Source organism: Brevundimonas sp., assembly GCF_003248455.1.
Taxonomy (GTDB): domain Bacteria; phylum Pseudomonadota; class Alphaproteobacteria; order Caulobacterales; family Caulobacteraceae; genus Brevundimonas.
The window spans coordinates 1-56,348 of sequence record NZ_QFNM01000022.1; the positions used below are offsets into that span (position 1 = coordinate 1).

The following is a 56,348-nucleotide window of genomic DNA, read 5'->3' on the forward strand; positions in this document are numbered from 1 at the left end:
GATGATCTGCGCCTCGTTGAACCTGCTCTTCTTCACATCCGTCTCCTTTAGTGAAACGGACTCTCACTCAAAACGGAGGATCAGGAAGGGGGAACGTCATCTTCAGTGAACTTTGATCGCTTCATTCTGTCCGTCCTTCGTGGGGCGGACTCTAGCTATTCTTGGAGGAGTTTCAGGGGGTTACGTCAGATGTGGCGCCAAAGGCTCAACGGATTAGTTTGCGGGCCTCCAGCAACAGGGAGTGCCCTCGTCATTAGGCTGCGACAATCAAGCTGAGCCTTCGTTTGGTGAAAATTTTAAGCGCATCCGCGCCAATGCCCGCCGAAATCGAGCGGCAATCGATGTGTCGATTTTGTAAGCTGAGGCAAGCTGATGGTATTTGGGTTCATCGGGGTGGAGCGCCAACGCCCGATTCACGGCCCTTGACGCCTCCTGAAACTGGCCAGCCTGCCAAGCAATCATGCCGTGCCAGGCGTGCAAATGCGCCAACACGGCGGCGTCCGGCCTAACGATGACGTCGCGTACTATCGTTAGCGCTTCTTGGCTTCGTCCCATTCGGGCCAGGCCATCTGCAAAAGGAATCAAACCGGCGATACTGCCTTGGGCGGCGTCGACTGCGCGCTTGTAATAGGTCATCGCTTCCTCATGTCTGCCAGCAATGACGAGGTTGTCAGCTAGGTAGCGCAAAGAATCGACGTGGAGAGGCTGTAGGCTCACTGCGCGTTCTGCGAGGGCGAGAGCTATATGGCTTTTCCGCGCGGGAAGCGCTCGCGCCAAGTGAATAAGGTAGGTGGAACTGTGTTTTCGAGCAGTCCGCACAGCTTTGGAGTAATAAGATAGGTCTTCCACGCCATTGAGAACGTCCAATAAAAGCGGTGCCAGAAGATGTGTGTCCGCAACGACTGGTCCCGATGGGTGGCCAGAGTATCGTACTGGGATGGTGGTGGTGGGAACCTCCGATGCGATCAGATCAACATGTTGGGCGTCGATTGTGGTGGGATCATAGACGACTACGACGTGCGCGGTCTTTGGCAGAGGGGGCTCTAGTTCGGGCCTCCATACGATACGATTTGCGTCCTGAAGCCAACGCGTCTCGAATGGAACTTTCTTCGGGTTGATCGAGTACTGCGGAGAAAGCGCGAGAACGGCATCCACCCTCAGCAGGTCGGCAAAGCGCAGCGCTGCGTATCCCCCCATGCTGGAGCCATATGTAATTATGCGTTCTGGATGCGGCAGATGCTTTCTGATCGCGTCGATGGCGTCCTTCATATCAGGGTACTGGTACCAGTCTTCCCGGCGTCCCATGATGTGGATGGCTGAAAGGCCCTTTTCTTTTAAGAAGCCTTCGGAAAATCCCTCTCGCTCGAAGCCGTGGCCGATACTGTAGTTATCGAAAGTAATCACCCAACGCGAAACATCGTCGCACGCTATGGCTCGTGCGACGATGTTTTCACTGCGATAGACGTCAGTTACCTCGTTGGCGGGCATTCAAGCACGCATACGGATGAAAACGGCGAAATCATGCCAAACTCCTCAGGTCCGGCGGGGTCGCCTCGTCGGTCAGGATGCGGATGGCGTCCTCGACCGTGACCAGGGTCTGGGCCTGGGAGCCCAGGCGGCGGATGGCGACCATGCCTTCCTCGGCCTCCTTGCGGCCGACGACGGCGATGACCGGGACCTTGCCGACCGAGTGTTCGCGGACCTTGTAGCCGACCTTCTCGTTCCTCAGGTCGATCTCGGTGCGCAGGCCGGCGGCCTTGAATCGGGCCATGACGTCGCGGGCGTAATCGTCGGCGTCGGAGGTGATGGTGGCCACCACGGCCTGGGTCGGGGCCAGCCATAGGGGGAAGGCGCCGGCGTAGTTCTCGATCATGATGCCGATGAACCGCTCGAAACTGCCTAGGATGGCCCGGTGCAGCATGACCGGACGGTGTTTCTGGCCGTCCTCGGCGATATAGGTCGCGTCCAGACGTTCGGGCAGGACATAGTCCAGCTGGATCGTGCCGCAGGTCCATTCGCGGCCGATGGCGTCCTTGACGATGAAGTCCAGCTTGGGCGCGTAGAAGGCGCCGTCGCCCTCGGTCACGACCGGCTCGGTGCCCGCGGCGCGGGCGGCCTCGGCCATCAGAGCCTCGGCCTTGTCCCAGAATTCGTCCGTGCCGGCGCGGTTCTCGGGCCGGGTGCCCAGGCTGATGTAGGCCGTCTCCATCCCCAAGTCGGCGTGGACGCTGCGGGCCAGTTTGATGAAGGCGGCCGTCTCCTCGACGATCTGGTCCTCGCGGCAGAAGATGTGGGCGTCGTCCTGGGTGAAGCCGCGCACCCGCATCAGGCCGTGCAGCGAACCGGACGGCTCATAGCGGTGGCAGGCGCCGAATTCGGCCATGCGCAGCGGCAGTTCGCGATAGGATCGCTGGCCCTGGTCGAAGATCTGGACGTGGCCGGGGCAGTTCATCGGCTTGAGCGACAGGGTCTCGCCCTCGACCGTCTCGCAGACGAACATATTGGGGCGGTATTTGTCCCAGTGGCCGCTCTGCTCCCAGAATTTGCGGTCCAGCACCTGGGGCGTCTTGACCTCGACATAGCCGGCGGCGTCCAGGCGGCGGCGCATATAGGCCTCCAGCACCCGCCACAGGACCCAGCCCTTGGGGTGCCAGAAGACCATGCCGCGGCCCTCTTCCTGCATGTGGAAGAGCTCCATGGCCTTGCCGACCTTGCGGTGGTCGCGCTTCTCGGCCTCTTCCAGCCGCTGCAGATAGGCGTCCAGGTCCTCCTTGGTCGCCCAGGCGGTGCCGTAGATGCGCTGAAGCTGCTCGCGCTTGGAATCGCCCCGCCAATAGGCGCCGGCCAGCTTGGTCAGTTTGAACGCCTTGCCGACATGGCGGGTCGAGGGGAAATGCGGCCCCCGGCACAGGTCGATCCAGTCGCCCTGTTTGTACAGGGTGATGGTCTCGGTCTCCGGCAGGTCGCGGATCAGCTCGGCCTTGAAGGTCTCGCCGCGCGCCTCGAAGAATCTGATCGCCTCGTCGCGGTCCCAGACCTCGCGTTCGAACTTGGCGTCGCGGTCGACGATCCGGGCCATCTCCTTCTCGATGGCGGCGAAGTCGTCGGTCGAGAAGGGCTCCTCGCGATAGAAATCGTAGTAGAAACCATCCTCGATGGCCGGGCCGATCGTGACTTGCGTGCCGGGGAACAGGGTCTGGACCGCCTCGGCCAGGACGTGGGCCGCGTCGTGGCGGATCGTATAGAGGGCGGCGGGATCGTCGCGCATGATCAGACGGAAGTCGCCGCCCGTCTCCAGCACCCGGCCCATGTCGCGCTGCTCGCCGTTCAGTTCGGCCAACACGGCCTTCTTGGCCAGCGACGGCGAGATCGAGGTGGCGACGTCGCGCGACGTGGAGCCTTCGGGATACTGGCGCACCGCGCCGTCGGGGAATTTCAGGTCGATCATTGGTCAGTCTTTGCAGGTGGGACCGGGTCGTATCCCGACCGCCCGAAGGGATGGCATTTACAGAGCCGGCGCACGGTGAGCCACCCCCCCTTTACCGGTCCGTGCTGGATCAGGGCGTCACGCCCGTAATCCGAACAGGTCGGCAGAAATCGGCATTGCTGGCCGATCAGGGGGGACAGCGTCAGCTTGTAGCCCCGATGGGCCGCGCGCACGCCGCGTTCGTAGAGAGACATCGCGTCCCTTCGCCGGGGTTGATGGGGCCGGGGGCTGGATGGGTTCGCCGCGCTTATCCCCTGTCGGAGCAGGGGGATCAACCGGGCAGAGCCGTCAGGCCGCGCCGGCGAGACGAGTTCGGGCGGTCAGGGCCGCATTGACCGCCTCCAGCGTCGCCTCCAGCGAGACCAGGGTCGAGGCGTGGCGGGCGGGGTAGTCGGCGACCTGTTTCAGCAGGCGCAGGCCTTCGAACCGGCCGCTGGGGCCCTCGCCGCCCGATTTCAGCATGGCGATCATGGCGTCGCGGGCGTCGGCGATCTCGAAAAGGGAGGCGCCGACGACGTGCTGGCCCAGCACCCCGGCGGCGGCCTGGCCCAGGGCGCAGGCCTCCACGTCCTGGGCGAAGGCGGCGATCCGACCCTGGTCGTCCAGGACCACGTCGACGGTGGCGCGCGAGCCGCACAGTTTGGCGACCCGTTCGCCGGTGCCCTCCGGCGCCGGCAGACGCCCCGCATGCGGCAGGTTCGCCGCCAGCGTCAGGATGCGCGCGCTGTAGAGATCGTCGATCATGGCGGGGAAGATAGGGCGTTCGACGCGGTCGCGAAACCTCTCCCTCCCCGCTCGGGGAGGGTGGCCGAGTGAAGCGAGGTCGGGTGGGGAGGGCCGGGCGATGCGCCACGGGCCTGTTCTGCATCCGGCAAGTGCGGCCCTGCCGGGCCGCCCCCACCCCGTCGCTGCGCGACGACCCTCCCCGGAGCGGGGAGGGAGAGGGGTGTGCTAGACCTCGACCGTCAGCGATCCGTCCGGCGCGATCTCCAGCCGCAGGTCGGCGTAGTCCGCCAGCTTCGGGTGATCCGTTTCCAGCGGATGAGTCCAGGCCGCCGTCACCACCACCACGTCCGCCCCGGCGGCCTCGCCGGCCCTGATCCCCGCCTCGGCGTCCTCGAACACCAGGCAGTCGGCGATGTCGAAGCCCAGCGCCCGGGCGGCCTTCAGATAGCCGGCCGGGTCGGGCTTGCCGCGTTCGACGGCCTCGGCGGTGATCATGACGGCGGGCGATTCGACCCCGGCGGCCTTCAGGCGCGCGCGGGCCAGGGGGATGGAGGCGGAGGTGACGACGGCCCAGCGGCCGGGCGGCAGGCGTCTGACGAAATCGACGGCGCCGGGAATGGGGGCGACGCCCGCCACATCCTCGATCTCGCCCCGCTCGACCCAGGCGACCTCGGCGTCCAGGTCGATGTCGGGCAGGGCCTGGCGGCGGATGGTATCGACGGCCCGCACTCCGTGGACGGTCGGGACGAAGGCGGCGACGTCCAGACCGTGCCGCTCGGCCCAGCGGGTCCAGACCCGTTCGGCGGCGGCGGTCGAGGTGATCAATGTGCCGTCCATGTCGAACAGGAAGGCGGCGTAGGCGCGGGACGGGGGTAGGGAAGCCATGGCTTCATCCACCACGCGCGGGCGTGCGTCGCAATGGTCGGATCAGCCGCCCTGAAGGGAACGCCAGGTCCGGGCCGTGTCGCTCGCCGATGCGGGGGCGGCGAGCTGTCCCGGCGCGGCGGCCGCCGTCGCGCCCGGCGCCGAGCGTGAGCGCAGCCAGCGCAGGGTCTGCTCGGCCTGTTCGGGGGGCAGTTCGCGGCGCAGAATCTGTTCGGCCTCGCCCATCTTGCCCTGCAGGCCCAGGGCCAGGGCCAGATTCTGGCGCACCTTGGCCGAGGCGGTCGGCTGGGCGGCGGCGCGGCGCAGCAGGGTCTCGGCGCCCGGCGCATCGCCCTGGGTCAGGGCGGCGGTGGCGGCGTTGGCCAGGACGTCGGGGTTGTCGGGCGACAGGACCAGGGCCTGGTTCCAGGCGGCGCGGGCGTCGTCGAAGCGCCGCACCTGCTCATAGGCCACGCCCAGCAGCGAATAGGGCCGCCAGTCGCGCGGCGCCAGGTCGCGCGCCTTCTCCAGCGGGGCGACGCCGTAGAAGGCCTGGCCCCGCGCGATATGGGCGCGGCCCAGCTCCAGCAGGGCGTCCAGGTCGGTCGGCTTCTGGTTCAGCGTGGCCTGGGCGGCTTCCGCGGCCTGGTCGTAGCGCCCCAGTTCGCGCAGCGCCTGGGCCAGTTTGACGCCGGCGACCGCATCGGTCGGGTCGGCCTGCTGCTCCGACGCCCAGAAGACCGAGCGCGACAGGGCGTCCATCCGGTCGTAGGTCGCGCGCACCTGGGCCGAGGACGGGCCGCGCGGCTGCCGGGTCGTCGCCACGGGCGCGGGATCGGCGGCCGGAGCCGGCGCGGCGGCTGCGGTGGTCGTCAGGCCTGCCAGGCCTGTCGTCAGGGCGACGGTTGCGATCAGGGCGGGCATGGGCGACATGGAAAGGGTCCGGACGGTCCTCGGCTCTTTGCGTCCCGAGGATCGCCGCTGTGCGTCAACCAATGGTTAACCGTGTTTCGAGGCCGCCCATGTCCGTCCCGCATTCCCTTCTGGTCGCCGCCGAGGACGGGGCGGGCGCCGTGCCGATCCGCATCGCCGGGACGGCGGACACGCTGGAGGGCGTCGCCGGGCGCTGGGCCGAACTGAACGGGTTCGAAGGCAGGCCGGGGCAGCTGCTGGTCGTTCCGGGCGCCGAAGGCGCGGCGGCCGAGGTGCTGCTGGGGGCCGGGTCGGCCTTCGATCCGATGACGGCGCGGGGCCTGTCGGCGCGGCTGCCGGGCGGCCTCTATCGGCTGGCGGTCGAGGGCGAGCCGGCGCGGCAGGCGGCCCTGGCCTTCCTGCTGGGGGCCTATGTCTTCGACCGCTACAAGACCCGGCCGGATCGCGCGCCGGCCAGGCTGGTCGCGCCCGAGGGGCTGGACGTCGCCGAGACGTCGCGCATCGTCGCCGCCTGCGCCCTGGCGCGTGAAATGGTCGACACCCCCGCCGCCGACTTGGGGCCGCTGCAGATCGAGACCATCGCCCGCGAGATCGCCGAAGACGCCGGGGCCGCCGTCACGGTCGTCGAGGGCGACGCCCTGCTGGAGGAGAACTATCCGGCCGTCCACGCCGTGGGCCGCGCCGCCGCCCCGCACCGGGCGCCGCGCCTGATCGAGATCGGCTGGCGGCTGGACCGGACCGACCTGCCGCTGGTGGCCCTGGTCGGCAAGGGGGTGGTGTTCGACACCGGCGGCCTGGACCTGAAGCCCGCCGCCGGCATGCGCAACATGAAGAAGGACATGGGCGGATCGGCCCACGCCCTGGCCCTGGGGCGGCTGGTCATGCAGGCCGATCTGCCCGTGCGCCTGGTGGTGATCGTGGCGGCGGTGGAGAATGCGGTGTCTGGCGACGCCTTCCGTCCCGGCGACATCCTGAACAGCCGAAAAGGTCTGACCATCGAGGTCGGCAATACGGATGCGGAAGGCCGGCTGGTCCTGGCCGACGCCCTGACCCGGGCGGGCGAGCACGAACCGAACCTGACGCTGGACTTCGCCACCCTGACCGGCGCGGCGCGGATCGCCCTGGGGCCGGAGCTGCCGCCGCTCTACACCGACGACGAGACGCTGGCGGGACAGCTGCTGGCGGCGGCGGGCGAGGTGCGCGACCCGCTGTGGCGGATGCCGCTTTGGCCCGGCTATCGCGCGGCGCTGGACGCCGAGATCGCGGATCTCAGGAACGACCCCGCCGGCTGGGCCCAGGCCGGATCGGTGACGGCGGCCCTGTTCCTGCAAAGGTTCGCGCCCGCGACCGGCGCCTGGGCCCATATGGACATCTTCGCCTGGAACCCCCGCGCCCGTCCCGGCTGGCCCGAAGGCGGCGAAGCCCAGGCCCTGCGCGCCTGCTACGCCATGCTGAAAGCGCGCTATCCAGGATAAGGCGTCGTCCGTAGGGGGCGACCGATCTGGAATGAACGTTCGCCTCGATGCGGCGTTGATCGCCCATGGACAAACGCCAGAATTCCAAACCGCCCATCGATTTCGAAGAGGGCCCCGACAAGCCCAGCAAGTCAGCCTTCAAAATTTCGGGCCTGGCCATCGCAATCGCTGCGTTGATCTGCATTGGATTGATCGCCGTGGTCGTCATGCAGAAGGGCGGCCTGTAGAGCGACGCATCGTCGGACACCTGTAGGTCGCCAAAGAACGCGGTTCTGTTGATTTCTTTCGAAAAAGCGGCGGGCGTTAACGGCCCCTAAGCCATCGGGGGATAAGGCTGCGGGTTCAATCACGCGAGCTCACGTTGACCGACGTCCTCGATCTTGTTCCGCCGGGCGACCGCCTGGCCCGCCCCGACCTCGCCGAACTGGCGTTGGAAGGCCTGGTGCGCGCCGAGGCCTATCGCGCGACCCAGGCCATGCACTGCCGCGCAGCCGTGGCGGACGTGCTGTCGGACGCCGAGGTGCGGATCGACCAACTGCTGCATGGCGAAGTCTTCGACGTGCTGGAGCGGTCGAACGGCCGCGCCTGGGGCAGGGCGCGGCGCGACGGCGTGGTCGGCTGGGTGGTGCTGGACAGCCTGTCCGCGGGCGCGCCCCTGGCCACGCACCGGGTCGCCGCCGTGGACGCCGCCCTGCCGTTGAACGCCCTGGTGGTCGAAGGCGGAACCGGGCTGGAGGCGTCCGACCTGAGCCCTGTAGGCGCCTTCGAAAGCGATCTGGTCGCGGTGGCCGAACGGCTGCTGGGCCGGCCGCACGAACCGGGCGCACGCTCATCGCGCGCAACAGACTGTTCGGGCCTGGTGCAGCAGGCGCTGCTGGCCTGCGGCCTGCCGGGACCGCGCCGCTCGGACGGACAGGCCGTGCTGGGCCGCGCCGCGGCCGCAAGCGAGCGGCGAAGGGGCGACATCGTCGTCTGGCTGGCCGCCAGGGGCGATCACGACTGGACCGGCCATTCGGCCCTGATGCTGGACGGCGAGCGGATCATCCACGCCACGGGCGGCCGGGGGGTGGTGATCGAGGCCTTCGCCGAGGTCGAGGCGCGCCTGGTCGCCGACGGCTTCGAACCCGCGCGCTTTCGCCGGCTCTAATCCCGCATCGTCCGCATCGCTCCCAGCCGGGCGAAGGCTAGGGTCAGGGCCTTGCGCCGCGCGGGCGCCAGGGGCGAGAGGTCCGGCGCGCGCACCACGGCTCCGCCGAAGCCGTCGGCGACGATCAGGCCCGGCTCGTCCGGCAGGACTCCTTGCGGAAACTCGGGCGCCACGGCGAAGTAGAAGGCGTCGCAGAAGGGGCCGTACTCGCGCCATTTGCGGTCGACGCGATAGTCGTCAATCCCCGACTTGACCTCGCAGATGACGATGTCGCCCTTGCGCCCCACGGCCATGACGTCGGCGCGCCGGCCATTGGGAAGGCAGACCTCCAGGAGCGGCGCATAGCCCATGTCCATCATCAGCCGCGCCGCGCCGCGCGTCACCGAAAGGGTGGTCTCGGGGCGGCTGAAAACGAGTTCCAGATGGACGGCGGCGGACATGCCGACAGCTTATGTTCCGTCTACGTTCCCGTCGCAAGCGTCGCGGCCGGGGGGCGGCCGGGCGGACGACCGTGTTCAGGGTCTGAGCGCTCGAGGATTTCGCCCACGCGGCGTGGCCGCGTCGCTCACAGCAGATACTCCCGCTCCAGTTCGTAATGGCTGCCGCCGTCCGTCAGGACGCTGGAATAGAGGCCGAACCGGTCGATGCGGATCGGCGGCGAATGCAGCAGATTGTGTCCGGCCATCCAGGCGCCGATGCGGTCCGGGTTCGTCTGGGGCTTCAGATAGGCCAGTGTGACGTGGGGGCGATAGTCGCGCGTCTCCATGGCTGCGCCCGCGCGCTGCCCCGCCGCCCGGCACCGCCCGGCCAGGACCGATAGCGGCCCGTTTGGCGTCTCCACCCCCGCCCACAGGGTATGGCTGCGATGGCCGTCGCCGAAGGCCCCGACGCCTTTCAGGGCGATCTCGAACGGCTGGCCGCCGACGCGCGACAGTTCCGAAGCCAGGTCGTCGGCGCGCCGTTCGTCCATCTCGCCATAGAAGGCCAGGGTGACGTGCAGCGCCTCCAGCGGCCGCCAGCGCGCGCCGGGCAGGCCCGATTGTCGCCTTTGCAGCGTCTCGGCGGCGTCGGGCGGCAGGGTCAGGGCGGCGAACAGACGAACCATGCGACGGAAGGTAGCGGCGGGAACGCAAGCCTCCAAGGCCGGTTTTCCTTGCAGTGGGGGCCTCGGCTCACGATATTCGAGGCCTGTGACCGGAGATGTCTCTCCGGCCAATCGGAGAAAGTTCGTCGCCATGAGCGATTTCAACAACGGCTACGCCCGCCCTCTGCCGCAGACGGCCGACATGTCGGTCGACGCCGGCCTGCGCAGCTTCATGCTGGGCGTCTACAACAAGCTGGCCCTGGGCCTGGTCCTGGCCGGCGCCCTGGCCTACGTCACCGGCAATGTCCCCGCGGTGCAGCAGCTGCTGTTCGCCCAGACGGCCGACGGCCGGATCGGCCTGACGGTTCTGGGCATGATCGTGCAGTTCTCGCCGCTGGTGATGCTGTTCGGCTCGATGTTCTTCATGAAGAACCCGACCGCCAAGGGCGTGAACATGCTCTACTGGGCCGTGGTCTCGACCATCGGCGCGGGCCTGGGCGTGCTGTTCCTGCGCTATACGGGCGGTTCCCTCGCCTCCACCTTCCTGGTGACGGCGGCGGCCTTCGGCGGCCTCAGCCTGGTGGGCTACACCACCAAGAAGGACCTGACCGGCATGGGCAGCTTCCTGATCATGGGCGTGATCGGCCTGATCGTCGCCTCGATCGTCAACATGTTCATGCAGTCCGGGACCTTCTATCTGATCATCTCGGGTCTGGGCGTGCTGATCTTCGCGGGTCTGATCGCCTATGACACCCAGCGTCTGAAGATGACCTACTACGCCCTGGGCGGCGACCAGAACGCCATGGGGGTGGCCACCGGCTTCGGCGCGCTGAGCCTGTTCATCAACTTCGTGAACCTGTTCCAGTTCCTGCTGGCCTTCATGGGCGGCAACCGGAACTAAGGCCTGTCGCAAGACGGATACGGAAAGGGCCCCTCGCGGGGGCCCTTTTCATTTGGCACCCGGATCGATCGATCCCCTCGCCTATCTTGGGTACGTATTTCTGCACCTTCGGCTGATTTTGTCGCTATCAAGTGAGCTTGACCTAGACTTCTGGGGATTTCGTATGATTCAGAACGGCCTTGGACGCCTGTTGCGGCCATTCGTTCGGCTGAGCCGGTTGCCGTCGCGCTTTGCCGCCATGGAAAGATCCGTGCGTCGCATGGAGACCAGTCACCGCGAACACCGCCGCGAGATCCAGCAGGCGTTGGCGCAACTGATGTTGCCTGCGGAGTCGGTCTGGCGGCGGCAGCCGCCCCTGTTGGACGCTTCAGTCCCGGGCGAGAGAGTATTCGAACAGAGCGCGATGTGCCGCCAGGACAGTTTTCAGCAACCGTATTTCTCCTACTGGACAAGACGGCTTGGCGAAAGGCTAAGGTATCATCGCAAGCTCTGGGAGTTTGTGTTTGTTTCTCAGGCGTTATGGGAACGCGGCGTCTGCGCTCGCGGGCGTCGCGGCCTGGGATTTGGCGTTGGACGCGAGCCGTTGGCGGCTCTGTTCGCTTCGGAAGGCGTGGCCGTGACGGCGACCGATCTGGCTCCCGACGGCGTCGTCGAGGCGGGTTGGCAGGCCACGAACCAACATGCCGGAGGCAAGGAAGCGCTTAGGAACAGCGTCGTCTGCCCGGACGACCTGTTCGACCGAAACGTCGAGTTTCGTTTCTGTGACATGAACCACGTCGCCGCCGATCTGGTCGGCTACGATTTCTGCTGGTCGGCGTGCGCGCTTGAGCATCTGGGGTCCATCGAAAAGGGGCTGGCGTTCATCGAGCGCTCGATTAATTGCCTCGTCCCGGGCGGCTGGGCGGTTCATACGACGGAATATAACGTCTCGTCCGACAAGGAGACCGTCGATAATCTTGGAACGGTGCTGTTCCGCAGGCGTGACCTTGAAGCCCTTGCGCAACGTCTTCGGGCCAAGGGGCACGAAGTGGCGACTATGGACTGGAGCCCGGGCGAGGGGCCGGTCGACCGATACCTGGATATGCCGCCCTATCGCCCTGACCCGCATTTGAAGATGATGCTGAGCGGGTTCACAACGACTTCGATCGGCATAATCGTGCGCCGAGGACTGGGGACTTAACCCTAATCCACCACCTGGAACCTGCGCCCGTCGAAGACGCGCAGGACCTGGGCCAGGTCGCGGCCCCGGCGCAGGATCTGGCCGCCTTCGCCGATGACGGCCCACTGGCCCTGGCGGGTCTGCAGCGCCGGGCGTTTCTCGATGCGATAGGCGGGGGCGTCGCCCGAGCGGCGGAAGACCGCGAACTCGGCGAAATCCTTGTGGCCGACCATGGCGTAGTCGCGCCATTCGCCCTGGGCGACCATCCGGCCATAGACGCGCAGTATGGGGTCCAGTTCGCGGCGGTCGAAGAAGACGGGTCCGGGCGCGGCGGCGAGGTCGTTGGGGCTCAGGCTCATCTCCTCAACTTAGGCCGCGCCGGGGGCGACGCCAGAGGTCGAGACGGCGGCCGAACCCGACATCGACGAAAATCGATCCAGACACGAAATAGCCCCGTTTCGGTCCTTCGCCCGCCTGCATGGGCGACGACATATCGACCATCGGCTCGTCGGAGTTCGGAAGCGTCCCGGATCCTGAACAGCCCCCCCAGCCCCCTGGATGTTTCCAGTTTACGGGCTCCGGCGGCCGATGCTTCCTCCAAGCGAGCGCCCGCCCTGCCTTTCCCCTCCCCCTCCCGGCAAGGCGGGCGTTTCGCTGTCTGGGGCCTGCCCGGCAGCGCCAAGGCCGGTTCTCGCCCGCGCCTAGAGCGACAGGGTCAGGTTCAGGCTCTCTCCATTCCGCGCCACGGTCGCCTCGACCGATCCCGACGCGCTTTGCAGTGCGGTCGCGGCGGCGCGGGCGTCTGCGACCGGCGCGCCCGCGACGGCGGTGATCACGTCGCCGGCCGTCAGTTCCGCCTGGGCGGCGGGAGAACCGGCGGCGACCGCCATGACCTGGGCGCCGCCTTCCTGGTTTCGCAAGGTCGCGCCATAGGCCAGCACCGATTGGGCGTCGACGATCACCGGCTGATCCACGGGCGTCTCGACCGTCAGGCTGGCCGTCGCCTCGCGCCCGTCGCGCAGATAGGCGACGCTGAGCTCCGTCCCCGGGGCTGCGATGCCCACCGTGGCGTTGACCGAGCCGGCGTTGGCGACCGGGCGGCCCTGCAGCCGGGTGACGACGTCGTTGTGGCGCAGGCCCGCGCGCTCGGCCGGGGAGCCGGGCGCCACATCGGCCACCACCGCCCCGCGCACGATGCCCAGATGCAGTTCGCGCGCCCGTTCGGCGTTCAGCGAACCGAAGATGGCCCCGGTCTGGCCGCGCTTGACCTCGCCGTTCTTCTTCAACTGGTCGGCGACATAGAGCATGATCCGCGTCGGCACGGCGAAGGCGATGCCGTCGTTGCCGCCGCCCAGGCCGCCCGACAGAATGGAGGTGTTGATGCCGATCAGCCGCCCCCGGCTGTCCAGCAGCGGTCCGCCCGAATTGCCCGAGTTCACGGCCGCATCGGTCTGGATGTAGTCCTCGACGGCGTCGCCCAGGCCCGAGCGGTTCAGGCCCGAGATGACGCCCATCGTCAGCGTCTGGTCCAGGCCCAGCGGATAGCCGACCGCAAAGGCCAGGTCGCCGGTGCGCAGGGTGTCGGAATCCACCGTCTGGACCTGTTTCAGATTCAGGGGCCGGCCGTCGGGCGTGATGCGCAGCACGGCGATGTCGGTGGCCTTGTCCGCCCCGACCAGGACCGCGTCGAACAGCCGGCCGTCGGTCAGGTCGACGGTGAACTTGCGCCCGCCCTCGACCACGTGGTTGTTGGTGATCAGCAGGCCCTCGGCCGCATCGACGATGACGCCGGAGCCGGAGGCGTAGGGTTTGGGATCGGTCGCATCCGAACTGGGGCCGCGCGACTGGCCCAGGGTCGTCACCTGCACCACCGCCGGCAGCGATCCTTCCAGCCCGGAGGAGAAGCTGAACACTCCGCGCCGTGCGTCATAGGGCAGGCCGGCGGCGCCGGACTGCGCCAGCACGGGGCCGGCCGAGGCCAGCAGGGCCACGGCGACGGCCAGGGAGGAGACGGCCTTGGCGCGAATCGGGGAGCGGATCGGCATGAGCATTTCCTTGATCGGGCGACGACCCTAGCCCGAGATTCCGCTTCTGACGATGGCTGGAAGGGCGGGGATGAACAGATCGCGACGGGGGTTGCGTCCGGCGGCGTCCGGCGTAACCATGCCCCCGATGCCGCACCAGCGGCCCGCCGGGAGCCCGCCATGAGCCAGACGACGATGGACCGCCGCCGCCGCCCCGCCGCGCTCGGCTTCGCCCGGCTGTTCCGCGACCATCCGCGCGAGGTCGGCGAGACCTATCTTCAGCACATGGCCGCCTCGGCCGGTTTCGGCTTCAGGCTGCTGGGGCTGGCGGGGGCGGCCTTCGTCCATGCCGCCGTGCCGGGGGTCTGCAAGACCACCGTCTCGACCGCCGTTCGGGGCATGGCGCGCGACATGGGCGGCCGGGCCGAGGAAGCGAGACAGACCCGGATGCGCGAGGCCGGCGTCTGGGACGTGGGGCTTTAGCCCGCGCCCGATTCCCGCCGGCCATGCAATCGCCGGGATCCGTGCTATATAGGCCGGCTCAACCTCACGCAGGATCGCCGCCTTGAGCATTACGCTCGACCTCTCCCGTGTCTCCAACGCGCCCGTCAAGGCCCCCGTCAACCTCAGCGGTTTGACGCGCGAAGCCCTGCGCCAGGCGCTGATCGACGCCGGGGTCTGCCCGCCCGAGAAGGCCAGGATGCGCGCCAGCCAGGTCTGGAGCTGGATCCACCACCATGGCGTCACCGACTTCGCGGCCATGAGCAATGTCGCCAAGGAGATGCAGGCCAAACTGGCCGAGCATTTCACCCTGGCCCGCCCCGAGATCGTCGAGCGCCAGGTCTCCAAGGACGGCACGCGCAAGTGGCTGATCCGCACCGCGCCGGGCATCGAGATCGAGACGGTCTACATCCCCGACGTGGGCCGGGCGGGCGCCCTGTGCGTGTCCAGCCAGGTCGGCTGCACCCTGAACTGCACCTTCTGCCACACCGGCACCCAGAAGCTGGTGCGCAACCTGACCGCCGCCGAGATCGTGGCCCAGGTCCAGGTCGCCCGCGACGACCTGGAGGAATGGCCGTCGCCGAAGGAAGACCGCCGCCTGTCGAACATCGTCTTCATGGGCATGGGCGAGCCGCTCTACAATCTGGACAACGTCGCCGACGCCATCGACATCATCTCGGACAACGAGGGCATCGCCCTGTCGCGGCGGCGGATCACGGTCTCGACCTCGGGCGTCGTGCCGCAGCTGCAGGCGCTGGGCGAGCGGACGGCGGCCATGCTGGCCATCAGCCTGCACGCCACGAACGACCCCTTGCGCGACGTGCTGGTGCCGCTGAACAGGAAATATCCGCTGGAGCAGCTGATGGCGGCGATCCGGGCCTATCCGGGCCTGTCGAATGCGCGGCGGGTGACGTTCGAATATGTGATGCTGAAGGGCGTCAACGACAGCCCGGAAGAGGCGCGCGCCCTGCTGAAGCTGATCGAGGGCATCCCGGCCAAGATCAATCTGATCCCGTTCAATCCCTGGCCCGGCGTCGAATACGAATGCTCGGACTGGAAGACGATCGAGCGTTTCGCCGCCATCCTGAACAAGGCCGGCTACGCTAGCCCCATCCGCACCCCGCGCGGCCGCGACATCCTGGCCGCCTGCGGCCAGCTCAAGTCCGAAAGCGAGAAGGTCCGCGCCAGCGCGCTCAGGAAGGCGGAGCAGGCGGCGGCCTGATCTGCGTCGCCTCCCCATTGCCGGGGGAGAGACACAACCCTCGACACATAATGTCACGCACTGTGTCCCGGCCGCGCTTGCGGATTGGGGCGACAATGGGGCAAGGCGTCTGGTCATGGACCCGTCTTTGTCGAACGTGCTGTCGAGCGCCGAGGTGCAGGCCTTCGCCTCGGGCTTTCCGGTCATGGTCATGCACCTGATCGTCACCCTGCTGCTGCTGGTCGCGGGGGCGACGGTCTATGCGATGCTGACGCCGTGGAAGGAGGTCGCGCTGATCCGCCAGGGCAATACGGCGGCGGCCGTCGCCTTCGCGGGCGTGCTGGTGGGGCTGGCCGTGCCGTTGGCCGTGTCGCTGTCGGTCTCGACCTCGGTGCGCGACATCGCCATCTGGGGCGTGGCGACGGTGGTGCTGCAACTGCTGGCCTTCCGCGTCGTGGACCTGTTGCTGACCGGCCTGCCCGAGCGGATCCGGCATGGCGAGATTTCGGCGGCCGTGGTGCTGCTGGGGGCCAAGCTGGCGACGGCGGTGATCCTGTCCGCCGCCCTGACCGGCTGATCGGGGGGGCCGATGCAGTTCCCGCGCCTGCCGGACTGGGCCATCTACGGCGCCGTGGCGGCCGTCTTGCTGGCGGTGTCGCTGGGCCGGCGCGAGAACGCCGACGCCCCGCCCGCGCCGCCCGCCCCCAATGTGGAGGACGGGCCGCTTCTGGGGCCGATCACCCCCTTCGATACGGCCGTGACCGTCGATGCGGGCCAGGCGCCGTTCAAGCCGGCGTCGGGCACCGCCTTCTCCATCGCCGGGCGCGGACGCTGGGTGACGGCGCGCCATGTGGTCGAGGGCTGCCGCAGGCCGGCCCTGGTGGTGGGGGCGGGCCGGGCCGTGGCCGCCGACGTGCGCCTGGCGCCGCGCGCGGACGTGGCGCTGCTGATCACCGACGGCGGGCCGGCGGCCCTGCCCGTGGCGGTCGGCGACCCCTTGCGGAAGGGACAGAGGGCGTTTCATCCCGGCTTCCCGCAAGGCCGGCCGGGCGAGGTGACGTCGCGCCTCCTGGGCCGCGAGACGCTGAAGGTGTCCGGCCGCGGGGCGCGCGAGGAGCCGGTGCTGGCCTGGGCCGAGGTGGGGCGCACCGACGGGCTCGAAGGGACGCTGTCGGGCCTGTCGGGGGCGCCGGCGCTGGACTCGCAAGGGCGGGTCGTCGGCGTGACCATCGCCGAGGCGCCGCGCCGGGGCCGCATCTATACGACCGCGCCCGAGACCTTCGGCCCGGCGATCCGCGGCGAACAGACCCTGGCCGAGGCGGCGCGCGGACCGGCGGTGACGACCGAGGACTATGGCCAGGTGGCGAACGCGCTGCGGCGCGACCTGCGCGTGGCCCAGGTGGTGTGCCTGGGGGCGTGAGGCTGAGCTGCACCTGCGGAAAGGCGCAACTTCACGCCATCTGCCCTATATGGCTGTAAACGCAACGGAATATCGATCCGGAATTGCCCTGGCGCCATACGCCGGGGTTCAGACTTGGACTCTTGGACTCGGAAAAACAGTCCAACGAGTCCAAGCCGACGGCATCGCGATGTCAAAGACCACGGGCGATCATAACCCCGTTTCCGACGGCGTAGGGACGAAAGCCGCTGCTGATCGCCAAGTGGTTGAAAAGCCGAGGCGTTGCGAGCCCGATTGCGCGGGTTGGCGATGAACGGCGCCGCGCCCTCCCCGCAGGGGAGGGCGATCCGTCTGCTTTCGGCGCGCCTACTTCAGCGAGCCCGAGTTCAGATTCAGGGCGCCGGCCTCGATGACCTCCAGGTTCGGGTGTCTGGCCCGCAGGGCGTCCAGGAATTTGGAGCCGTCGCCGACGATCACCAGGCTGGCGCGATCGGCCGGCAGGTGTTCGGCGAAGGCGGCCTGGACCTGTTCCGGGGTGACGGCGCGGACGCGGCCGGCGTAGTCGGCCAGTTCGCTCATCGGCAGGTCGTAGAGGGCCAGGTTGGCGACCAGCGTCCCCAGGCCGTCCACCGTCTCCAGCGAGCGGCCGAAGCCGCCGATCAAGGTGGCGCGGCGCGGCGCCAGGTCGGCGGCCGTGGGGGTCTCGGTTCCCAGCTTGGCGATCTCGGCCAGGATCAGGTCGGCGACCTCGTCGGCCGTCTCGTTCTTGGTCTGGGTCGAGGCGGTGAAGACGCCCGCATCGGCGCGCGCGCCCAGCGACGAGGAGGCGCCGTAGGACAGGCCGCGCTTGATGCGGATCTCCTGGTTCAGACGCGACGAGAAGCCGCCGCCCAGCAGAGAGTTGCCCAGCGTCAGCGGGAAGAAGTCGGCGTCGGTGCGCGACACGCCGCGCACGGCGGCGACCACGGCGGCCTGGCCGGCGCCGGGCTGGTCCACCACGACGATGCGCGGGGCCAGGGGCTGTCCGGCCGGATCGGCGGCCGGGGCGGGCGCGGCGCCGGCGGGGCGCCAGTCGCCGAACGCCTGTTGGGCCAGGGCGCGGGCGGCGTCGGGCGTGATGTCGCCCGAGAAGACCAGGGTCGCGTCCGACGGGCGATAACGGGCGGCGTGGAAGGCGGCGACGTCGGCCGGGGTGATCGTCGGCACGGTCTGGGGCGTGCCCGATCCCGGCGCGCCATAGGGAGCGTCGCCATAGACGACGCGGCCCACGGTCATGCCGGCGATGGCGCCCGGCTGGCTGAGGGCGACGCGTAGGCCGTCCAGCGTCTGGGCCTGCTGGCGTTCCAGCTCCTCGCCGGCGAAGGCGGGGTTCTTCACCAGATCGGCCATCAGGGCGACGGTCGCGGGGAAGGCGTTGGCCGGGGCGTTGGCGTAGACATTGGAGAAGTCCACCCCGGCCGCGGCGCCGACGGCGGCGCCCAGCTGTTCGATCTGGGTGGCGATCTCGGGCGCCGTCCGGGTCTTGGTTCCCTGGGTCAGCAGCGAGGCGGTCAGGGCGGCGACCCCGGCCTTGCCCGCCGGATCGTCGGACGAACCGGCCTTGAAGCCGAGCCGGGCCGAGACCAGCGGCAGGCCGTCGGTGGGGGCGACCAGGACGCGCAGGCCGTTCGACAGGCGGAAATCGGCCACGGCGGGGGTGGCGGGCGCGACCTCGGGCCCCGGCTGGGGCAGACGGGCACGTTCGGCCTCGGGCAGCAGGACGGCGGGTTCGCCGGCGGGCGCCAGATCGGCGACCTTGACCGGCGCATCCACGTTCATCTTCTGCACCGAGGCCGGGTTCTGGGCGTCGGCGGCCAGGAAGGTGATCGTCGACTGGCGCTGCGGCGTCAGATATTTGCGGGCCACGCGCTGGACGTCGGCGGCGGTGACGGCCTGGATCTGGGCCACCTCCCGATCGGCGGCGGCGGCCGACCCGGTGTTGATCAGCGAGAAGCCCAGGGCGGTGGCGCGGTCGTCCACCGTCTCGCGGCTGCGCAGGGTGTTGGCCACGATCTCGTTCTTGGCCTCGGCCAGCTCCTGGGCCGTGATCGGCGCATCGCGCAGCTTGGCGATCTCTTCGTTCAGGGCGGCGATCCCCTCTTCGGCCGTATGGCCCTGGGCCATGATGGCCAGGGCCGACAGATTGCCCGCCTGCTGGGCGAAGTCGGGGGTCGAGCCGATCTGGGCCGCGATCTGCTTGTCATAGACCAGCGAGCGATACAGGCGGCTGGATTCGCCGGTGGACAGCACCCCGTCCAGGACCGTCAGGGCGGCGCGGTCGGGATCGGCGTATTTGACGGTCGGCCAGGCGACGACGGCGGCCGGCAGCGGCACGTTCGGCGCATAATAGGTGACGTTTTTCGGAGCGGTCGGCTCGGGTTCGACCACATGGTTGGCCGGGATGGGCGTGGTCGGGTTCTTCAGCGGGGCGAAATACTGGTCGATCCAGCGGTCCAGCTGGGCTTGGTCGAAATTGCCCGCCACGATCAGATAGGCGTTGTCGGGCCGATAGTAGGTGGCGTGGAAGCGGCGCACGTCGTCCAGCGAAGAGGCCTCCAGCTCCTCGATCGAGCCGATGCCGGGGCGGCGATAGGGGCTGTCCTGATAGATGGTCTCGGGCACGAACAGGCCGAACAGCCGGCCGTAGGGGTTGGCGAGGATGCGCTGGCGGTACTCCTCCTTCACCACGTCGCGCTCGGCCACGAAGGTCGGCTCGTCCACGACCAGCGAGCCCATGCGGTCGGCCTCGGCGAACAGCATCCGCTCCAGATGGTTGGCGGGCACGGTCTCGAAATAGGCGGTGGTGTCGTCGGCGGTGAAGGCGTTGTTGGAGCCGCCCACGTCCTCGGTCAGCCGGTCGAAGGTCTCGGGCGGCAGGTTCCGGGTCGACTTGAACATCAGGTGTTCGAACAGGTGGGCGAAGCCCGAGCGCCCGGCCGGATCGTCCTTGGACCCGACCTTGTACCAGACCTGGACCGTGACGTTGGAGGTGTCGGCGTCGCGCGCCGTATAGACCTCGAGCCCGTTCGGCAGGATGCGCCTGGCGAAGCCCAGCGGCGGCACGGTCACGCCCTGGGGCGCCTGGACCGCCGAGGGGGCGGCGGCGGCGCTGTCTGCGAAGGCGGGGGCGGCCAGGCCGAGAAGAAGGGCCGAGGCGGCGGCCCCGGCTTTGAGCGTGGCGATCAGGCGGAATTTCATAGGGGGCTCCGGGCCCGGAACGCCGGGCGGGCCGAACGTAACAGCGATTGCGCGTCTTGCACCTTACCGAGATGTAATGAAGCGATGCAGCGGGCGCGATCAGTCGGGAAAGACCCGCACGCCGATCTCGCCTTTAGGGGTCAGCCAGGCGTGTTTCATGCCCTGGCTGTTGAAGGGCGCGGCGATGTTTCCGGCGGCGTCCAGGGCGATCAGGCCGCCGTCGCCGCCCTTCCCGTCGCCGTCCAGGGCGCCGATCTGGTCGATCACGGCCTGGGCCGCCTGGGCCAGGGTCTGGCCGGCGGCGACGCGCCAGGCGGCCTGGGCGGCGGCGGCGACGCGGATGAAATATTCGCCCTGTCCGGTGCAGGAGACGGCGGCGTGGTCGTCGGCCCAGGTTCCCGCGGCGGGGATGGGGGTGTCGCCGACGCGGCCCGGCATCTTGCCGAAGACGCCGGCGGTCGAGGTGGCGGCGGCGAGACGCCCCTGGCCGTCCAGGACGCAGCAGCCGACCGTGCCGTGGCCCAGGGCGCCGGGCGGATGGTTGTCCTCGCCCCGGCCCGCGCCGGTGAACCAGGCGGCCTCGTCGGCGATCGGCTCAAGCCCCTGGTCGTGGGCGAACCGGGCCGCGCCCTGGCCCGCCAGCATGACGTGGGGCGTGCGCTCCATCACCGCGCGGGCGGCCAGGACCGGATTGCGGAAGCCCTGAAGCGCTGCGACCGATCCGGCCCGGCGCGTCGAGCCGTCCATCAGGCTGGCGTCCAGCTCATAGGCGCCGGCCTGATTGGGCGAGGCGCCCCGGCCCGCGACATACAGCCCCGAATCCTCCAGCATGACCACCGCTGCGGTCGCGACGTCCAGGGCGCTGTCGCCCGCGTCCAGCCGCGCCTTCATGGCCTCGACCACCTGGCGCATGTGCGCGACCTCGGCCTCGTAGTTGCGTTCACGCCGGGCGCCGGCGCCGCCGTGGAGGATGAGGGCGGTCATGGAGTCTTCCTGAGCTTGGCTTTTCGCCTCTTTCAATCGGGCGTGGCGCTGTTTAGCGTCGCGACGAGGGCTGCGCCATGTCGGCCACGAAGAAACGGCCTCAAGCAGCGCGAAGCGCGATAGGCCAGGGATAAAGTGAAACGGCCTCAAGCAGCGCGAAGCGCGACAGGCCCCAAGGAGGAAAGATGCGCGCTGTCCTGTCCAAAACGCCCGGCGGTCCCGAAACCCTGGTGGTCGAGGAGGTGCTGGACCCCACGCCCAAGGCCGGAGAGGTGGTCATCGAGGTCAAGGCGGTGGGGATCAACTATCCCGACACATTGATCATCGAGGACAGATACCAGTTCCGGCCCGAACGGCCCTTCTCGCCCGGCGCCGAGGTGGCGGGCGTGGTCGAGGCGGTGGGCGAGGACGTCAAGGGCGTGTTCAAGGGCGAACGCGTCATCGCCGCGCCCGGCTGGGGCGGGCTGGTCGAACGGCTGGCGGTGCGGGCCGAGACCGTCATCCCGATCCCCGAGGCGATGAGCTTCGAAGAGGCGGCGGCCCTCATCATGACCTATGGCACCAGCTATTACGCCCTGAAGGACCGGGCGCAGCTGAAGCCGGGCGAGACCCTCCTGGTGCTGGGCGCGGCCGGGGGCGTGGGCGCCGCCGCCGTCGAACTGGGCAAGGCCATGGGGGCGCGCGTGGTCGCCGCCGCCTCGACCAACGAAAAGGTGCAGTTCGCGCTGGATATGGGGGCCGACAACGGCCTGATCTATCCGTCCGGTCCGATGGACAAGGCCGCCCAGAAGGCGCTGTCGGGCGAGTTCAAGCTGGCCACCGGCCGCGACGGGGCCGACGTGGTCTATGACGTGGTGGGCGGCGACTACGCCGATCCGGCGATCCGGGCGATGGACTGGAACGGGCGCTATCTGGTGGTGGGCTTCCCGGCGGGCATTCCGTCGCTGCCGCTGAACCTGACCCTGCTGAAGTCGGTTTCGGTGATCGGCGTCTTCTGGGGCGCGGCCGTCGCGCGCGATCCCAAGGGTCACGCCGCCAACATGGCCGAACTGATGCAGATGTACGCCGACGGCAGGATCAAGCCGCGCGTGTCGCGGACCTTCCCGCTGGAAAAGGCCGGCGAGGCCATCAAGGCCCTGGGCGACCGTCAGGCCCTGGGCAAGATCGTGGTGACGGTCGAGAGCTGATCCTACACCGCGCAGCGAGGGAGGATCGTCATTTCGCCTTCAGCCGCTGGACCGCGTCTTCGGCCAGGTCGCGGTGGCGGCGTTTGATGTTGGCGCCGACCATGGCCAGGACGGCGGTGATGACCGCCGCGTCGTCGGTATAGCCGATGCCGGCGAAGAGGTCGGGAATGGCGTCCACCGGCAGGACGAAATAGGCCAGGCCGGCGAGGATCATCCCCTTGGCCGCCATCGGGGTCTGGGGGTCGCGCGCGGCGTACCAGGCGGCCAGGGCCTGGTCCGCGAAGGGGATGCGGGCGGCGGTGCGCTGGATCTTGGGCCAGAAGCCCCTGGCCACGCGGGCCTCGTTGATCCTGACGACGGCGGGAACCAGCGCCTTCTTGGGGTCCAGGGCGTCGGCGGGATCGGCGGGTTTGGCTTTGGCGGTCATGGCCGCTAAATCCTCAATCGAAACTCGGGTTCAACATTACATAGGAACGAACAGGATGAAACTGGACAGCAGCATCGCCGCCGTCGTCACGGGCGGGGCCTCGGGCCTGGGCGAGGGCACGGCCCGCGCCATCGCCGCCACCGGCGCCAAGGTGGCCCTGTTCGACCTGAACGCAGAGAAGGGCGAGGCGATCGCGGCCGAGATCGGCGGCGTCTTCTGCCAGGTGGACGTCACAGACGACGCCTCGGTCGCCTCAGCCTTCGAAAAGGCCCGCGCCGCCCATGGCCAGGAACGGCTGACCGTCAACTGCGCCGGGATCGCCACCGGCATGAAGACCGTCTCGCGCAAGAAGGACACCGGCGAGATCAAGGCCCACGACATGGCCCAGTTCGAACGCACCGTGCGAGTCAATCTGTTCGGCACCTTCCGCGTCCTGTCGCAATCGGCGGCGGGCATGGCAGCGCTGGAGCGGATGGCGGACGGCGAGCGCGGCCTGATCGTCAACACGGCCTCGGTGGCGGCGCAGGACGGCCAGATCGGCCAGGCGGCCTATTCGGCGTCCAAGGGCGGTGTCTACGCCATGACCCTGCCGATCGCGCGCGACCTGGCCCAGGAAGGGGTGCGCTGCAACACCATCCTGCCCGGCATCATGTGGACGCCGATGATGGCCGGCATGGACCAGAAGATCCAGGACGCCCTGGCCGCCGCCATCCCCTTCCCCAGCCGCCTGGGCACGCCGGCCGACTATGCGTCCCTGGTGCTGGAGCTGGCGCGCAACGTCTATATCAACGGCGAATGCATCCGCCTGGACGGCGCCATCCGCCTGGCGCCGCGCTGAGGCGCGCAAGGGCGCTATGCTCGCGTTCCCACCTGCGCGGGGACGAGGTGCGGCCGCTCGCTGCTCGAGCGCGAAAGACGCTCCGGCCGCGAGCGGCCGGGGGGCCAGGGGCGGCGGTTCGGGGGCCGGTCCGGCTCAGGCAGGGCGAAGCGCGATAGGCGCAAAAAAGAGCTTGCAGGATCGTTCGACCCTCCGCTATACGCCCCCTCCTCGACGGGGCGCACACGCGGCGCCTTACGGATCGCGGGCGTAGCTCAGGGGTAGAGCACAACCTTGCCAAGGTTGGGGTCGAGAGTTCGAATCTCTTCGCCCGCTCCAGTCGAGATTGCCAAGGCAATCAATAGGTTATGGCAGGGCGATCCCAACGGGATCGCCCACCCTATTTTTTACGCCGCTACCACACCGCTACCAAAAATCTTTTGCTGGCGAGCGCTCGCCTGTCCATTGGCATGGCGCATTGCGGTGAAGGCCCCTGAAATCTGCTGAAAAGACCGAACTAATTTTTGCGGAGATCGACCCGCGAGCAGGTCACGGGAAAATAGTGCCTTGGAATGTTGTTGCCCGCAGCTTCTTGCCTCGTATCCGTCAACCGCCGCCTTTGACTCTCTGAAGGATCCCGCGGGGTTTGGCGACGGTCAGGGTGTCGCGGTCTCGGCGCGGTCCCGAGCGATTGCTGTTCACCGTCCTGTAGTGACCTTAATAGGACCGGCCCGGTCTATCGCTCGTCCGCACGTCGGACTTCGCGGACGTCTGGCCGGCGTCGGCCGCCTGTCTGACCAAGGACCTGTGATGACCTTCACCCGCCTGCGCTCGCTGCCGGACCCGGATCATCTGCCGGCTCTGGACGCGGCCTATCTGTCCGCCGATCCCGCCCGTGGACTGGGCCCGACCGAGCCGGCGCCGCGTATCCTTCTCCTGTACGGATCGCTGCGCGAGCGGTCGTATTCGCGGTTCTGCGTCGAGGAAGCGGCCCGCCTGCTGCAGCAAATGGGATGCGAGACCCGCATCTTCGACCCCACCGACCTGCCCCTGCCGGGCGCGCCCGGCGACGACGACCACCCGGCGGTGCGCGAGTTGCGCGAACACGCCTTGTGGTCGGAGGGCATGGTCTGGTGCAGCCCGGAGCGGCACGGCCAGGTCTCCGGACTGATGAAGCTGCAGATCGATCACCTGCCGTTGAGCCTGGGCGGCATGCGCCCGACCCAGGGCCGGACGCTCGCCGTCATGCAGGTGTCGGGCGGGTCCCAGAGCTTCAACGCCGTCAACACTCTGCGCCTTCTGGGCCGCTGGATGCGGATGGTCACCATCCCCAACCAGTCGAGCGTGGCCAAGGCCTTCCAGGAATTCGACGAGGCCGGCCGGATGAAACCCTCGGCCTACTATGAGCGGATTGTCGATGTGATGGAGGAACTGGTGCGCTTCACCATCCTGGTCCGGCCCCACGCCGTTCAGCTCGTGGACCGCTATTCGGAGCGCAAGGCGGCCGGAGTTTTGGTGGATGCCGCGTCCGACCTCTCGGCCATTGCTATCGCACGCCAGGCCTGAGGCTGCGTTTTTGGCGGTAACGCGCCAGAACTGGCGAATTGCGATCCTCCCTGTCGAGGCAGGGTCTTCAGTGGAGCCGCACGGCGCAGAGCCTCGCCGGCGCCATGGGGAGGCGCTTATCCTCGATCGACCAGAGAATAGCTTGTGCTGCGTCCCCCGCCGTCATCCTTCACGAGGATGCCCCGGTCCACCAGATCTTTGATGTCGCGCAAGGCCGTGTCGGGCGAGGACTTCGTCAGCGCCGCCCATTTGGTCGAGGTGAGCTTGCCTTCGAAGCCGTCGAGCAGCCGGTTGATGACCGTGCTCTGGCGCTCGCTCAACGTCTGACCTGCGAGCGCCTCCCAGAAGCGCGCCTTGCGCATCACATGGGTCAGGGTGGTTTCCGCGCCGTCGAATGCGCGATCGAGGCAGCCGAGGAACCAGTCCAGCCAGAGGGTCACGTCCAGCGCGCCTTTCTGGGTCGTCTCCAGGGTCGCGTAGTAGTCCTTGCGCTCCAGCCGGATCTGGGCGGACATGCTGTAGAACCGCTGGGCGCTTTTCTCGGAACGGGCGAGCGCCATGTCGGCGATCGCCCGGGCGATCCGGCCGTTCCCGTCGTCGAACGGGTGGATGGTCACGAACCACAGGTGGGCGATCGCGGCCTTGAGGACCGGATCCGTCCGCGGCTCGTCAGTGAACCAGTCGAGGAACGCGCGCATCTCGTCCTGCAGACGGGCGGCGGGCGGCGCTTCATAGTGCACGCGCTCTCGTCCGAAGGGGCCCGAGACGACCTGCATCGGGCCGGAGCTCTCGTTGCGCCAGGCGCCGACGACGATCTTCGTCATGCCGCTGCGTCCGGTCGGAAACAGGGCGGCGTGCCAGCCGAACAGCCGTTCCTCGGTGAGCGGAGACGCAAAGTTCTGGGTCGCGTCGAGCATCATTTCGACGACGCCTTCGACGTTGCGATCCGCGGGGGCGAGGGCCCCGATATCCATGCCGAGGCGGCGGGCGATGGAGGATCGCACCTGATCCTTGTCGAGCAGCTCGCCTTCGATTTCGCTGGATTTCAGGACATCTTCGGTAAGGGTCTCGAGGACGGCTTCAGCGCGGAGGTCGAAGCCGAGCGTGTGCATCCGGCCAAGCAGAAGGCCTTGGCGATGACGGACGGCTGGGAGGCGATCGGCAAGCGCGTCAGCGCGCCATTCCAGACGCGGCCAGCCTTCGATCTCATGGATGTATTGCGCCATTCCCCGCACTCCTTGCGGGGAATATGGGCGTTATGCGCCGCAGGAGCAAGGCTGTTCTCCGCGTGAAGTGCGGAGAATAGGACGCCTAATCTCCGCACCAAGGGAGGCCTCGCACACTATAGGCGGCCCCCGCACCCTGGGTATCCGCGGACTGCGCGGCTATCGGCGCCCAAGGAGCTCCGAAACCCGCGGGCCGCAGTTGGGCCTCAGGCGGAGACGCCCGCTCAAGAGGCTGGGCGCGCGCCCTTCGGCGCCGCATGCCGGGAGAAGCCGACCACGAGGATAGCAATCGTCAGAAGCTGAACGGCGACGCCCTCGACCGTCGGATAAAGACCGAGGATCTCGATGCGGGGGATCCACTCCAGCGGATGGACATCGAGCCAGCCCGCCTCCTGCAGCGCAGCCACGCCCTTGCCGACGAGGACGACCGACAGGATGGCCATGAGGATCGAGCTCAGCGAGAAGAACCGGCCGATCGGGAGGCGCATGCTGTAGGCCAGCAAGGCCCAGGCCACCACGGCCAGGATGGCCACCGCCGTCAGGGCGCCGGCCAGCATGCCGAGATGGCCGCCCTGGCTCCAGATCGCCGCATAGAAGAGGATGGTCTCGAACACCTCGCGATAGACGACGATGAAGGCCAGCAGGAACAGGAACCAGGCCGACCGCTTCGACAGCGCGTGGGAGAGCTTGTCGCGGATATAGGTCTGCCAGGCGTCGGCGTGCGACTTCCCATGCATCCAGATGCCGACCGAGACGAGCACCACGGCCGCCAGGAGCGAGCCGAATCCTTCGGTGAGCTCCCGGCTGGCGCCGCTGATGGAGATGAAGAAGGTCGCGGCCGCCCAGGTGGCGCCGCCGGCGACCAGCGCGGCCACCCAGCCGCCGTGGACGTAGCGCTCATCGCCACCACGATGAGGATGGCTTCCAGCCCTTCGCGCAGCAGGATGGTGAAAGCGCCGAGGAAGCTGGCGAGATTGTCCGCCTCCTGGGGCGCGAGGGCGCGTTCGGCCGTGTCCAGCAGGGCGTTCGCGCGGGCGACCCGGTCCGCGACCTCCTGGGTCGGCGCGCGCCTGCTGATCGAGATGCGCAGGTCGGTCATGGCCGTCTCGACCCGCCGCAGCAAGACGCCGTCACGAGCGCCGAGCGCCGGCTCCACCGGTTCGACGCCGTCGAGATAGGCCGAGAGGGCGAGGTCGGTCGCGGCCTTGCGGTCGCCCCGGCGATAGGCGGCCTCGCTTTCGGCCAGTCGCGTCCGGGCCAGGGTCAGGGTCGATCCCTCGGCGCGAACCGTCGCCTCGGGATGGCGACGCAGGTGAGCGATGACCGCCCGCGCCTTCGTCTCGCCGATCCTTGTCGCCAGCTCCGCCGGGGTGGCCTGGGTGAGGGCGGCCAGGTCAGGGAACGCGGCGCGGATCGCCGCGTCGCTCTCCCAGAGGCGTCGACCTTCGGCGGCTTCGGCGTCGGTGAAGGCGAACCGGCCCACGTAGAAGGCCAAGGCCCAGCGATCCTCGGCCGGCAGATGGGCGAAGCTGGCCATGGCCGTGCCCTCGAGCCCCTGATCGATCACCTGGTAGAGGCCGAACACGCTGCGCTGACGGGCGCGCTCCACATCCGCGAAGGCGATCGCAGGCGGGTCGAGCCCCTCGGCGCCCGGTCCGTCGGCGCGTCCGGTCACGCCATGGCAGACCGAGCATTGCTCGGCATAGAGGGTCGCGCCGCGGGCCAGATCAGGCGGGAACGAAGGCGCGAGCGGGCTCGGATAGGCCGCCAGCACCGCGCCGGCCAGCGCCTTGGCCCGGGCCCCGACGACCCCCGGGTCGGCCTTGTCGAGGATGGCCGCCTGCAGGGCCTCCGCGTCACGGATCAGGCCGGCCTTGGCCGGGTTCGGCGGCAGGGCGTCCAGGCGGGTCCGGATCTGGCCGCCGAACTCGATCATCTCGCCGTATTCGGCCGGATTGGTCACCTGACCATTGGCAACCGCGCCGGCATAGTCGACCGCCACATAGTCGAGCAGTCGCCAGGCGACCTGGGCCTCGGAGGCGGACGGCGCCTGGGCCAGGGCGGGTGCGGACAGCCCCATCGCAAGCATCAGGGCGAAAAGGCGGAGCAGAGGGCGCATGGGAGACCTAGTTGTGAGCGGCTCGCAATAGCATTCAGGCGACGGCACTGTCGCGCTTTATTCGCGACGCGGCCGGGCTCGCAGGCGGCGACGGCTCCCCGTCCGCCGAGACGCCACGGCGCTGCGTGGCCAGCCCGGGCAGCTACGCGGCGCGGCGCTCGTTACAGGTGGATCGTGCGGTCGGCCACAGCCAGGCATGCCTCGCGCAAGGCTTCCGGAAGCGTCGGATGCGCATGGCTCGTCCGCGCCACGTCCTCGGCCGCCGCGCCGAATTGCATGACGGCGACCGCTTCATGGATCAGACTGCCGGCGTCCGGCCCCAGGATGTGCACGCCGAGAATCTTGTCCGTCCTGGCGTCCGCCAACACCTTGACCAACCCGTTCTTCTCCAACCGCGCCTTGGCCATGGCGTTTGCCGAGAACGGAAAGCGCCCGACGCGATAGGCCACGCCGGCCGCCTTGAGGTCGTCCTCGGTGCGCCCGACTGAGGCCAGTTCCGGCCAGGTATAGACGACCGCCGGAATCGTTCCGTAGTCCACATGGCCCGCGCCCCCCGCCAGGCGTTCGGCCAGGGCGATCCCTTCCTCCTCCGCCTTGTGGGCCAGCATGGCGCCGCCGATGACGTCGCCGATGGCGTAGACCCCGTCGGCGCTGGTCCGGAACCCTTCGTCCACCGGAATAAAGCCCCTGCGGTCGGGCGCAATGCCGACCGTTTCCAGATCGAGCCTGGCGGTTGCGGGCCGTCGGCCGATGGAGACCAGCACGACATCGGCCTTGATGGTTCCTCGCGCGCCATCGCCCACGGGCTCGACGTCGAGGACGACGTCGTCGCCCTCCATCCGCGATCCGACCACCTTGTGCCCAAGGCAGAACTGGAAGCCCTGGGCCTCGAGCACCTTGTGCAGCGCCGCCGACATCTCCGAGTCGACGCCGGAGGCGATCCGGTCGAGCACTTCGATGACCGTGACCTCGCTGCCGAGCCGACGCCAGACCGACCCCAGCTCCAGTCCGACGTAGCCGCCGCCGATCACCGCCAGATGGCGCGGCGCCGCCGTCAGGCTCAGGGCGCCGGCGGAGGTGACGATTCGCCGCTCGTCGATGGGCAGGTCGGGCAAGGTCGCCGCTTCCGATCCGCTGGCGATGACCACCGCCTTGCTGGCCTGCACCTCGAAAGCGCCGTCCGCGGCGCGCACCTCCACCCGGTCGCGCGCCAGCAGCCGCCCGCGGCCCTGGAAGCGGGCGACCTTGTGCTTGCGCAGGAGGTAGGCGACCCCTTCGCCAAGCTCGGTCACCACCTTGCCCTTGTGCCGCATGACACCGTCAAGATCGGCCCGCACATTGTCTACCATGACGCCGAACGCTTCGAGATTGCGCGCCATCTCCAGCCGCTCGGTGGCCTGGAGCAGCGCCTTGGACGGAATGCACCCGATGTTCAGGCAGGTCCCCCCGAGCAGTTCGCGGTCGTCGATGACCGCCACCGACAGGCCGAGCTGGCTCGCCCGGATCGCACACGGGTATCCGCCCGGCCCGCCGCCGATGATCACCAGGTCGTAGGAGGTCGTCGAACGGCTCATGGCGTCAGCCTTTGCTGCGAGTGGATGGGAGAGAAGGGCCCCGGCCAGCCCGAGGAAGCGGCATCAGGCGCCCCCCTCATTGAGGGCCGCGTCGCGCGTCTCCATTCGGAACCCGCTTCCGGGGAGGGCCGGCAGGCGGCGGAAGTCGATCTCCAGATCCTGATCCGGCAGCCGGTAGTTCAGGTCGGCGAGCAGGCCGACGGCGCGCTCCATCAGCTCCACGACGATCCCTTCGCCAGGGCAACGGTGACCGGTCGCCGCATCCCCACCGCCCTGGGGGATGAGACCGAACGGATCTCCGGAGCCGTCGCTGAACCGCTCCGGCCGGAACGCCTCGGGATCAGTCCAGTGTGCGGGATCGTGATTGGAGCCATAGAGGTCGAGGACCACCTGACGGCCCTCCGGGAAGACCAGGTCGCGCCAGCGAAACGGCGCGCGCACACGCCCGATCACTGCCGGGAAGAACGGATAGAAGCGTCGGACTTCCTGGACGAAGGCGCGGCGACGTCCGGCGTCGGCGTCGGCCAGACGGGCCGCATCCGGGTGAGCCTGCATCGCGTGCGCCACAAACACGATGTAGACCGAGGTCGCGACAGTCGGCCGCAATACATTGGCCAGTTCGACCGCCGCCGTGTGGATCGGCAACGGTTCGCCGTCCGCGGCGCGGGTCCAGGCCCAGGCGTGGGCGGCCGTGTCCGGATCCGGCGACAGACGGCCGGCGCGAATGTCTTCAATGATCGAGCCCAGCCAGGCGTCGACGCGGCGACGCGCGTGCCTCGACCACAGATGCCGGGGGCCCCGCGATCCCGCCGCGTCGAACAGCGCCCTCAGGTGACGGACCCGTTTCGCCTCTTCGTGCGGCTCGAGCGGCACGCCGGCCCAGGCGCAGACGGCCCGCGTTAGCACCGGCTGCAAGGCGTCATACAGCACGATGTCGTCCTCGCCGGCCCATTCGACGGCCGCGCGCCGCCACTCCGCTTCGAACAGTTCGCCCAGTCGCGCGACACGGGCTGGCGACATCAGGGACATGAACACGCCCTTGCGGGCGCGGTGGGCCTCGCCGTCCAGCCCCTGGACGCCGCCCTCGCCGAGCAGCGTGCGGCGGACCGGCGCCGGCATGGCGCCCGCCCGCACGATGCGGGTCTCGTCATAGAAGATCCGCGCCGCCTCGCGGCCTCTCAGACAGGTCGTCTCCTTCAGCGCCAGGCGGGTCTCGACGACGTCGGCGCCGGCCTGCTCGAACAGGTGGGAAAGGCGCCGATAAGGGTCTGTCAGCAGGGCCAGGGTCTGGTCGCCGTGTCGCGAGGTCGGCCGATGCGTCATCGAAATCCTCCAGAAGGACGGGCGGTCCGCGACGGGAGCCGCCAATCGCCTCCAAACGTCGCGGTGGGCTAATGGCTCCGGGGTCTTTGCGCCTTCCGGATCTTCCACAGGGTCAAAGCGGCGCGGATGGATCGTGCAACGCCTCGATCACCTTGCAGGCGGAGACCCGGCCCCCGGCGCATTCCGTCGTCATCCGCGACAGTTCGCGCTGGAGGGCGCGGAGCCGGGCGATCTTCTGTTTCACATCGGCGAGATGACGTTCGGCCAGGGTGCTGGCCTCGGCGCAGGGCCGATCGGGGTGATCCGACAGATCAAGCAAGGAGCGGATCGAATCCAGATCGAAGCCCAGCTGGCGGGCATGCCGGATGAATGACAGGCGGCGCTCCGCCGCGTCGTCATACATGCGCCGGTCGCTGGCGGTGCGCGGCGGCGGCGGAAGCAAGCCGATTTCTTCATAGAAGCGGATGGTCGGAACCTTGACGCCCGTGGCGGCGGCCAGTTTGCCGATGGGGCGCAACCCGGACGAGGCGGGAGAGGGGAGGGGCATCGCGTCAGCTCGTAACGGCGGGTGAAAGGCATCTGGGGCGGGGAGGGATCATCGGCCCAGCCCCATCAGGACGACGGCGATGCCGAAGGCGGCAATCGTGGAGGCGCCGGTGAGCGCCATGCCGAAGGCCGGGGCCGCCGCGCCCTGCGCGTAACCCAGGGCGAAGAAACCCCGACCAACCAGATAAAGAGGGACCAACACCGGCAGCAGGATCATCTCCTCGCCGCGCAGCACGGTGGCGAGCACCAGGTGGGCGCTCACCGCCAGAACGGTCTGTTCAAGCGAGTTCTGTAGCACGGCGGCGGGTAGGGCGAGCCTGGCGCCGGGCGCCGCATCGGCGGACCCGGCCGGTCGGCGTCGGACCGGAACCGGATGCTGGCCACCACCCTCAAACACCCCGCGAGCCACAGGAAGACCGGGAGATTCGCCTGCAGGGCATAGGCCAGCCTATCGGCCGTCGCCATGTCGCGCGCCGCGCCGAGAAGGGGCGGGGAAAGCCGCAGCCAGGCGGAGGCCGCCGCTGAGGCGGTGATGAGAATCGCCGGCGCCGAGCGGACGGCGATCGCCCTCTGTTCGGCGGGAAGCCTCATCGCGCCGCCCGTCCCAGGGTCGAGGACGCCGCGCGGCTGTCCGAGCCCCGGACGGTGAGGAGGAGCAGCGCGACGCCGCAGACAATGGCCGCATCGGCGAGGTTGAAGGTCGGCCAGTGCGCCGCCCCCCAATGAAGATCGATAAAATCGGTGACCGCGCCAAAGCGTAGCCGGTCGACGAGGTTCCCGATCGCTCCACCGGCGATGAGGCCTGCGGCGGCCGCCGTCACGGCGCTGCGCGTGCGCCAGATCCACGCCAGCAGGGCGCCGATGATCAGGGAGGCCACGGCGCTCAGCGCCCAGCGGCCGACGGCGCCTGAGCCGGCGAACAGGCCGAAGGTGACGCCGGGGTTGAACCCGAGACGCAGCGCGAGAAACGGCGTGAGGTTGATCGGAGCGTCCAGCTGAGCGCGCGCCGCGGCCTTGGCGGCCTGATCCACGACGGCGATCAGCGCCGCGAGCGCGAAGGCGATCGTCTGCAGGCGGCCGGGAACGCGTCGCGTCGGGTGCATGGTGATCATGAAGCCTCCAATGGATTTCAACTGATTTTGGGCCCTCTAGTTACTAGAGGATCAAGCTGGTTTTATCTGACAGGCGTTTCTTTCATGGAAGCCATGCATTCTCGGCATGATCGTCTAGCCATTGGGAGATGCATGCTTCTCGCGAAAGGGTAATCCGATGACTGAACCCCCTCTCGTCCTGTGCACTTCCTCGCCCGGCTGCAGTTGCGGCGTGGCCTCCAGGTTCGACAGCGCCACCCCGCCTACCGGCGCATCATGATCGCGGTGATCGCCGTCAACTGCGCCGCCTTTATGGCCATAGCCAGCGGCGTGTCCCTGCAAGGCTCGGCGCCCCCTGGGCGCCAATGTGCTCAACTTCCTGGCCGACGCGCCACCTACGGCATCAGCCTGGCCGTGATCGGACGTTCGGTCGCCGTGCAGTCCGGGGCGGCCAATGGCCAAGGCGCCAGCCTCGTTGCGTTGGTGCTGTTATTCCTCAGCTACGCGATCTCGCGAGCCACCTCCGGGGCGCCGTCCCGTGGCATCACCGGACTGGGCCCTCTGGGCTTCTTCGCCAACGCCCTGGCCGGCTTACTGCTGGTAAGCCACTGCGCAGGCGACGCCAACGTCCGCTCGCTCTGGCTATGCGCGCGCAACGACCTTACCCAGAGCCTGGCGTCGCGGCGACCGGCGGAGCGGTCTGGCTGACCGGTTCACGATGGCCCGACCTGATAGCGGGAGCGCTACTCAGGTGAAGATTGCGCATTCTGCAATCTCGATCCACCTGCAGACGCAGCGAAAGAATCGGACGCGATCAGCGTGCGCTCGCTTAAAGATCGCTCGACGTTGCTGAATAGGTCGAGATGGCCGACGACGCGCCACTCTCGGCCTTGCATGTCGACTTTCCCTCTCCCTCACCGCGGATTGGTGGTCACTCGAAACAGTCGCAGCCCCCGAACACTGTAACAGATTGCTTGATCGCCCGAATGAAAGTATCCACCACGCGATGGCGTGGCCAATTGCGACATGGGCAAGACTGATACTGGCGGTGACCCTGGTCTCCGCCGTGTTTTTCGTCGCCCCGATCGCTGACGCCGCGACCTGCGCCCCAGAGACGACCTCGGCTCACGCCATGGTCGCTCAGGATGCAGGCGATAGCGACCAGGGCGACCTTGGCGGTGGGCACGGAGTCTGCACCCACGGCCACTGCCACCACAACGGAACCGCCCGTGCGGATGTCGCCGACGACATCGCGATGCAAATCCACGCAAGGCCGGTTCACGCCTTCCCCTCGAGTGATTTTCCGTCGTCGATCTCGCCCGACGGCCTGAAGCGTCCGCCCAGAGTCTGACACGACGTCTGCGCCGCCGTGCGCGCGATCTCGTGTCAAATTTCTGGAAGATGAATCATGCCTCCCTCACATCGCAGGCCGCCGCGTTTCGCGGTCGGCTGCGCGCTGGCCGCATTTGCGGCCGTGCTGGCCAGTCCCGCTTGGGCTGACCCCGCTCCGTCGTTCGCCGAGCTGCTCGCCCAGCTCGATCAAACCCCGGCCACCCTTGAAGCCGGCGCCCTGTCCGACGCCGCTGAAGCGCGTGTCCGCCAGGCCCGTGTCAGGCCTAATCCGACGATCGCTCTCGACGCCGAAAACGCGTTCGGCACGGGGCCCTTCTCAGGCTACGCCAACGCAGAAACCACCTTGTCGATCAGTCAGGACCTTGAGCTCTGGGGACGCCGAACCGCGCGGGTGAATGTCGCCCGCGCGGAAGCCGGAACCGCGGCGCTGCAACGGGACCTCGCCATCATCGACGCCGCCGGACGACTCGCACAGGTCTATGCCGATGCGGAAGCCGCTCAACGGCGGGCCGTGCTCGCCGAGGAAAGCCTTACCTTGACCATCGCCGATGCGAGGGCCGCCCTCGTTCTTGTCGAAGAAGGCCGTGAGCCACTGCTGCGCGGCATCCAGGGTGAAAGCGAAGCGGCTGCGGCGCGTGCCTCGCGCGATGAGGCCGTCGCGGAGCGCGACGCGGCCTTCGCGCGACTGACCGCAGTCGCCATGCTGGCGGCTCCGGTGACGACCATCGACGCCAGCCTGCTGGACCTCGCGCCTGCCGCCACCTTCGCGGCCCCGGCGGATGCGCCGACCGTTCGCGTCGCCGAGGCTCACCGCGCGGCCGCCGAACGCCGGATCGACGTGGAGCGAATCCGCTCGCGCCCGGACATCAACGCCAGCGTCGGTGTCCGTCGATACGAGATGGAGGACGCGACGGCGTTGACTTTCGGCGTCAGCATGCCGCTGCCCCTGTTCGACCGCAACCGCGGGAACATAGACGCGGCGCAGGCCGACTTCCGGGCTGCGGACGCGCGGCTTCTTGGAGCCCGTCAGGAAGCCCAGGCCGATCGCGCCGCGGCGCGGGCGCGGCTTGCCGCCTCCGTCAGCCGGGTCTCCGCCGCCGATGCAGGGGTGGCGTCCGCTGAGGAAGCCTACCGTCTGTCGCGGATTGGAACCGAAGCCGGGAGGATCTCCCAGCTCGAACTGCGGGTCACACGCACCGCCCTGATCTCAGCTCGGACTTCGGCCGTCGATGCACGCCTTGCACGTGTCCAGGCCGAGATTGAACTCGCGCGCCAGGACGGCCGCGCCCCCTTCCAAGGAGCCCAATGATGCGCAAGCGCACATCCAACAAGACGTTGCTGATCGGCGGCGCCGCCGCCGTCGTTCTGCTTGGCGGAGGCGGGCTGTTCCTGCTCACGCGCGGGCCGGACGCCGCTCCAGCCGCCGCCGAGGGTGAGGCGGGTCACGCTGAAGAAGAGGGCGCTCATGCCGAGGGCGAAGCCGGCCACGAAGGCGAGGCCGAAGCGCCGGAAGGCTTCGTCGCTCTGAGCGCGGCCCAGGCCCAGGCCGCCAACCTGATCGTGGTCGGCGTCGGTCGGGGAGGGGGCGCCGAAACCCGGCTCTCCGGGCGGGTCGAGCCCATGGTCGACGCGCGCGCCGCTGTGGCGGCGTCCGTCGGCGGGCGGGTCGAGCGGGTTCTCGTAGCTCCGGGCCAGTCGGTCCGGATCGGTCAGCCCCTGGCGAGCGTCGTCAGCGGTGAAGCGGCGACGTTCCGCGCGGACGCAGACGCGGCGGCCGCCGAAACTGAAGTGGCGCGCCAGGCTTATCAACGCAACCGCAATCTGGCGGACCAGGGCGTTGTCGCCCGACAGGAGGTCGAGGCGTCCCGCGCGCAACTGCTCAGCGCCGAAGCCGGCGCCCGCGCGGCTCGCGCGCGGTCCAGCGCGGCGGGCTCGCCCAACGCTTCGGGCCGCCTCAGCGTCACCAGCCCCATCACCGGAGTCGTGACCAGCGTCCAGGTCGGACCGGGCGGCTTCGTCGCCCCTGGCGGCGTTGTCGCCGAGGTCACCAACCCGGCCAGGGTTGAGCTCGTCTTCAACGCGCCGCCTGCTTTGGCCGCCAATGTAAGGGCCGGGGCGCCTCTGCGGGTCAGCAACCCCAGCGGCGACTTCGACGCCATCGTCACCGGCGTTGCCGCAGGCGCGGGCGGCGAAAGCGGCGCCACGGTCATTCGGGCCCGGCCGACGGGCTCTGTCCTCCCGCCGGCCGGTTCCGCCGTCACGGGGGCGATCGTGACGGGCGAGACGACCGGCGGTCTCACCGTGCCGACCGAGTCCGTCCAGACCGTCGACGGCAACACCGTCGTCTTCGTTCAGGTCCCGAACGGCTTCCAGGCCCGTCCGGTGCTCGCCGGTCGTCAGGCCGGGGGGCGGACTGAAATCCTGCGTGGCCTCACCGGGGCTGAACGGGTCGCCGGCACGAACGCCTTCCTCCTCAAAGCCGAGCTCGCCAAGGGCGAGGCCGAGCACGGTCACTAGGGGCGCACCGCATGTTCAAATTCATCATCGAACTCTCGGTCAAATTCCGATGGTTCGTGGTTCTCGCCACGGCGCTTGTCGCGGCCTACGGACTCCTCGAGCTGACACGGCTTCCCATCGACGCCGTGCCGGATATCACCAATCGCCAGGTCCAGGTGACCACGGTCGCTCCGGCGCTCGCGCCTGAACAGATCGAACGACAGGTCACCTACCCGATTGAAACCGCCATGGCCGGCATTCCCGGCCTGACCACGACCCGATCCCTCAGCCGAAACGGCTTCAGCCAGGTCACGGTCATCTTTACCGACCAGACCGACATCTATTTTGCGCGCCAGCAGGTCGCCGAACGGCTCGCGGGCGCCCGGGAGGCCATGCCTGACGGGGTGGAGCCGACCATGGCCCCGATCACCACGGGCCTCGGTGAAGTGCTGATGTGGACGATCGACTACAAGCCATTCAACAGTCAGAACCTCGCCAAGCCTGGCGAGCCGGGCTGGCAGGCGGGCGGAGCCTATCTGACGCCCGAAGGCGATCTGCTTTCGACCCCGCAGCAGCGCGCCACCTATCTGCGCACCGTGCAGGACTGGATCGTCGCGCCGCAAATGCGGACCGCCCCCGGTCTCGCCGGCGTCGACACCGTCGGCGGCTATGTGAAGGAGTATGCGGTCCGTCCGGACGCGGCGCGCCTTTCCGCCTACGGCCTGGGCATGGGCGACCTTATCCAGGCCCTCGATCGCGCCAACACTCAGGCCGGCGCAGGCTATATCCAGCGCGCTGGCGAAGCTCTGACGGTCCGCACCGACGCCTTGGCCTCCACCGTGGAAGATCTGGCTCAGGCGCCGGTCGTCAACCGGAACGGCCTGATCGTGCGGGTCGCCGATGTCGCCACGGTCGAGATCGGCCAGGCTCCGCGCCTGGGCGGCGCCAGCCGTGACGGCCACGAGGCCGTGCTCGGAACGGCGCTGATGATCGCGGGCGGCAACAGCCGCACCGTGGCCCAGGCGGCCGGGGAGCGACTCGATGAGGTTCGCAAGACTCTGCCCGCAGGGATCGAGGCGGTGACGGTCCTTGACCGTAGCGCCCTGGTCAACTCGACCATCTCGACCGTGGCCCGCAACCTCACCGAGGGCGCCCTTCTGGTCATCGTCGTGCTGTTCCTGCTGCTCGGAAACATTCGTGCGGCCAGCATCACGGCCTTGATGATCCCGATCAGCTTCCTGTTCGCCGTCATCGGCATGAATAGGTTTGGCATCAGTGGAAACCTGATGAGCTTGGGCGCGCTGGACTTCGGCCTTCTGGTCGATGGGGCGGTCATCGTCGTTGAAAGCACCTTGTTGATGCTGTCGCAGCGGCGGATCGATCTGGGACGGGCTCTGACCCGTCGGGAACGCCTTGATGTCGCCGTGGCCGCAGCTCGCAAGATGGTCAAGCCAGCCGCCTTCGGTCAGCTGATTATCCTGCTCGTCTTCACCCCCTTGCTGATGCTCGAGGGCGTCGAGGGCAAGACGTTCGTCCCCATGGGCGCAACGGTCATGCTGGCGCTCGTCGGCGCCTTCATCTTCTCCTTCACCTTCGTTCCGGCCATGACGGCCCTGCTGGTGCGGGACCCCAAGAAGGTCGAGACCGACGAACACGGCCAAGCCCACGAACATGAGACCTTCCTGCTCCGCCACGCGCGGCGTTGGATCCAGCCGGCCATCCGCGCCGCCGTCGATCGTCCTAAGATCGTGCTGATCTCGGCACTCGGCGCGGTTGTTGTCGGTGGTCTGGCCTTCTCGTCCCTGGGACGGGAGTTCATCCCCACTCTGGACGAGGGCGACATCGCCATGCAGGCGCTGCGTGTTCCCTCGGCGTCGCTGGAACAGTCCCTCGCCATGCAGATGGCGTTGGAACGGGTCATCACCGCCCAGCCGGAAGTCGAGACCATGTTCTCCAGGACCGGCACCGCCGAGGCTGCCGTCGACCCGATGCCGCCCAACATTTCGGACAGCGTCATCGTTCTGAAGGACCGCAAGGACTGGCCGGATTCAGGTCTCGAGAAGGAAGCCTTGCTCGAGCGGTTCGAAGAGCTCGCCAACCAACAGATCGGGAATAATTTCGAGTTCAGCCAACCCATCGAGCTCCGCTTCAACGAACTCATTTCCGGGGTCCGGACCGACCTCGCGGTCATGGTCTACGGCGATGACTTCGACACCATGCAGCGGGTCGCTGATGAGGTGGCCGGCGTACTGCGGCAGACCACCGGCTCCGCCGACGTTCGCGTCGAACAAGCGTCGGGCTTGCCGACGCTCACGGTCAGCGTCGATCGGTTCGCGGCGGCCAGCTACGGCCTGTCCGCAGCCGACGTTTCTGAAGCGGTCTCGGCCGCCATCGGCGGCGCGGAGGCCGGCCGGATTTTCGAGGGCGACCGTCGCTTCGACGTCGTCGTCCGTCTTCCGGACGATGCGCGCAACGATCCGGCGGCGCTCGCGGCCCTGCCGATCGTCTCTTCGACAGGCGTAACCGTGCCGCTGTCTTCGGTAGCCCGTATCCAAAGCGCCGAGGGGCCGAACCAGATCAGCCGCAACGACGGTAGCCGACGGATGGTGGTCCAGGCCAACGTTCGCGGCCGGGATCTGGGCGGCTTCGTCACCGACGCACAAACCAAGGTGGACCAAATCCAGCTCCCGCCGGGCGTCCGCCTGACCTGGGGCGGTCAGTTCGAGAACCTCAAACGGGCCGAACAACGGCTGGGCCTGGTTATTCCGATCGTCTTCGTCCTGATCGGTGTGCTGCTGTTTATGGCTCTGGGGTCGTTCTCCGAGGCTGGGCTGGTCTTCGCCTGCGTGCCCTTGGCCTTGATCGGCGGCGCCTTGGCGCTTCTCATGCGAGGGATGCCGTTCTCGGTGTCTGCGGCCGTTGGCTTCATCGCCGTCTCGGGTGTGGCGACCCTGAACGGACTTGTTTTGATGCAGGCCATTCGCGAGCGATTGCAGGCGGGGCTCGCGCCCCGGGACGCGGCGATCGAAGGGGCGTCCAGCCGATTGCGTGCGGTGTTGACGACAGCCTTGGTCGCCATTGTCGGCTTCATCCCGATGGCGCTCGCCCACGGCGCGGGGGCCGAGGTTCAGAAGCCTCTGGCGACGGTCGTCATCGGCGGCCTTCTGACCGCGACGGCCCTGACCCTGCTGGTCCTGCCGACCTTCGCGGCCAAGGCGGTGCGTCATCGCAAGGACGAGGGGGTTGAGGATTGATTGCTCGCACTCAGGATGACCGTCAGCAGCGACGCACGTTGCTGACGGTTCTCGCGCTCAACGCGGGCCTGGCATTAGCGCTCGGGATCGGCGGCTTGTCCGCCGATTCCAGCGCTCTGCTGGCCAATGCAGTGGACAACGCCTCGGACGCTGCTGTCTATCTGATCAGCTTTCTCGCGATCGGTCGGCCTGGTTCGTGGAAGCGGGGGGCGGCGCGCCTCTCGGGCGTCATGCTCCTTATCTTCGGCGCTGGCGTCCTTCTGGACGCGGGTCGTCGATTCCTCATCGGGACCGAACCGATCGGCCCGACCATGATGGGACTCTCGGTCGTCGCAGCGATCATCAACCTGATCTGCCTGCAGTTGATCCGCCGTCAGCACAGCGGCGACGTCAACATGAAGGCTGCCGAGACGTTCAGCTTTAACGACTTCGCCTCCAACGGGGGAATCCTCGTCGCCGGGGCCCTGGTGCTCTGGCTCGGCCAGGCGTGGCCGGACCTCGTCGTCGGCGTCCTCGTGGCCGCCATCGCGTTGAAGGGCGGCGTGGATATCCTGCGCGATGCGGCTAAGGATCGTCCGGCTGAGGGGGAGGGGCAATGATGCCGCTCGAGCCCTCCGACAGCGTCTCCAAGCCCGCAAGCCCCGCTTTGTCCGGCTCCTCGCCCCCTGATGACGCCTGTCGATCAGCGGTCGATATCCAATCCGTTCAACGATGGCGCAAGGCGGGCATTCTCGTCGGGGGCCTGCTTCTTGTCGTCTGCGCGGCGCTCGTCACATCCTGGCCCTTGCTCGAACATCCTGTCGAGCATCTGGGCCTGATCGCCATCATGGTTTGCATCATCGGTCGGGCTTGGTGTTCCCTTTACATCGGTGGCCGCAAGAAACAGGAGATCATATCCGCAGGACCGTATTCGGTCAGCCGCAATCCGCTGTACGTCTTCAGCTTCATCGGCGCGTTTGGCATCGGCGCCCAGTCCGGCAGCCTTAGCGTCGGTTTGGTCTTCGGATTAGCCTGCTGGGTGGTGTTTCGCATCGTGGTCGGCCGCGAAGAACGCTTCCTCTCCGACGCCTTTGGACACGACTACCAAGCTTACCGTGAGCGCACCCCTCGGTTCCTGCCCAAGCTCTCCCTATGGCGCGACGAGGCGGAAATCATGATCCGGCCGGTATTCTTCGTCCGCACGGTGCGCGACGGCTTCGTCTTTCTCCTAGCGCTTCCGCTTTTCGAAGCGATTGAGCAGCTCCAGCGGCTCGGGGGCTTTAATGCCGTCGTGCCCGTGCCCTGAGGTCGGGAGAACCGGGATGACCACCTGCGAGCGGATCGCGCTGGAACCCGCTGGCCCGGCGCGCCTTCGCCCGTGTCGCTATCCCGCCCCCTCGATCGCGGCGGTCGCCGCAAGCAGCCGCGATTCCCAACCCGCAACGGGACCCTATTTATGACCAGCACAACACTGCCGGACCATCTCCACACCAAGTCCGAGGAGCACGATCACGGTGGCGTTCTAGGCTCCAATACGGAGCTGATCTTCGCCCTGACAAGTGGCCTTGCTCTGGGCCTTGGATTCGCCCTCGAGAAACTCGCAACGGGCCTTCCCGCTTGGATTCCCCTCGCCCTCTTCCTGATCGCCTACATCTTCGGCGGCTTTTTTACGGTGCGAGAAGCGTTCGAGAACCTCCGCCAGAAGCGCTTCGAGATCGATACCTTGATGCTCGTCGCAGCCGCAGGTGCGGCGGCGCTCGGGGCCTGGGCCGAAGGCGCTCTCCTGCTGTTTCTGTTCAGCATCGGCCACGCGCTCGAACACTACGCCATGGGCCGCGCCAAACGCGCGATCGAGGCCCTGGCCGAGCTTGCCCCCCGGACAGCCCATGTGCGACGCGACGGGCAGGTCGTCGAATTGCCTGTCGAAGATTTGGTCGTCGGCGACACCGTGGTGGTGCGTCCAAACGAACGACTGCCCGCTGATGGCTTTGTCGTGGTCGGCACCACAAGCATCAACCAAGCCCCCGTGACCGGCGAAAGCATGCCTGTCGACAAGCAGCCCGTCGCGGATCCCGAGGCGGCGCGGGCGAGACCGGCCCAGGTCGGATCGCCGTCTCTCGTCTTCGCGGGCACCATCAATGGCTCAGGCGCCATCGAGATTGAGACGACCCGCACATCGAGCGACACCACCCTGGCCAAGGTGGTTCGGATGGTGAGTGAGGCCGAGACGCAGAAGTCGCCGACCCAGCGCTTCACGGACAGGTTCGAACGCATCTTCGTGCCTGTGGTGCTGGCGCTCGCCTTTGTCCTGCTGTTCGCCTGGGTCGTCGTCGATGAGCCGTTCCGCGACAGCTTCTATCGCGCCATGGCCGTGCTGGTCGCCGCGAGTCCTTGCGCGCTCGCCATCGCCACCCCGAGCGCCGTCCTCTCGGGCGTCGCCCGTGCGGCGCGCGCCGGTGTCCTGATCAAGGGCGGCGCGCCGTTGGAGAACCTCGGCTCGCTCAACGCCATCGCCTTCGACAAGACCGGCACCCTGACCGAGGGACGGCCGCGGATCACCGACGTCATGACGGTGCGCGGGACGAAGGAGGGCGATCTTCTGGCGGTCGCTGTGGCGGTCGAACGGCTCAGCGACCACCCGTTGGCGGAGGCCATCGCGCGCGACGGTGGCGCACGCTTGCGCGATACGATCATCCCGGCCGCGATCGACCTCAAGAGCCTGACGGGCAAGGGCGTGACCGCCCAGCTGCACGGCGAGACGATCTGGATAGGGAAGCCGGAGATGTTCGGCGTCGACGGCGTAGCGCCGCTCGGCGACGAAACAACCTCTGTCGTCGCTCAGTTGCGACTGCAGGGGCGAACCCTGATGGTGGTGCGACGCGGCACGCGCGATCTCGGTGTCATTGGGCTTCTTGATACGCCTCGCCCAGCAGCGCGGCCGACGCTGACCGCTCTTCGCGCCCTCGGCATCGGGCGAATGATCATGATCTCGGGCGATCACCAGAAGGCCGCACAGGCGATCGCCGGACAGGTCGGCCTGACAGAGGCTTGGGGCGACCTCATGCCCGAGGACAAGGTCGACGCCATCAAACGCCTTCGCGCTGACGGCAAGATTGCCATGGTCGGCGACGGGGTGAACGACGCCCCGGCCATGGCCACGGCGACCGTCGGTATCGCGATGGGCGCGGCTGGCTCCGATGTTGCGCTTGAGACCGCCGACGTCGCCTTGATGTCCGACGACCTGTCGCAGCTGCCCTTCACCGTCGGTCTCAGCCGACAGACGCGGCGCATCATTCTCCAGAATCTCTACGTCAGTCTCGGAATCGTCGCCTTCCTTGTGCCGGCGACGATCCTCGGCCTTGGCATCGGCCCTGCCGTGGCGCTCCACGAGGGGTCGACCCTGCTGGTGGTGTTCAACGCTCTGCGCCTGCTCGGCTACCGCGACCGAACGGCGCCCATCCTTCCCAGTGCAATCCCGGCCGCCCCCGTGGCCCCGCCGGCTCTCTCGAGGACATCGTCATGAAGCCTTTCGGATGGATTTCCGTCATCGCCGTCTTTCTCGCCCTGTCGGTCTTCGCCTTCGGGATGATCTCGCGGCAAACCCGCGAGGTCCCTGCGGCGCCGTCGGCGGCTGACTCTCGCCCGAGCGACACCGAGGCAAGCCACGCTGGCGAGACCACGGACAGCCCATCGACTCGCGCCTATCGCGAGGCCAGCGCGAAGATGCACCAGGCCATGAGCATCAACTACACGGGCGACGCCGACATCGACTTCCTGCGCGGAATGATCGCCCACCACGAGGGTGCGCTCGCAATGGCCAAGGTCGCCGTCGAGCATGGCGAAGCCCGCGACGTGCGTAATCTGGCCGATGAGATCATTGCGGCCCAGGAATCCGAAATTGTCCGGATGAGAATCCTTCTTGCGCGCCATGAGGACACGCCCGCGCCCAACGCAAGGCCCTGACGCATGGCCGGCAAACGCTTCACCGTGCGCGGCCGGAGCATTCGTTGGCGGGAAGGCCGCTATCGCCAACGAGGTAGGCGGCGGCTCCAGGCGCGCCCGCTGAAGCCACGGCCCGTGCTCGATACGCTCGTCGCCATCGGGGTCAGCCTGTTCGCAGGAGGCCTGGTCTTCTGCATGGCCCTTCTGCTGCTGGGCGCACACAAGGTGCCGCTGCATTTTGGTTACGGGGCCATTCTGGGCGGCGTGATCGGCTGCTCGTTTGTGTTTGGACCCCGCGATAGGCCCGGACTGATGGTCGTCGGAGGCTTGGTCGTCGTTTGGGTTTTGGGAACGGCCGTCCTCTACGCTTCGCGAGACCAGATCGTCCTGCGTCCACATGAGCACCGCAGCGCCGCCGCCAAGTCTGCGCCACGGAAGGCTGACTGAATGCCCGAAGCCGCGCTGACCGAGCCATCGCCTCGCCCCGTCCGGATCGCGCGCGGCGGCTGGCTGGACGCGCTGCGTTTTATCGTAGGGGCGCTGATCATCCTCTACCATTTCCGCGAGGCCGCGCCTGTGCCTCTCGGACAATTGCATCCAGTCTTCGAGCGCGGCTATCTGCTCACCGACTTCTTCATCATCGACTCCGGCTATGTCCTGGCCCGCATCTACGGTGATCGCCTCGCGTCCGGACAGGCCTCGCTGCGCGCCTATGCGCGCCAGCGCCTGCTGCGGGTCATTCCGGCCCACCTGGCGGTCAGCCTCGTCCTGGTGCTGCTCGTCGGCGGCGCCGCCCTGGCCGGGATCGCGCCCAGCAATCCGCGCTGGTTCGACTGGTCGCAACTGCCCGCGCAGGTGCTACTGGTCCAGGCCTATGGCGTGCCGGGCGGGCAGGGGTGGAACGCCCCGACCTGGACCCTCTCGGCCCTGATCGGCTGCTATCTCCTGCTGCCCTGGATCTGCCGCGCCCTGTGGCGCTGGCCGCCGGTCGCAATGGTGATCGGCGCGACGCTCCTCGTCGTCGCCGCCGATATCGCCGCCTCGCTGTGGCTCGGCGATCCGATCTACCGCCTGCCGATGCGCTACGGCATCCTGCGCGCCCTGCCGCTCTTCCTGCTCGGAGTCGCGGCGGCCTTCTACGGTTCGCGGGTCTGTGTCGCGCCGCACCGGGCCAGGGCGATCGGCCTCGCCGCCGCCTTCGCGCTCGTGGGGCTGCAGGCCTTCGGCGCCTTCAGCCTGGTGTCGCTCGGCCTGATGACCGTGATCATCTGGGCCGCCGGCGCCGTGCCGGTGCTCCGGCCGTCACGCCTGGTCGAACACCTCGCCCTGATGTCGTTCTCGATGTTCCTGACCAATGAGGTGAGCCGCATCGTCTGGTTCGGCCTGCTCGACGCCCTTGGACAGGAGGCGTGGTCGTCCGGCGTTCGCTGGGTCCTGTGGGCGATCGGCTTGGTCGGGGCGTTCGTGGCCGCCGCCGTGTTTCGCTACGGCTTCGACCGACCGGTCCAGACCTGGCTTAGTCCGTCCCGACGGGGGGGGGCGACCCGAATGTCGGCCGCCGCCACCGAACGGGCCATGGAACTGGCCGCGGGCCCCGGCGTCGCCGCGGCCGGGCGCCCGGGCCAGGCCGTCATCGACCCGCCGCGGGCTTGATCAGGGGCGCGGCTCAATGCTTGCGGGCCCGGACCCCGCGGCCGCCTCCGGCTCCGTCTGGAGGACCGGATCCCGGGCGGCGCCGGGGCGCGGCGGGCGGCAAGCCGAACACAGACCCTGGCCTTCGAGCGTGATCCGTTCGATCTCGTAGCCCGCCGCTGTCGCGGCCGCGTTCAGCGCAGCCAGGTCGGGCGCGGGAACCTCGCGACAGGAGCCGCAGCAGTCGCACAGCAGGTAAAGGGCCGGCGCGCCGGGCCGCTCGGGATCGCAGGCCACGTAGGATTTGAGGGTGGAAAGACGATGAACCAGTCCTCGGGTCTCGAGGAACTGCAGCGCCCGATAGACCGTCGCAGGCTTCGCGACGCGGGCCTCCCGGTGATACGTCGCCACGAGATCATAGGCCTTGGCCGGAGAGCCCGCGATAAGCAGGAGCTCCAGCACCCTGCGCCGGGGGCGCGTCAGCCTGTCCCCAGCGGCGGCCACGCGGGCGGCGGCTGCGCCCAAAGCGCGTTCCACCTGTGCCGCCGTCGGCGGCGCGGTCTCCCGGTCGTGCGGACAAGGCGAGGTCATCAACGGGCTGGGCCCGGCCTCCAGGTTCAGCGGACGGCGCCCTTCACTCCAACCGAACGGCGCGCTCATTTTTAGCTTGCATCTACAGTCGCTGGAGGAGGTAGCCTTGCCCTGTAGAGATCACAAGGAACAGACATGACGGCGCAAACCCTCGAAAGCCGATACCGGGTGACCGGGATGGATTGCGCCAGCTGCGGCCGCAAGATCGACACGGCGATCCGCAGGCTGCCGGGCGTCGAGGACGTGTCGGTGGCGGTGCAGACCGGCGTGCTGAAGATCAGGCATGACGGAGACCTCGCTGACGAAGCGGTCCTGCAGCAACTGCGCAACCTGGGCTACAGCGGGGAAGCGGCCTCGCCGACGTCCGGATCCGTTGCGGCGCCGGCCGGCCCGCCTCCGGCGGCCGCCGGGGCCGGGGGCGCCCCGTGGTGGTGGACCGGGAAGGCGCGCCTCACCGCGCTCTGCGGCCTGGCGCTGCTGTCCGCCTATGGACTGGGCACGCTGTTCCCCTCCCTCGAACGATACGCCTTCCTCGCCGCCCTGGCCGTGGGGTTGATTCCGATCGCGTCGCGCGCCTTTTCGGCGGCGCGCCACGGCACGCCCTTCTCCATCGAAATGCTGATGACCATCGCCGCCGTCGGCGCCGTCTTCATCGGGGCCGCGGAAGAGGCCGCCGCCGTCGTCCTGCTGTTCCTCGTCGGCGAAATGCTGGAAGGGGTGGCGGCCGGACGCGCGCGCAAGAGCATCCAGGGGCTCGCCGCCCTCGTGCCCAAGACCGCCTTCGTCGAGGTGGACGGCGTGACCACGGAAGTCGCCGCCGAGACCGTGGCGGTGGGCGCGGTCATCCTGGTCCGGCCCGGAGACCGCGTTCCCGCGGATGGCGAGATCATCGAGGGCGCGGGAGACCTCGACGAGGCCCCGGTGACGGGCGAGAGCGTGCCCAAACGCAAGGTCGTGGGCGATCCTGTGTTCGCCGGCACGATCAACGGCGGCAGCGTCCTGCGGGTGCGCGTGACGGCCTCGGCCTCGGACAACACCATCGCCCGGATGGTGCGTCTCGTCGAGGAGGCGCAGGAATCGAAATCTCCGACCGAACGGTTCATCGACCGCTTCTCGAAAATCTACACGCCGGGCGTGCTCGTGTTCGCCGCCCTCGTCGCGGTCACGCCGCCGCTGCTGTTCGGCGGAACGTGGAGCGAATGGATCTACAAGGGCCTCGCCGTGCTGCTGATCGGCTGCCCCTGCGCCCTGGTCATATCCACGCCGGCCGCCATCGCCGCCGGCCTGTCGGCGGGCGCCCGGCGCGGCCTGCTAATGAAGGGCGGGGCCGTGCTGGAAACGCTCGGCAAGATCACCGCGATCGCCTTCGACAAGACGGGGACCTTGACCGCCGGCAAGCCCGTCGTCACCGACGTCGTCGCCGGGACGCGGGACGCCTCCGCCCTGCTGACCCTGGCGGCCGCGCTGGAGACGGGATCAAGCCATCCGCTGGCCCTCGCCATCCTGGCCCGAGCCGAGGCGGATGAGATCACGGCGCCGCCGGCGTCGGCCACCCAGGCCATTGCGGGGGAGGGCGTCGAAGGCGAGGTCGGCGGCGAACGCATATTCCTCGGCTCGCCGCAGGCCGCGGCCCGGCGCGCGCCGATCTCGCCAGCCCAGGACGCAGCCATCGCCGCCCTCAACGCCGAGGGCAAGACGGTGTCCGTCCTTGTCGCCGCAGGCGGGGTGGCCGGGTTCCTCGCCATGCGTGACGAGGCGCGGCCCGATGCGGTCCAGGGTCTGGCCGACCTGAAGGCGCGGGGCATCCGCACCGTCATGCTGACGGGCGACAATCGCCGCACGGCGGAGGCGGTCGCCGCCGGGCTGGGCATCGAGCCCCGGGCCGAACTGCTGCCGCAGGACAAGCTGGTGATCGTCAAGGCGCTCCAGGCCGAAGGTCTGGTGGTCGCCAAGGTCGGGGACGGCATCAACGACGCCCCGGCCCTGGCCCAGGCGGATGTCGGCATCGCCATGGGCGGCGGCACCGACGTGGCCCTGGAGACCGCGGACGCCGCCGTCCTGCGCGGCCGGGTCAGGGACATTCCCGACATGATCGCCCTGTCCCGCGGGGTGATGGGCAATATCCGGCAAAACATAACCATCGCCTTGGGATTGAAGGCCGTCTTCCTGGTCACCACCGTGATCGGAGTGACGGGCCTGTGGCCCGCCATCCTCGCCGACACCGGAGCCACGGTCCTGGTCACGGCCAACGCCATGCGCCTGCTGCGCTGGACGCCGCGTCGACAGGCCTGACGGGAGAGAGCCGGGCTCGAAGGGCCGCGCCGGGAGGGATCCGGGTCAGCCCCTGGCCAGCGAAGGTCAGGGATTATCCGGCGCCGCGCAACCCTGCCTCCGCTCGCGGATTGCATCCCGACACGGCAAGCGACGCCGGAGCGGAGCGCAGGGTGTCATGGGCGAACAGACTGGCGATCAACCGGATGTCGATGGCGAGCGCCCCGACACCGCGAGGACCCGCGGCGAGACTGATCCGGACGCTCCCGCGACGCCGCCGAAGCTCCATATGACGGGCAGGGGTCTCAGCCCGGCCGAGTATCGCGCCCAGCACGGCGGTCACCCGCATCAGGCTGACTTTTCGCGAGGCGCCGATGGCGGCGACGACCCGGCGGAAGCGGCTGGGGCGGGCCAACCCGACAGGCCGTGAACCGGTCGCCTGACGCCCTCCGGCCGCGGGTCGGCGGTCAGGTGCCGTTGTGTCGGCCGAACACGCGGGTCGAGCCGTCGTTGAGGATCAGCACCGTCGTATAGGGTTCGCGGCCGGCGGCCTCCATGCCCGGCGAGCCCGCCGGCATGCCGGGCGCGCTGAAGGCCCTGGCGGCGGGGCGTTCGCTGAGCAGCCGATCGACATCGCCGGCGGGGACGTGGCCTTCGATGGCGTAGGCGCCGACCACCGCCGTGTGACACGAGGCCAGCCGGTCCGGAACGCCGTGCTGCGCCCGGATCGGAGCCAGATCCTCGCGCTCGACGACCTCGACGGTCCAGCCGGCCTGGCGCATGTGCGCGATCCAGCCGCCGCAGCAGCCGCACCAGGGCGTCTTGTAGGCGGTCATCCGCTTCGGCGGCGCGGCGAGGGCCGGGCCGGCGAAGGCGAGGGCCGGCAGCGCCGTCAGAAGGGCGCGTCGGGAGGGGGAGGGCGAAGAGGCGGGCATGACGGCATCCTGGCGAGCGAGGCGACGATCCTAGCCGGATCGCCGGGCGTTGACGACGCTGACGATGTCGCGGGCCGCCGTCAGGCCTGGCGCCCCCAGGACGCGAGCAGACCGCCCTGGCCCGAAAACCGGCGGGGCGTCGTGCGGGGCGAACTATGGGACATTGCGCTTCAGGTCGTCCAGCCAGACCCGGGCGCTCGCGTCCGAGGGCGCCCGCCAGTCGCCGCGCGGCGAAAGGTTGCCGCCCGAAATCACCTTGGGGCCGTTCGGCATGGCGGAGCGCTTGAACTGGCTGAGGGCGAAAAACCGGGTGACAAACACCTCCAGCCATTGCTTGATCGTCGGCAGATCATAGGCGGCGCGCGAGGCGGCCGGGAAGTGGGCCGGCCACGCCCCCGCCTCGAGATCCCGCCAAGCGTGCCAGGCCAGGAAGGCGACCTTGGAGGGACGCAGGCCGTAGCGCGTCAGGTAGAACAGGTTGAAATCCTGCAGTTCGTAGGGCCCGATCCTGGACTGCGTGCTCTGAAGCGCGTCCGCGGCGGCCTGCGGCACCAGCTCGGGCGAGATCTCCGTGCCCAGCACGCCAAGCAAGGTCGCCGAGGCCGCCTCGTCCAACTGCCCGGTGGCCGCGACCCAGCGGATCAGGTGCTGGATGAGGGTCTTGGGGACCGAGCCGTTGACGTTGTAGTGGCTCATGTGATCGCCGACGCCGTAGGTCTGCCAGCCCAGCGCCGACTCGGACAGGTTGCCTGTGCCGAGCACCAGGCCCTCGCGCTGGTTGGCGAGCCGGAACAGGAAGTCGCTCCTCAGCCCGGCCTGGACGTTTTCGAAGGTGACGTCGTAGACCGGTTCGCCGCGGGCGAACGGGTGGCCGATCGCCTCCAGCATCGTCCGCGCCGCGGGCCGGATGTCGATCTCTTCGCCCGTCACCCCGAGGCTTCGCATCAGGGCCCAGGCGTTGCGCTTGGTGCCCTCGCTGGTGGCGAAGCCGGGCATGGTGAAGCCCAGGATGTCCGTGCGCGGACGGCCCAGGGCGTCGAAGGCCTTCGCCGCGACCATCAGGGCGTGGGTGGAGTCGAGGCCGCCGGAGACGCCGACCACGACGCGCCTGACGCCCGCCGCGTCGAGGCGCTTGGCGAGGCCCTGCACCTGGATGTTGAAGGCTTCATAGCAATCCTGGTCCAGCCGGGCCGGATCGTCCGGCACGAACGGAAACCGGTCGTGCGGCCGCAGCAGCCCGATATCGACGTGCTCCGCCGCATGCTCGAAGGCGATCCGCCGGAAAGCGTGCTCGGGGTGGCCGGCGGCGGCGGCGGCGTTGTTGAAGGTGGGCGTCCGCAGCCGCTCGAGGCGCATGCGTTCGACGTCCACGTCCGCCACGGCCATCTGGGCGACGTCCGGGAAGCGGCGGGTCGCGGCCAGCAGACGGCCGAGCTCGTGGATGGTCGCCTGCCCGTCCCAGGCCAGGTCGGTGGTGCTCTCGCCGGGCCCGGCCGCGGCGTAGAGGTAGGCGGCCTGGCATCGCATCGACTGCGAGGCGCAGAGCAGCGCGCGCTCGTCGGCCTTGCCGACCACGATGTTGGACGCCGACAGGTTGCAGAGCAGGGTGGCTCCCGCCAGCGCCGCCAGGGTCGAGGGCGGGGTGGCGGCCCAGAAGTCCTCGCAGAGCTCCATGTGGAAGACGAAGTCCGGGACGTCGCTGGCCTCGATGATCAGGTCGGTCCCGAACGGCGCCCTCTGCCCGGCGACGGCGATGTCCAGGCCGCGCACGCCGGCGCCGGGGGCGAACCAGCGGTTCTCGTAATACTCCCGATAGTTCGGAAGGAAGCTCTTGGGCACGACCCCCAGGACGCGGCCCCGGGCGAGGGCGACGGCGCAATTGTAGAGCCGTCCGTTGCGGACGAGGGGCGCTCCCACCACCAGCACCGGCTGCAGGTCCCGGCTCGCCTGCACGAGCTCGGCGAGCGCGGCGTTCACCGCCTGAAGGAGGGCGTCCTGGAGCAGGAGGTCGTCGATCGCATAGGCGGACAGGCCCAGCTCCGGAAACAGCATGAGGTCGGCGCCGCGGGCGTGTCCCTCCCGCGCCAGTTTCAGGGTCTCGAGGAGGTTGGCCGCCGGATCGGCCACGGCGATGCGCGGCGTGCAAACCGCCACACGCACGAACCCCTGCGCCCGGTTGGAATAGAGTTCATGCGCTCGGCCTCCTTTGGCGTCGACCGGTACAGGAGCGGCCCGGCGCCCGGCAAGTTGCGCCCTCCGTCGCGCGCCGCGGCCGCCCGAGCTCGGGCCCGCCGTCATCGCGGGCAGGCGGAGCTCGCTGTCGAGGGCGTCGCGGCGCCCCCGACGGCGGCCTACGGCCGCACGGCCGCGTAGAGGGAGATCGACCCGGTCGGGGTGGGAATCCGCCGCGTCTCGCTCACGGCCTCGAAGCCGGCTTCGCGCATGAGGTCCGGGAGCACGCCGAGCGCATTGGGCTCGGTGTGCTCGAAGCCGTCCAGCATCTGAACCTGCCGGAAGAGCAGGCGCATCAAGGGATTCGCCTGGCGGCCGGCGTCGGCCATATGCAGCCGGCCGCCGGGTCGAAGCGCGCCCAGGCAGGCGGCGAGGATCGCCCGCTTCACGGGCATCGGGCATTGATGCAGCACCAGGCTCGAGACCACCTTGTCCGCGGCCGCGCCCGGCAGGATCGCGGTCAGCGCGTCCCCGTAGCCGGCTCGCCATTCCACGTGGACCCCGGCCCGGCGAGCCTTGTCGCGCGCGATCTCCAGCACCGCCTTGTCGGGATCGACGCCGATGAGGCGCGATCCCGGCGACGCCGTCTTGAGCTGGATCGCGAAGGTCCCGGTGCCGCAGCCGACGTCGAGGATTGTCTCGCCAGGCTGCGGATCGGCTTCCGACAGCAGGGCGCACCGCCAGCGACGCTCCCGGGTCATGACGGCCAGCACCCTGTCGTAGGCGCCGGTGAGCTCGTGGCGACCGAGCGCGGGGACGAAGTCTCTGTCCTGGTTCATGGCGACGAGCATCGCCTGGATTCGGGCTCGCCGCTTGAACGAAGCGGCTGCTCAGCCGGAGGGGACCAGGCGCCGCGGCTGCACCCCGAACATCGCCTTCATCGTCCGCGCGAGGTGCGCGCCGTCGGAGAAGCCGGCCTCATGGGCGGCGGTGGTCACGTCGACCCCGCCCGCCAGCAGTGTCGCCGCAAGCTGCAGCCGCCGCCAGAGGACGAACCGCTTGAACGACAAGCCTTGCGCTTCGGCGAAGACGTGACGGAACCGGTCGGCCGACAAACCCGCGCGGCCCGCAGCCGCATCGAGCCGCACGGGGCCTTCCGAGAGCGCGGCGTCGATGAACGTCAGGACGCCGGCCATCCAGGACACCGCGGGCGCGGCCGGCTCGCCTCCGGCTCCGCCCGCCTGGTCCGACCAGAACCGCCGACGGCCCTCGGCCGCCAGCACGTGGGCGCTGGACGCGCGGACGAGCACGGCCCGAAGCGCCGCGCGCGCCTCCACGCCCAGACTTCCCGGCTCGAAAAACAGGATCTCGGCCTGCGCCGCGGCGCCGAGCCGATGGCCCACGAGCGGATCGACGAGAAACGCCGTGGCGCGAAGGACGCGGCCGCCCGCAGTCTCGACGGCGATCGGCCGGTCGGCGAACACCGCCTGCGCCGCGAGGTGCCGGTGAAGCGCGTTGTCGCCGACCGCGCCGCGCCACCGCGCCCAGCCCGGGCCGATCTGCAGACCCCCGCGCCAGGCGCCGTCAGGGCTCACCGGCGCGCCACAGGCGGGAAACGACGCCGGATGGGGTCAGTCACGGTCCCGGCCCCCGGATCGGCCGCGGCGATCTCGCTCGTCGCGGCGGTCGGATCGCGCGGGCTCGTCGGCGTCGTCCTCGAGGCGCTCTTCCCGCGCCCCGGACGCCACGCCGGCGGGACCGATTCGCCAGCTCACGACGGCGACCACCAGGAGCACCAGCAGCAGGGCGGCGGCCACCGAGCCCCGGCGGGACCGCCCAAGAAGATCCGACGCGGGCGCCCGTCGTTGAGGAGTCAGATCGATGGACCTCAGCAGGCACGACAGGCGTGCCTCGCCCGACCTTGAGGGCATTCCGTTCATGTCGCTCATGTCACCCACCTCCTTCAAGATCGAACTCGGGTACTCCAAGGCGAGTTCCAACGCTGCGGTCCCTCAGTCCACGGTTCGGCTTGTTCGCACGACATCCCCGCGCCGAGCGCCGCCTCGAAGCCCATTCGGGTTCGGACCGAAACAACTCGGACAGTCGGCACTGTCCATCTTCACGCCGCTTTGAAGCCGTCTGCTGAACCCATAAAGGCTCGACGCGGCGGAGAAGCCAAAGGTTCCCCGCCGCGTCGTCAACCCGGACGCCGCCGCCCCGTGCGACGACAGTCCGGCAGCAGGGGATTACTGCGGCCGAATCGCCTTCACTTCGCCCGCGCTGCCTGTAACGACCAGATCAAACTCGACCCGGTCGCCGACCTTCGCCTGGTCAATCAGGGCGGGTGACGCCGCGAAGCCCATGGTCATCGCGGGCCATTCCAGACTGGCGATCGGCTCGTGCTCGATCGTGATCTTGCCGCCCTCCGCGTCGATGGCCGAAATCACCCCGCGCGCGGTCGCGGACTCCTCTCCGGCCGCCGACGACATGGCGTCCATCTCCGCCGGCGCCGCGGGGGCAACGGCGGAACCGGTGGCGGCTGGGGTTTCCGTCTCCGTCGCCGGCTGCTGACTGCAGGCCGCCAGGGCAATGACCGCCCCGGCTGACAGGCTCAGGCCGAGGGCGAGCCTGGCCGACTTCACGAACAGGTTTTTCATAGGGTAGCTCCTTGGGTGGGGGTTTGGGTGGGACGTGATTTCCGGCGTCTCAGGAGGAGATAGCCGGCTGGGATGACGAGCATCGACAGGAGGGGCGCGGTGATCATGCCGCCAATGACTGGCGCCGCGATCCGGGTCATGATCTCCGACCCCGCGCCGTGGCCGATCAGGATCGGGAACAGACCGCCCAAGATCACGGCGACCGTCATCGCCTTGGGCCGGACCCGCAGAAGGGCGCCCTCGCGAACGGCCTCCTCGACCTGCTCCCGGTCGGGATCAGGTCCTCGATCCTTCAGCGCATGTTTGAGATAGATCAGCATCACGACGCCGAACTCCGCCGACAGGCCAGCGAGGGCGATGAAGCCAACCCCGGTCGCGACCGACTGATCGAAGCCCATCAGATAGAGCAACCAGAAGCCGCCGGTCAGGGCGAATGGCAGGGTGCCCATGATGAGGAGGGCTTCGTCGAAGCGCCCGAAGGTCAGATAGAGCAGGATGAAGATGATCACGAGCGTGGCCGGAACCACGATCTTTAGCCGCTCGGCCGCCCGTTCCAGATATTCGAACTGGCCGGAGTAGGCGATGCTGACGCCCGGCGCGAGATCCACCTCGCTGGCGACCGCCTGACGCAGATCGGCGACGACAGACGCGAGGTCGCGCCCCCGAGTGTCGACATAGACCCAGGTGGTCAGCCTGCCGTTCTCGGACTTGAGCATCGGCGGGCCGTCCGCGATCTGGATATTGGTGACCGTGCCAAGGGTGATCTGCTGGCCCGACGGCGTCAGCATCGGCAGGGCGCGCAGTTGCTCCAGACTGTCGCGCAATTCTCTCGGGTAACGGACGCTGATCGGATAGCGGGCGAGCCCCTCCACCGTCTGTCCGATCGTCTCGCCGCCCACGGCGCCCGATACGATCGATTGGACATCGGCGATGTTCAGGCCGTAGCGGGCCGCCGCGCGCCGGTCGATGTCGATGTCGACATAACGCCCGCCGGTCAGGCGTTCGGCCAAGGCGGAGGTCACGCCCGGTACGGTCCTGGCGACATCGGCCACCTGGGCCGCGATACGGTCCATCGCGGCCAGGTCAGAGCCGGACACCTTGACGCCGACGGGGCTCTTGATGCCCGTCGCCAGCATGTCGATGCGATTTCGGATGGGAGGGACCCAGACGTTGGACAGTCCGGGGACCTGAACCGCGCGATCGAGTTCTTCGATCAGTTTTTCCGGGGTCATGCCCGGCCGCCATTCATCGCGCGGCTTGAACTGGATGGTGGTCTCGAACATCTCCAGCGGAGCCGGATCCGTGGCGGTTTCCGCCCGGCCCGCCTTGCCGAACACGGTCGCCACTTCGGGCACGGTGCGGATCATCCGGTCCGTCTGTTGCAGCAGTTCCGCGGCCTTGGCCGGGGAGAGACCCGGCTGGGCCGAAGGCATATACAGCAGGTCGCCCTCGTCCATCGCCGGCATGAATTCGCCGCCGAGCTGGCTAAGAGGCCAGGCGGTGGTGGCGAAGATCAGCAAGGCTGCCACCAAGGTCTTTCTGGGATGATGCAGCACCCAGTCCAATGGCCCGCGATAGATGCGCGTGAGCCAGCGATTGATCGGATTGCTCTGTTCGGCCGGGATCCGTCCGCGGATCAGATAGCCCATCAGAACCGGCACGAGAGTGATGGACAGGATCGCCGCCGCCGCCATCGCATAGCTCTTGGTAAAGGCTAGGGGCGCGAACAGCCGGCCCTCCTGGGCCTGCAGGCTGAACACCGGGATGAACGACAGGGTGATGATCAGCAGGCTCAGGAACAGCGCGGGGCCGACCTCCACGGCCGCCTCGGTGATGACCTTCCAGCGATCTTCGCCCGCCAGCTTTTCATCCGGGTGATCGTGTTCCCATCGTTCGATGTGTTTGTGGGCGTTCTCGATCATGACCACCGCCGCATCCACCATGGCGCCGATGGCGATGGCGATGCCGCCCAGCGACATGATGTTGGCGTTCACGCCCTGAAGATTCATGATCAGGAAGGCCGCCAGGACGCCCAGCGGCAGGGTCAGGATGGCGACCAGCGCCGACC

The 56,348-nt window shown here is 68.7% G+C and carries 53 protein-coding genes, 1 tRNA gene and 2 pseudogenes (1 of these 56 running past the window's edge); 25 read left to right on the forward strand and 31 right to left on the reverse strand.

The genetic code is table 11. The features are described 5' to 3' along the window. Positions 1 to 267: 267 nt before the first annotated feature. The 6 genes from DI624_RS09400 to DI624_RS09425 form a co-directional block, all read right to left on the reverse strand. Positions 268 to 1,488, reverse strand: coding sequence for a tetratricopeptide repeat protein (locus tag DI624_RS09400; RefSeq protein WP_291537583.1), 1,221 nt, complete (start codon positions 1,486 to 1,488; stop codon positions 268 to 270). A 31-nt stretch (positions 1,489 to 1,519) separates the two neighbouring features. Beyond that, entirely contained in the window at positions 1,520 to 3,448 is a 1,929-nt protein-coding gene (gene thrS / locus DI624_RS09405; protein WP_291537585.1) for a threonine--tRNA ligase, read from the reverse strand. Then, positions 3,445 to 3,681: a membrane protein insertion efficiency factor YidD gene (gene yidD, locus DI624_RS09410; RefSeq protein WP_291537587.1), complete on the reverse strand. Its 237-nt coding sequence runs from the start codon at positions 3,679 to 3,681 to the stop codon at positions 3,445 to 3,447. Before yidD ends, thrS begins: the two co-directional genes overlap by 4 nt. A 94-nt stretch (positions 3,682 to 3,775) precedes the next feature. Then, entirely contained in the window at positions 3,776 to 4,231 is a 456-nt protein-coding gene (locus DI624_RS09415; protein WP_291537589.1) for an iron-sulfur cluster assembly scaffold protein, read from the reverse strand. A 207-nt stretch (positions 4,232 to 4,438) separates the two neighbouring features. After that, a complete protein-coding gene (locus DI624_RS09420; protein WP_291537591.1) occupies positions 4,439 to 5,098 on the reverse strand; it encodes an HAD-IA family hydrolase in 660 nt (219 codons plus the stop codon). A 42-nt stretch (positions 5,099 to 5,140) separates the two neighbouring features. Continuing rightward, entirely contained in the window at positions 5,141 to 6,010 is an 870-nt protein-coding gene (locus tag DI624_RS09425; RefSeq protein ID WP_291537594.1) for a tetratricopeptide repeat protein, read from the reverse strand. Positions 6,011 to 6,099: 89 nt separating this feature from the next. Between DI624_RS09425 and DI624_RS09430 the strand changes: the two genes are divergently transcribed. The 3 genes from DI624_RS09430 (at position 6,100) to DI624_RS09440 (ending at position 8,632) form a co-directional block, all read left to right on the forward strand. Further along, positions 6,100 to 7,485: a M17 family metallopeptidase gene (locus DI624_RS09430; protein ID WP_291537596.1), complete on the forward strand. Its 1,386-nt coding sequence runs from the start codon at positions 6,100 to 6,102 to the stop codon at positions 7,483 to 7,485. Between the two features lie 65 nt (positions 7,486 to 7,550). After that, positions 7,551 to 7,712: a hypothetical protein gene (locus DI624_RS09435; protein WP_291537598.1), complete on the forward strand. Its 162-nt coding sequence runs from the start codon at positions 7,551 to 7,553 to the stop codon at positions 7,710 to 7,712. A gap of 134 nt (positions 7,713 to 7,846) precedes the next feature. Next, positions 7,847 to 8,632 carry an NlpC/P60 family protein gene (locus DI624_RS09440; protein ID WP_291537600.1) on the forward strand — a complete coding sequence of 262 codons (786 nt, stop codon included), beginning with the start codon at positions 7,847 to 7,849 and terminating at the stop codon, positions 8,630 to 8,632. Here DI624_RS09440 and mmcB read toward each other — a convergent pair. Both mmcB and thpR read right to left on the reverse strand, forming a co-directional pair. Beyond that, a complete protein-coding gene (mmcB, locus tag DI624_RS09445; RefSeq protein WP_291537602.1) occupies positions 8,629 to 9,072 on the reverse strand; it encodes a DNA repair putative endonuclease MmcB in 444 nt (147 codons plus the stop codon). The genes DI624_RS09440 and mmcB overlap by 4 nt on opposite strands. A gap of 125 nt (positions 9,073 to 9,197) precedes the next feature. Continuing rightward, complete coding sequence (gene thpR, locus DI624_RS09450; protein ID WP_291537604.1) at positions 9,198 to 9,737, reverse strand: RNA 2',3'-cyclic phosphodiesterase; 540 nt, start codon at positions 9,735 to 9,737, stop codon at positions 9,198 to 9,200. A 130-nt stretch (positions 9,738 to 9,867) separates the two neighbouring features. Between thpR and DI624_RS09455 the strand changes: the two genes are divergently transcribed. Beyond that, complete coding sequence (locus DI624_RS09455) at positions 9,868 to 10,617, forward strand: Bax inhibitor-1/YccA family protein (protein WP_291537607.1); 750 nt, start codon at positions 9,868 to 9,870, stop codon at positions 10,615 to 10,617. A gap of 163 nt (positions 10,618 to 10,780) precedes the next feature. Further along, entirely contained in the window at positions 10,781 to 11,797 is a 1,017-nt protein-coding gene (locus DI624_RS09460) for a hypothetical protein (protein WP_291537610.1), read from the forward strand. A 2-nt stretch (positions 11,798 to 11,799) separates the two neighbouring features. Here the strand turns inward: DI624_RS09460 and DI624_RS09465 are convergent, their stop codons facing one another. Beyond that, complete coding sequence (locus DI624_RS09465) at positions 11,800 to 12,135, reverse strand: DUF2794 domain-containing protein (RefSeq protein WP_291537613.1); 336 nt, start codon at positions 12,133 to 12,135, stop codon at positions 11,800 to 11,802. 342 nt (positions 12,136 to 12,477) lie between these two features. Beyond that, positions 12,478 to 13,821 carry a trypsin-like peptidase domain-containing protein gene (locus tag DI624_RS09470; RefSeq protein WP_291537615.1) on the reverse strand — a complete coding sequence of 448 codons (1,344 nt, stop codon included), beginning with the start codon at positions 13,819 to 13,821 and terminating at the stop codon, positions 12,478 to 12,480. A 159-nt stretch (positions 13,822 to 13,980) separates the two neighbouring features. Here DI624_RS09470 and DI624_RS09475 point away from each other — a divergent pair, with 159 nt between their 5' ends. From DI624_RS09475 to DI624_RS09490, 4 genes are all read left to right on the forward strand, one after another. Then, the gene (locus tag DI624_RS09475; RefSeq protein ID WP_291537618.1) at positions 13,981 to 14,283 is read left to right on the forward strand and encodes a DUF6356 family protein; all 303 of its coding nucleotides are present in this window, start codon (positions 13,981 to 13,983) and stop codon (positions 14,281 to 14,283) included. 82 nt (positions 14,284 to 14,365) lie between these two features. Continuing rightward, entirely contained in the window at positions 14,366 to 15,523 is a 1,158-nt protein-coding gene (rlmN, locus tag DI624_RS09480; protein ID WP_291537620.1) for a 23S rRNA (adenine(2503)-C(2))-methyltransferase RlmN, read from the forward strand. Positions 15,524 to 15,638: 115 nt separating this feature from the next. After that, positions 15,639 to 16,079, forward strand: a complete 441-nt coding sequence (locus DI624_RS09485; RefSeq protein ID WP_291537623.1) for a DUF350 domain-containing protein — start codon at positions 15,639 to 15,641, stop codon at positions 16,077 to 16,079. A gap of 12 nt (positions 16,080 to 16,091) precedes the next feature. Then, positions 16,092 to 16,922, forward strand: coding sequence for a serine protease (locus DI624_RS09490; protein ID WP_291537624.1), 831 nt, complete (start codon positions 16,092 to 16,094; stop codon positions 16,920 to 16,922). A 345-nt stretch (positions 16,923 to 17,267) separates the two neighbouring features. On the opposite strand, the gene DI624_RS09495 is transcribed toward DI624_RS09490, so the two are convergent. Then, positions 17,268 to 20,138: a pitrilysin family protein gene (locus tag DI624_RS09495; protein WP_291537625.1), complete on the reverse strand. Its 2,871-nt coding sequence runs from the start codon at positions 20,136 to 20,138 to the stop codon at positions 17,268 to 17,270. A 99-nt stretch (positions 20,139 to 20,237) separates the two neighbouring features. Next, entirely contained in the window at positions 20,238 to 21,122 is an 885-nt protein-coding gene (locus tag DI624_RS09500; RefSeq protein WP_291537627.1) for an isoaspartyl peptidase/L-asparaginase, read from the reverse strand. Between the two features lie 185 nt (positions 21,123 to 21,307). On the opposite strand from DI624_RS09500, the gene DI624_RS09505 reads away from it, so the two are divergent. Beyond that, a complete protein-coding gene (locus DI624_RS09505; RefSeq protein ID WP_291537630.1) occupies positions 21,308 to 22,309 on the forward strand; it encodes an NADPH:quinone oxidoreductase family protein in 1,002 nt (333 codons plus the stop codon). A 28-nt stretch (positions 22,310 to 22,337) separates the two neighbouring features. On the opposite strand, the gene DI624_RS09510 is transcribed toward DI624_RS09505, so the two are convergent. Next, the gene (locus DI624_RS09510) at positions 22,338 to 22,736 is read right to left on the reverse strand and encodes a YkvA family protein (protein WP_291537632.1); all 399 of its coding nucleotides are present in this window, start codon (positions 22,734 to 22,736) and stop codon (positions 22,338 to 22,340) included. A gap of 55 nt (positions 22,737 to 22,791) precedes the next feature. Between DI624_RS09510 and DI624_RS09515 the strand changes: the two genes are divergently transcribed. From DI624_RS09515 to arsH, 3 genes are all read left to right on the forward strand, one after another. Beyond that, positions 22,792 to 23,574 (forward strand): SDR family NAD(P)-dependent oxidoreductase, encoded by a 783-nt coding sequence (locus tag DI624_RS09515; RefSeq protein WP_291537635.1) that lies wholly within the window; start codon positions 22,792 to 22,794, stop codon positions 23,572 to 23,574. A 243-nt stretch (positions 23,575 to 23,817) separates the two neighbouring features. Next, positions 23,818 to 23,892 (forward strand) — tRNA-Gly (locus DI624_RS09520). Between the two features lie 471 nt (positions 23,893 to 24,363). After that, positions 24,364 to 25,119, forward strand: a complete 756-nt coding sequence (arsH, locus tag DI624_RS09525; protein ID WP_035307546.1) for an arsenical resistance protein ArsH — start codon at positions 24,364 to 24,366, stop codon at positions 25,117 to 25,119. A gap of 116 nt (positions 25,120 to 25,235) precedes the next feature. On the opposite strand, the gene DI624_RS09530 is transcribed toward arsH, so the two are convergent. The 8 genes and pseudogenes from DI624_RS09530 to lspA all read right to left on the reverse strand — a co-directional run bounded on the left by DI624_RS09530 (position 25,236) and on the right by lspA (position 33,019). Continuing rightward, complete coding sequence (locus tag DI624_RS09530; RefSeq protein WP_035307547.1) at positions 25,236 to 26,345, reverse strand: Fic family protein; 1,110 nt, start codon at positions 26,343 to 26,345, stop codon at positions 25,236 to 25,238. A gap of 224 nt (positions 26,346 to 26,569) precedes the next feature. After that, complete coding sequence (locus tag DI624_RS16135; protein ID WP_367142106.1) at positions 26,570 to 27,220, reverse strand: FTR1 family protein; 651 nt, start codon at positions 27,218 to 27,220, stop codon at positions 26,570 to 26,572. 665 nt (positions 27,221 to 27,885) lie between these two features. After that, positions 27,886 to 28,464 (reverse strand): annotated as a pseudogene (locus DI624_RS16140) (c-type cytochrome); the annotation flags it as partial. Positions 28,465 to 28,625: 161 nt separating this feature from the next. Further along, positions 28,626 to 30,038: a dihydrolipoyl dehydrogenase gene (gene lpdA / locus DI624_RS09550; protein WP_183197504.1), complete on the reverse strand. Its 1,413-nt coding sequence runs from the start codon at positions 30,036 to 30,038 to the stop codon at positions 28,626 to 28,628. Between the two features lie 63 nt (positions 30,039 to 30,101). Continuing rightward, on the reverse strand, positions 30,102 to 31,361 hold the full coding sequence (locus tag DI624_RS09555; protein ID WP_008261169.1) for a cytochrome P450: 1,260 nt from the start codon (positions 31,359 to 31,361) through the stop codon (positions 30,102 to 30,104). A 112-nt stretch (positions 31,362 to 31,473) separates the two neighbouring features. Continuing rightward, entirely contained in the window at positions 31,474 to 31,878 is a 405-nt protein-coding gene (locus tag DI624_RS09560) for a helix-turn-helix domain-containing protein (RefSeq protein WP_008263014.1), read from the reverse strand. A gap of 78 nt (positions 31,879 to 31,956) precedes the next feature. Further along, positions 31,957 to 32,316, reverse strand: a complete 360-nt coding sequence (locus DI624_RS09565) for an MAPEG family protein (protein WP_083793338.1) — start codon at positions 32,314 to 32,316, stop codon at positions 31,957 to 31,959. A gap of 178 nt (positions 32,317 to 32,494) precedes the next feature. Continuing rightward, positions 32,495 to 33,019 carry a signal peptidase II gene (lspA, locus tag DI624_RS09570; protein ID WP_008258720.1) on the reverse strand — a complete coding sequence of 175 codons (525 nt, stop codon included), beginning with the start codon at positions 33,017 to 33,019 and terminating at the stop codon, positions 32,495 to 32,497. A 255-nt stretch (positions 33,020 to 33,274) separates the two neighbouring features. Between lspA and DI624_RS09575 the strand changes: the two genes are divergently transcribed. After that, the gene (locus tag DI624_RS09575; RefSeq protein ID WP_008262257.1) at positions 33,275 to 33,706 is read left to right on the forward strand and encodes a hypothetical protein; all 432 of its coding nucleotides are present in this window, start codon (positions 33,275 to 33,277) and stop codon (positions 33,704 to 33,706) included. A 223-nt stretch (positions 33,707 to 33,929) separates the two neighbouring features. Here DI624_RS09575 and DI624_RS16145 read toward each other — a convergent pair whose 3' ends face one another. Further along, a complete protein-coding gene (locus DI624_RS16145; protein ID WP_367142108.1) occupies positions 33,930 to 34,199 on the reverse strand; it encodes a hypothetical protein in 270 nt (89 codons plus the stop codon). On the opposite strand from DI624_RS16145, the gene DI624_RS09580 reads away from it, so the two are divergent. From DI624_RS09580 to DI624_RS09625, 10 genes are all read left to right on the forward strand, one after another. Beyond that, positions 34,083 to 34,349 carry a hypothetical protein gene (locus DI624_RS09580; protein ID WP_367142109.1) on the forward strand — a complete coding sequence of 89 codons (267 nt, stop codon included), beginning with the start codon at positions 34,083 to 34,085 and terminating at the stop codon, positions 34,347 to 34,349. The two genes, DI624_RS16145 and DI624_RS09580, sit on opposite strands and share 117 nt — an antisense overlap. A gap of 57 nt (positions 34,350 to 34,406) precedes the next feature. Then, positions 34,407 to 35,660 (forward strand): TolC family protein, encoded by a 1,254-nt coding sequence (locus DI624_RS09585; RefSeq protein ID WP_135194152.1) that lies wholly within the window; start codon positions 34,407 to 34,409, stop codon positions 35,658 to 35,660. Next, a complete protein-coding gene (locus DI624_RS09590; protein WP_112863179.1) occupies positions 35,660 to 36,868 on the forward strand; it encodes an efflux RND transporter periplasmic adaptor subunit in 1,209 nt (402 codons plus the stop codon). The genes DI624_RS09585 and DI624_RS09590 overlap by 1 nt, the downstream gene beginning before the upstream one ends. Positions 36,869 to 36,879: 11 nt before the next feature. Next, complete coding sequence (locus DI624_RS09595) at positions 36,880 to 40,101, forward strand: CusA/CzcA family heavy metal efflux RND transporter (protein ID WP_112863180.1); 3,222 nt, start codon at positions 36,880 to 36,882, stop codon at positions 40,099 to 40,101. Further along, a complete protein-coding gene (locus tag DI624_RS09600) occupies positions 40,098 to 40,700 on the forward strand; it encodes a cation transporter (RefSeq protein ID WP_040349350.1) in 603 nt (200 codons plus the stop codon). Before DI624_RS09595 ends, DI624_RS09600 begins: the two co-directional genes overlap by 4 nt. Beyond that, positions 40,697 to 41,386 carry an isoprenylcysteine carboxylmethyltransferase family protein gene (locus DI624_RS09605; RefSeq protein WP_008264189.1) on the forward strand — a complete coding sequence of 230 codons (690 nt, stop codon included), beginning with the start codon at positions 40,697 to 40,699 and terminating at the stop codon, positions 41,384 to 41,386. Before DI624_RS09600 ends, DI624_RS09605 begins: the two co-directional genes overlap by 4 nt. A 150-nt stretch (positions 41,387 to 41,536) precedes the next feature. Further along, positions 41,537 to 43,603: a heavy metal translocating P-type ATPase gene (locus DI624_RS09610; protein WP_088582519.1), complete on the forward strand. Its 2,067-nt coding sequence runs from the start codon at positions 41,537 to 41,539 to the stop codon at positions 43,601 to 43,603. After that, complete coding sequence (locus DI624_RS09615) at positions 43,600 to 44,043, forward strand: DUF305 domain-containing protein (RefSeq protein ID WP_291537693.1); 444 nt, start codon at positions 43,600 to 43,602, stop codon at positions 44,041 to 44,043. The genes DI624_RS09610 and DI624_RS09615 overlap by 4 nt, the downstream gene beginning before the upstream one ends. 3 nt (positions 44,044 to 44,046) lie before the next feature. Continuing rightward, positions 44,047 to 44,469, forward strand: coding sequence for a hypothetical protein (locus DI624_RS09620; protein ID WP_112863181.1), 423 nt, complete (start codon positions 44,047 to 44,049; stop codon positions 44,467 to 44,469). Further along, positions 44,470 to 45,675 carry an acyltransferase gene (locus tag DI624_RS09625; protein WP_183197507.1) on the forward strand — a complete coding sequence of 402 codons (1,206 nt, stop codon included), beginning with the start codon at positions 44,470 to 44,472 and terminating at the stop codon, positions 45,673 to 45,675. Here the strand turns inward: DI624_RS09625 and DI624_RS09630 are convergent, their stop codons facing one another. After that, on the reverse strand, positions 45,676 to 46,314 hold the full coding sequence (locus DI624_RS09630; protein ID WP_240612159.1) for a Fur family transcriptional regulator: 639 nt from the start codon (positions 46,312 to 46,314) through the stop codon (positions 45,676 to 45,678). Positions 46,315 to 46,380: 66 nt separating this feature from the next. Between DI624_RS09630 and DI624_RS09635 the strand changes: the two genes are divergently transcribed. After that, positions 46,381 to 48,537 (forward strand): heavy metal translocating P-type ATPase, encoded by a 2,157-nt coding sequence (locus tag DI624_RS09635; RefSeq protein ID WP_183197508.1) that lies wholly within the window; start codon positions 46,381 to 46,383, stop codon positions 48,535 to 48,537. 73 nt (positions 48,538 to 48,610) lie between these two features. On the opposite strand, the gene DI624_RS09640 is transcribed toward DI624_RS09635, so the two are convergent. From DI624_RS09640 to DI624_RS09675, 8 genes and pseudogenes are all read right to left on the reverse strand, one after another. Beyond that, positions 48,611 to 48,931, reverse strand: a complete 321-nt coding sequence (locus DI624_RS09640; protein ID WP_035307574.1) for a hypothetical protein — start codon at positions 48,929 to 48,931, stop codon at positions 48,611 to 48,613. A gap of 52 nt (positions 48,932 to 48,983) precedes the next feature. Next, positions 48,984 to 49,451: a DUF411 domain-containing protein gene (locus DI624_RS09645; RefSeq protein WP_291537708.1), complete on the reverse strand. Its 468-nt coding sequence runs from the start codon at positions 49,449 to 49,451 to the stop codon at positions 48,984 to 48,986. 153 nt (positions 49,452 to 49,604) lie between these two features. Then, a pseudogene (locus DI624_RS09650) lies at positions 49,605 to 51,635 on the reverse strand (NAD(+) synthase); the annotation flags it as partial. 167 nt (positions 51,636 to 51,802) lie between these two features. Next, entirely contained in the window at positions 51,803 to 52,474 is a 672-nt protein-coding gene (locus tag DI624_RS09655) for a class I SAM-dependent methyltransferase (protein WP_230307678.1), read from the reverse strand. 39 nt (positions 52,475 to 52,513) lie between these two features. Continuing rightward, on the reverse strand, positions 52,514 to 53,218 hold the full coding sequence (locus tag DI624_RS09660) for an AraC family transcriptional regulator (protein WP_052004914.1): 705 nt from the start codon (positions 53,216 to 53,218) through the stop codon (positions 52,514 to 52,516). Between the two features lie 36 nt (positions 53,219 to 53,254). Further along, positions 53,255 to 53,572 carry a hypothetical protein gene (locus DI624_RS09665; protein WP_135194148.1) on the reverse strand — a complete coding sequence of 106 codons (318 nt, stop codon included), beginning with the start codon at positions 53,570 to 53,572 and terminating at the stop codon, positions 53,255 to 53,257. 297 nt (positions 53,573 to 53,869) lie between these two features. Continuing rightward, positions 53,870 to 54,280 (reverse strand): copper-binding protein, encoded by a 411-nt coding sequence (locus DI624_RS09670; protein WP_035307582.1) that lies wholly within the window; start codon positions 54,278 to 54,280, stop codon positions 53,870 to 53,872. After that, positions 54,277 to 56,348, reverse strand: partial view of an efflux RND transporter permease subunit gene (locus tag DI624_RS09675; RefSeq protein WP_112863184.1) — the 3' portion only. It continues 1,081 nt past the right edge of the window; only the last 2,072 of its 3,153 coding nucleotides appear in the window; its start codon lies beyond the right edge, outside the window; it ends in the stop codon at positions 54,277 to 54,279. The genes DI624_RS09670 and DI624_RS09675 overlap by 4 nt, the downstream gene beginning before the upstream one ends.

Coding starts and splice junctions, on each gene's coding strand:
- DI624_RS09400 (WP_291537583.1), bottom strand. CDS start 1,488: ATGCCCGCCAACGAGGTAACTGACGTCTATCGCAGTGAAAACATCGTC.
- thrS (WP_291537585.1), bottom strand. CDS start 3,448: ATGATCGACCTGAAATTCCCCGACGGCGCGGTGCGCCAGTATCCCGAA.
- yidD (WP_291537587.1), bottom strand. CDS start 3,681: ATGTCTCTCTACGAACGCGGCGTGCGCGCGGCCCATCGGGGCTACAAG.
- DI624_RS09415 (WP_291537589.1), bottom strand. CDS start 4,231: ATGATCGACGATCTCTACAGCGCGCGCATCCTGACGCTGGCGGCGAAC.
- DI624_RS09420 (WP_291537591.1), bottom strand. CDS start 5,098: ATGGCTTCCCTACCCCCGTCCCGCGCCTACGCCGCCTTCCTGTTCGAC.
- DI624_RS09425 (WP_291537594.1), bottom strand. CDS start 6,010: ATGTCGCCCATGCCCGCCCTGATCGCAACCGTCGCCCTGACGACAGGC.
- DI624_RS09430 (WP_291537596.1), top strand. CDS start 6,100: ATGTCCGTCCCGCATTCCCTTCTGGTCGCCGCCGAGGACGGGGCGGGC.
- DI624_RS09435 (WP_291537598.1), top strand. CDS start 7,551: ATGGACAAACGCCAGAATTCCAAACCGCCCATCGATTTCGAAGAGGGC.
- mmcB (WP_291537602.1), bottom strand. CDS start 9,072: ATGTCCGCCGCCGTCCATCTGGAACTCGTTTTCAGCCGCCCCGAGACC.
- thpR (WP_291537604.1), bottom strand. CDS start 9,737: ATGGTTCGTCTGTTCGCCGCCCTGACCCTGCCGCCCGACGCCGCCGAG.
- DI624_RS09455 (WP_291537607.1), top strand. CDS start 9,868: ATGAGCGATTTCAACAACGGCTACGCCCGCCCTCTGCCGCAGACGGCC.
- DI624_RS09460 (WP_291537610.1), top strand. CDS start 10,781: ATGATTCAGAACGGCCTTGGACGCCTGTTGCGGCCATTCGTTCGGCTG.
- DI624_RS09465 (WP_291537613.1), bottom strand. CDS start 12,135: ATGAGCCTGAGCCCCAACGACCTCGCCGCCGCGCCCGGACCCGTCTTC.
- DI624_RS09470 (WP_291537615.1), bottom strand. CDS start 13,821: ATGCCGATCCGCTCCCCGATTCGCGCCAAGGCCGTCTCCTCCCTGGCC.
- DI624_RS09475 (WP_291537618.1), top strand. CDS start 13,981: ATGAGCCAGACGACGATGGACCGCCGCCGCCGCCCCGCCGCGCTCGGC.
- DI624_RS09485 (WP_291537623.1), top strand. CDS start 15,639: ATGGACCCGTCTTTGTCGAACGTGCTGTCGAGCGCCGAGGTGCAGGCC.
- DI624_RS09490 (WP_291537624.1), top strand. CDS start 16,092: ATGCAGTTCCCGCGCCTGCCGGACTGGGCCATCTACGGCGCCGTGGCG.
- DI624_RS09495 (WP_291537625.1), bottom strand. CDS start 20,138: ATGAAATTCCGCCTGATCGCCACGCTCAAAGCCGGGGCCGCCGCCTCG.
- DI624_RS09500 (WP_291537627.1), bottom strand. CDS start 21,122: ATGACCGCCCTCATCCTCCACGGCGGCGCCGGCGCCCGGCGTGAACGC.
- DI624_RS09505 (WP_291537630.1), top strand. CDS start 21,308: ATGCGCGCTGTCCTGTCCAAAACGCCCGGCGGTCCCGAAACCCTGGTG.
- DI624_RS09510 (WP_291537632.1), bottom strand. CDS start 22,736: ATGACCGCCAAAGCCAAACCCGCCGATCCCGCCGACGCCCTGGACCCC.
- DI624_RS09515 (WP_291537635.1), top strand. CDS start 22,792: ATGAAACTGGACAGCAGCATCGCCGCCGTCGTCACGGGCGGGGCCTCG.
- arsH (WP_035307546.1), top strand. CDS start 24,364: ATGACCTTCACCCGCCTGCGCTCGCTGCCGGACCCGGATCATCTGCCG.
- DI624_RS09530 (WP_035307547.1), bottom strand. CDS start 26,345: ATGGCGCAATACATCCATGAGATCGAAGGCTGGCCGCGTCTGGAATGG.
- lpdA (WP_183197504.1), bottom strand. CDS start 30,038: ATGAGCCGTTCGACGACCTCCTACGACCTGGTGATCATCGGCGGCGGG.
- DI624_RS09555 (WP_008261169.1), bottom strand. CDS start 31,361: ATGACGCATCGGCCGACCTCGCGACACGGCGACCAGACCCTGGCCCTG.
- lspA (WP_008258720.1), bottom strand. CDS start 33,019: ATGATCACCATGCACCCGACGCGACGCGTTCCCGGCCGCCTGCAGACG.
- DI624_RS09575 (WP_008262257.1), top strand. CDS start 33,275: ATGATCGCGGTGATCGCCGTCAACTGCGCCGCCTTTATGGCCATAGCC.
- DI624_RS09585 (WP_135194152.1), top strand. CDS start 34,407: ATGCCTCCCTCACATCGCAGGCCGCCGCGTTTCGCGGTCGGCTGCGCG.
- DI624_RS09590 (WP_112863179.1), top strand. CDS start 35,660: ATGCGCAAGCGCACATCCAACAAGACGTTGCTGATCGGCGGCGCCGCC.
- DI624_RS09595 (WP_112863180.1), top strand. CDS start 36,880: ATGTTCAAATTCATCATCGAACTCTCGGTCAAATTCCGATGGTTCGTG.
- DI624_RS09605 (WP_008264189.1), top strand. CDS start 40,697: ATGATGCCGCTCGAGCCCTCCGACAGCGTCTCCAAGCCCGCAAGCCCC.
- DI624_RS09610 (WP_088582519.1), top strand. CDS start 41,537: ATGACCAGCACAACACTGCCGGACCATCTCCACACCAAGTCCGAGGAG.
- DI624_RS09615 (WP_291537693.1), top strand. CDS start 43,600: ATGAAGCCTTTCGGATGGATTTCCGTCATCGCCGTCTTTCTCGCCCTG.
- DI624_RS09620 (WP_112863181.1), top strand. CDS start 44,047: ATGGCCGGCAAACGCTTCACCGTGCGCGGCCGGAGCATTCGTTGGCGG.
- DI624_RS09625 (WP_183197507.1), top strand. CDS start 44,470: ATGCCCGAAGCCGCGCTGACCGAGCCATCGCCTCGCCCCGTCCGGATC.
- DI624_RS09630 (WP_240612159.1), bottom strand. CDS start 46,314: ATGAGCGCGCCGTTCGGTTGGAGTGAAGGGCGCCGTCCGCTGAACCTG.
- DI624_RS09635 (WP_183197508.1), top strand. CDS start 46,381: ATGACGGCGCAAACCCTCGAAAGCCGATACCGGGTGACCGGGATGGAT.
- DI624_RS09645 (WP_291537708.1), bottom strand. CDS start 49,451: ATGCCCGCCTCTTCGCCCTCCCCCTCCCGACGCGCCCTTCTGACGGCG.
- DI624_RS09655 (WP_230307678.1), bottom strand. CDS start 52,474: ATGCTCGTCGCCATGAACCAGGACAGAGACTTCGTCCCCGCGCTCGGT.
- DI624_RS09665 (WP_135194148.1), bottom strand. CDS start 53,572: ATGAGCGACATGAACGGAATGCCCTCAAGGTCGGGCGAGGCACGCCTG.
- DI624_RS09670 (WP_035307582.1), bottom strand. CDS start 54,280: ATGAAAAACCTGTTCGTGAAGTCGGCCAGGCTCGCCCTCGGCCTGAGC.